Below are 57,671 nucleotides of genomic sequence, written 5' to 3'. Positions count from 1 at the left end.
ACGGCTCCCCCGATCGCGACTGTCTCGTCACCCCCAAGACGCGCAACATCGCCGCCGGCGCCGTAGAAGCTTTGGCCGTCGAGCGGCGGTACCTCCGGATCGCTGGCGATAGCATATGCCGTGCGCCCCAACAGGCAGACATCCCCTGCGCTCATCAGCTGGGGCGCCCGCGCCGGCAGCGTTATCCAGCCGGTTCCCCGCAGCAGCGCCACAAACTTGAGCCGGTCGAGCGCTGGAAATGTCAGAGCCCATCGTCCTGCTGCCTCCAGCCGGGTGCGGCGGCTCACCCGCGCGCCAAGAACGTCGAGGACATCCGATAGGGGGTCAGTCACAGTTTTGGACGATCGCGATAAATCCATGGATATCCCAGCATAGCTCATCTTGAACCAGGTGCCTATCTTCTCCGATGAGTTCAATGAAGGAGAAACGCTTTGGGTATCGAAGGCAAGGTTGTCGCCATCACAGGCGCAAGCAGCGGGATCGGACGCGCGACGGCGAAACTGCTCGCCGAACGAGGGGCTTTTGTCGTGCTTGGCGCGCGCCGCGAGGAGGCGCTCGCAGCGATCGTGGACGAAATTACCGCTGCAGGCGGCAAGGCCGTGCACAAGGCGACCGACGTCCGCCAGCGGAGCGATCTTGAAGCGCTTGTCGCATTGGCAATTGAGCATGGCGGCAGGCTCGACGTCATCGTGAACAATGCCGGGATTGGCCCCATATCCCGTTTCGATGCGCTCCGCGTCGAGGACTGGGACGCCATGATCGACGTCAATCTGCGTGGCACGCTCTATGGCATCGCTGCGGCATTGCCGGTCTTCCAGCGTCAGCAGTCGGGCCACATCATCAACATCGTCTCGACCGCAGGCATCAAGATCGTGCCCACCATGGGTGTTTATGCTGCGACCAAGAACGCAGTGCGGACCATCAGCGAAGCCTTGAGGCAGGAAGCAGGACCGCATCTGAGGGTCACCGAGATTTCGCCGGGGATGATCTCGACCGACTTTGCAAGCTCGATAACCGATCCCACCGTGAAGTCGGCAATTGCAGAACGCGCATCTGGTGTCGCTATCCCACCGGCTTCGATCGCTCGGGGCATCGCCTTTGCGATCGAGCAGCCGGCCGATGTGGACATTGGCAGTATTGTCATACGACCGACGGCCCAGGATTGAGCGTCTGATTTCTGGTGAATCTCCGGCCTTGGCCCGAAGCGGACATCGCGCCCGCAACGCGCCAAATCGCCGATCGCAGGGGCTATGCCGCCGGCCGGGGATGACCCAGGGTCGCTGCACGCTCATCGTCCGTCAGCGAATGCAGGAAGTTGGCGCAGGCGTGCCTGAGGCCGGACCAGCGTGGCTCGCCGATCACGATCGGCTGCCCGTCCTTCGAAATGTCTGCTTCGACGACGAAATGCGATTGGACGATGTGACGCGCACCCATCGACTGAAGGACCGGACGAAGCCCGTAATCCAGCGCCAGCACGTGGGCCATGCTGCCGCCGGTGCCCAGCGGCAGCACGACCTTTCCGGCAAAGGCAAATTGCGGCAGGACGTCGAGCGCCGCCTTGAGCAGGCCTGTGAACGAAGCCTTGTAGATCGGCGTCGCGACAATCACGCCATGCGCATCGCCAACAGCCTCTATCAGCGCCGCCAGCGACGCATGGCCGACATCACCCGTCAGCAGCGCCGCGGCATCGCGCTCGCGCACCGCCAGATGTTCGGTGTCGATGCCGCGAGACTGGAACTCCCCGAGAACGGCGTCGACGAGTATTGCGGTTTTGGAAGTTGCCGAAGGGCTTCCGGATATGGCGAGGACTTTCCTGACACCTATTTCATTATGCCCATGATTGAGATTGAGGTCGATCAGGCCCTCAGACCGGTCGAATTCGCAGCACTGGCGAAACTGTTCGCCGGGCGCGCAAGGCCCAGCCGGTCGCGCAGCGTTCCCGGTTCATACTCGGTCCTGAACAGTCCGCGGCGTTGCAATTCAGGCACGACGCTGCGCATGAAATTCATCCAGTCGTCGGGCAGGAGCGGGAACATCAGGTTGAAGCCGTCCGCCGCACCTGAAACGAACCACGCCTCCAACTGGTCTGCCACCTGCTTCGCCGTACCGGCGACAAGCGGCACCGAGCCCGTGGCGGCGATCTTGCGCGCCAATTGGCGGATGGTCAGTCCCTCGTTGGATTTGTCCCGGACGAGCGCCAGCCAGGTTCGCCAGCCGTTGTAATTGGCCTCTTCCGGAAGGTCGGGAACCGGGCCGTCGAGGGGATAGGCGGAGAGGTCGACGCCCGCCCAGGTGGACAGCAGGTCCACCGCCACCTCATCGAGCATCAGCGATTCCAGATATTGCTGCTTCTCCTGAGCTTCCGCAGTCGTCTCGCCGACGATCGGCAGGATGCCGGGAAGCTGCTTGAAGCTTTCGGGCCGTCTTCCAAACCTGGCAAGCCGCACATCCATGTCGGCGCGATAGGCGATGCCGTCGGCTTCATTGCGAATGACGGCGAAGTGGACTTCGGCATGCTGTGCGGCGAGGTTCTTTCCCGCCTCCGACGATCCGGCCTGCACGATCACGGGATAGCCCTGCGGCGGCCGCGTGACGTTGAGCGGCCCACGGACCCTGAAATGCTTGCCCTTGTGATGCAGGAAGTGGACCTTGGCAGGATCGGCGAAGAGGCCTGATGCCTTGTCGAGCACGACCGCATCGTCCTCCCAGCTGTCCCACAATGCCTTGGCCACGTCGAGGAATTCGGCGGCGCGGTCATAGCGCAGGGCATGGTCGATATTGGCGTCGCGGCCGTAGTTCATCGCCTCTTCTTCAAGCGCCGACGTCACCACGTTCCATGCCACGCGGCCGCGGCTGATATGGTCCATCGACGCGAACGTCCGGGCGGTGTTGAAGGGCTCGGTATAGGAGGTCGACGCCGTCACCATGAAGCCGATATGCCGGGTGACCGCCGAAAGGGCTGAGACCAGCGACAGCGGCTCCAATCGAGGATTGGCGTAATGTGCGACGCCGCTGCCGAGGCCGTTCCAGATGCCGAGGTGATCGGCAATGAAGATCGTGTCGAGCTTGGCAGCTTCCGCCGCCTCGACCAGTCCACGGTAGAACTCGAAATCCATGAATTCATGGCCGGGCGCCCGGGGATGGCGCCATGAAACGCGATGGTCGCCCTGGGGATTGAAGAAGAACGCCGCCAAAATCATGTGTCCAGGTGACATGCCTTATCTCCGTGCTTGCGTTTTCCGGCCTCCCAACCGTTCTCATGGTGAAAGCTATGCGAGAAATTCTCTTTTGAAAAAGGAATATTTCTGCGAGATAGGAAAGCCCAGCTTTCTTTCGGAGTTCGCCCATGCCAGGTACCGTTCCGCTGCGCGCGCTTGAAGCATTCGAAGCCGCTGCGCGCTCCGGCAGCTTTGTCGGCGCCGCGCAGGAGCTTTCCGTGACGCCGGCGGCGGTCAGCCAGCTGATCCGCGGCCTGGAAAGCCAGGTTGGCCGCAAGCTCTTCCACCGGGCAAACCGCCGCGTTGTCCTGACCGAGGCCGGCGTCGACATTTTTCCCAGGCTCGCACAGGCCTTCGGCGAGCTGCGCGGCGTCTCGCGCGAGCTGACGGCGAGCGATCCGGTTTCGACACTCGTCGTCTCGGTGGCCCCATCCGTCGCAATGGGCTGGCTGTCGTCGCGGCTTGCGAACTTCGTCCGCAGCCATGGATGGCTCGACATCTCCCTTCGAGGCGAGGACGATCCGGTTGCCTTCGACAGGGAATTGATCGACCTGCGTCTCTCCTACGGCCCGTCCCATTATGCTGATCACCAGACCGAGGAACTGGTGACCGACTGCGTCTATCCCGTCTGCGCCCCGTCCTTGCTTGCCGATTGCGGCCGGATCGACGGACCCGGCGCGCTGGCGGGGATGCGCCTGATCCACACGGATTGGGGACCGGCGGGCGCATCGTTTCCTTCCTGGACAAACTGGTTCGACGAGATGGGCATCGCACAGCGAAGAACCGTTCGGCATGGCATGGCCGCCAATTCGTCGATGGCCGCGCTCGACCTGGCACGCGGGGGGCTGGGCGTGGTCCTGGCGCAAGGCCTGTTTTGTGCGGATGACCTGGAGGCAGGCAGGCTGGTCGTGGTCGGCGAGGCGATGAGGCTGGCCAACCCCTATTGCGTGACGGTCCCGAACCGAAGCCGCCATCGGGCCGCGGTATTGCCCTTCAAGCAATGGTTCGAAAACGAATGCCGGCGATGCGTGGACAGCATGAAGCGCCATCTTCCGGCGGATGCGTGATTCCCAGGCAGACTTTCGTTGGCAAGCCAACAAGTTGGAAGATTCCACCAGGCAATCAACGTCGGCAGTCTTGCCGCCGAAGTCAGGACCGCCGCGACGCCAACAGCGCCAGACCGGCCGAGATCGCGCCGGCCAGCAGCAGCGCGAGGTTCAACCAGAAACCGATGAAGGCGGCAAAGATCAGGAATCGCACCGCGACGGCACGTCTGAGAACGGCGTGCGTCCGCACCAGGGTCCAGAGGGAACCGATCAGCCGCGGATAGCTCAAATCGGTGGTCGGCGGCACGCGCGGCAGCCAGAGCGCCAGTGCGGCGCCGATGGCGATCATCAGCGCCGCCCCCGACGCGGCAATGCACCGATCCCGAAAGGGCAGCGGCATGACCTTGTTTTGCTTTTATTTATCTTGTGGTCTTGTCTCCGCCACTGGTAGAGCTTACATACGATGCATCGACCTTTGCTTGTGATCTTTGCTCGAGCACCACGCTCTCCAGATTTCCTTTCATTAATCGACGCTGCGGTGAATGGTTGTCGCGGCAATTCAACGGTTGAAAGGAAATCGTCATGAACGTTGGCACCGTAAAGTTTTTCAACAGCACCAAGGGCTTTGGCTTCATTCAACCGGAGAATGGCGCGACCGATGTGTTCGTCCATATCTCGGCAGTCGAGCGTGCTGGCATGGGGACGCTGGTCGAAGGCCAGAAGGTTCAATACGACATCGTCCGGGACAATCGGTCAGGCAAATCGGCCGCCGATAACCTAGTGGCGGTGTGATCGCATTCTCTGTCGCCGACCACGGATGTACTGGCGGCTGACGGATGAATGCTGACGGAGGTCGGGCAATGCCCGGCCTTTTTTGTCCCTGAAGCGCGTCACGATTTTTCGGATTCGCTGACTTTTCGGATTGGCTCCGGGCGCTTCAGCTCTTTGTTTTTTCGCATGCCTCCCGAAACCGGTGACCACTTCGGGAGACATGCCTCGTCCAGATTGGAACCGCGATGACAAAGGCGACCTACGCTGTCGGCGACCATGTTTATCTGCTCACGGGGTCCGTTCGCAGCGCCCGGGCGGAAGGCCAGTATCAAGTCATCGGGCTGCTTCCAAACGATGAATCCGGCGCAGCGCAATATCGCGTTCAATCCCGGCAAGAAGGCTTTGAACGGCGCATTCGCGCAAGCGAGATCGACGCCGAACGATCGGCCAAGCCATCCGGCAGTTCCGCCGATCCTGACGCCGGCGGCAGCACGCGCAATTGGATAAAGCCGTTGACATTGCAAACCAGGAAATAGTGTCCGGCAAAGGGGCACCCAAGCCGCGACAAAACAAAGGAACGAAGCGGATGAATCGTTGGCTTGCCAACGAAAGTCTGCTGAGTGGATGACAACAATATCGATCAGGCCCTTCGCGTCCTGAAGCGGCAAATGCGGAAGCAATCCGCAGACAGCGCAGGGCATTGCGAAAGAAACTGTAGCGCGAGAGCATGGGTCCGGGAACCAGAACCAAACCCCGCGCGCACCGGCCCGTGACGAATTCCGCAAGAGGATAAGACAGTGGCAACCGACCGGGAACAGCTTTTCCCTGCTAAACGAGCCAACCCCCAAGCGAAAGCGGCGACAACCGACAATGCCGCGCGTCTCATCGTGGCGGCCGAAACCGCCGCCCGCGAGAAGAAGACGGCCAAGCTGAAGGCATTGCGGCTCGAACAGCCTCCGGTGCCTGCCGTGGAAGCACCGCCGTCGCGCAAGCGCGCCCAGCAATCGAAGTAGCCGGGGCGGAGCCGACTGGTGGATGCGTCAATCCATCGATCGTTCCCGGTCGATAGTCCGGCGACGTGATCTGTGAAAAGCCGATGCATCGCGATGTGACCGCCGAGGCGCATTTTGCGCTAAGTTATTGTGATCATTGAACATATTCCGCCTTGTCGACGCCCCCCTCGCCTCGGCCGCGCCTGGTGCAAAGCGGCCGAGGTCGTGGCTGCCAATGGTTGCGATGAAGCTCGACCATGCGAAATTCTGCGACATGATCGCCGACGCCGTCGAGCGGCTGACCAGGGCGAAGCTATAGGGTGCCAGGGGCGGGAAAGGTCGGTAAAGCCTGGAGCGCGGTTCTCAATCCATCAGAACTGCGCTCCAGGCTCCAGACCCCCACATCTACAGAATGAAATAGCCACTCCCGACCGTCACGTCTTCGTGCAGGCGAATGACGAAATCCTGTTTGCCGTCGCCATCGACGTCGCCATAGATCAGGGTGTCGGTCGATGTATCGACATAGCGCAGTTCGCCGGCATGGTGGTCGAAGTTGTCGGTGCCGATGAAGGTGAACTTCTGGTCGCCACTCACGTTGCTATTCGCATCGATCGCGTGAAGGTCGATCTTGTCGCGTTGCGCATGGGAAAAATCGAAGATCGTATCGGCGCTCTTCTTGGTGGCGCCGGTCTGGTCTGCAGCGAACAGGAAGTGATCGGCGCCGCCGCCGCCATAGAGCTTGTCCTTGCCCGCTCCGCCCGTCAGCTTGTCATTGCCGTCGCCGCCGGTGAGGATGTCCTTGCCGCCGGCGCCGTCCAGCTTGTCCTTGTCGCCGCCGCCGTCCAGGCTGTTCGCATTGCCGTCACCCGTCAGGATATCGGCGAAGGCGGAGCCGGTGAGGTTTTCGATCGAGTCATAGGTATCGCCGGCGGCGTCGCCGGTATTGCCGGCCGGGGTGGCCAGATTTGCGGTGACGCCTGCGGCGGCGGTCGAATAGGATGCGGTATCGGTGCCGTCTCCGCCGGACAGGGCATCGGCATCGGCGCCGCCGGTCAGGGTGTCGTTGCCGCCGCCACCGGCCAGGCCGTTGGCATTGCCGTCACCCGTCAGGCTATCGGCGAAGGCGGAGCCGATGAGGTTTTCGATCGAGTCATAGGTATCGCCGGCGGCGTCACCGGTATTGCCGGCCGGGGCGGCGAGATTGGCCGTAACCCCGGCGGCGGCGGTCGAATAGGACGCCGTGTCCGTACCGTCTCCGCCAGACAAGGCGTCGGCGCCGGCACCGCCGTTGAGCGTATCGCCGCCGCCAGCGCCGTCCAGGCTGTTGGCATTGCCGTCACCGGTGAGGCTATCGGCGAAGGCGGAGCCGATGAGGTTTTCGATCGAGTCATAGGTGTCACCGGCAGCATCGCCGGTATTGCCGCCCGGGGCGGCCAGATTGGCGGTGACCCCGGCGGCGGCTGTCGAATAGGACGCCGTGTCCATGCCGTCTCCGCCGGACAAGGCGTCGGCCCCGGCGCCGCCGATGAGGGTGTCATTGCCGCCGCTGCCATCCAGGCCGTTGGCATTGCCGTCACCGGTCAGGTTGTCTGCGAAGGCGGAGCCGATGAGGTTTTCGATCGAGTCATAGGTGTCACCGGCAGCATCGCCGGTATTGCCGCCCGGGACGGCCAGATCGGCGGTAACCCCGGCGGCAGCTGTCGAATAGGACGCCGTGTCCATGCCGTCTCCGCCGGACAGGGCGTCGGCGCCGGCCCCGCCGGTCAGGGTGTCATTGCCGCCGCTGCCGTCCAGGCCGTTGGCATTGCCGTCGCCGGTCAGGCTATCGGCGAAGGCGGAGCCGATGAGGTTTTCGATCGAGTCATATGTGTCGCCCGCGGCGTCGCCGGTATTGCCGGCCGGGGCGGCCAGATTGGCCGTGACCCCCACGCCTGCAGTCGCATAGGAGGCGGTATCCGTGCCATCGCCCCCGGACAAGGCGTCGGCCCCGGCGCCGCCGATGAGGGTGTCATTGCCGCCGCCGCCGGCTAGGCCGTTTGCGTTGCCGTCACCCGTCAGGCTATCGGCGGAAGCCGAGCCGAGGAGGTTTTCGATCGAGTCATAGGTATCGCCGGCGGCATCGCCGGTATTGCCGCCCGGGGCGGCTAGGTTGGCCGTGACCCCTATACCCGCGTTCGCATAGGAKGCGGTATCCGTGCCRTCGCCCCCGATCAAGGCGTCGCCACCGGCGCCGCCGGTCAGGGTGTCATTGCCGCCGCTGCCGTCCAGGCCGTTGGCATTGCCGTCGCCCGTGAGGCTATCGGCGAGAGCCGAGCCGAGGAGGTTTTCGATCGAGGCATAGATGTCGCCGGCGGCATCACCGGTATTTTCGGCCGGGATGGCCAGATTGGCCGTGACCCCTGTGGTGGCGGTCCAATAGGATGCGGTATCGCTGCCATCTCCGCCGAACAAGGCGTCAGCGCCAGCACCGCCGGTCAGGGTGTCGTTGCCGCCGCTGCCGTCCAGGCCGTTGGCATTGCCGTCGCCCGTCAGGCTATCGGCGAAGGCGGAGCCGAGGAGGTTTTCGATCGAGTCATAGCTATCGCCGGCGGCATTACCGGTATTTTCGGCCGGGTTGGCCAGATTGGCCGTCACCCCTGCACCGGCGGTCGAATAGGATGCGGTGTCGCTACCGCTTCCACCGGATAAGGCGTCGGCACCGGCGCCGCCGGTCAAGGTGTCATTGCCGCCGCCGCCATCCAGGCCGTTGGCATTGCCGTCGCCCGTCAGGCTGTCGGCATAACCTGAACCGATAAGGTTTTCGATCGAGTCATAGCTATCGCCCGCGGCGTCGCCGGTATTTTCGCCCGGAGCGGTCAGGTTTGCCGTGACCCCTGCGGCTGCGTTCGAATAGGATGCCGTGTCCGTGCCGTCTCCGCCGGACAAAGCGTCGCCACCAGCGCCGCCGGTCAGGATATTGTCGACATCGTTGCCGGTGATCGTGTCATTGCCCGACCCGCCAATGGCATTTTCAATCTCGGACGCCTGATTGTTCTGATATTCCAGAGCGTTGAAAATGCTGCCGCGCGCGAAATTTCCGTCACCGAGATAGGCGAGCTGGTCGCTGTCGAAGACCGACCATTTTCCTGGCCTCAGATCGATGCTGATGCCCGCCGTATAGGCGCTGAGATCATAGGTGTCGTTGCCGCCGCCGTCCCAGAGGGTGGCGAAAATCCGGTTGGCGCCCGGCGCGATCGCTATGCTGCCGTCGATGACCGTATTGCCGGAATCGGGTGTCCATTTATAGACGGTATCGCCCGAATTGGTCGTGTAGTCGGCGCCGTACATCGTCTGCAGCGCGGCAATGTCGAGCATCATATAGGTCTGCTCAAAGCCCCATTGCTCGTTTCTATATCCACCCGCCGTCGACGCGTTGTAATAGGACCGGTAGGACATGACGGAGAATTCTATCGTATCTTCGTCGAGCGGAACGACAACGCCCGACCCTCCGGTGTCATGGGGATGCTTAAGGCCCATTGCGTGGCCGATTTCATGCAAATGGGTAGCCCATKCGTAATTTCCCGCCGTGGGAAAGCGATAGTCGTTCGCCGTTCCGTCATAGGCACTGCCGATCCAGACATCGCCGTCGTCACTCGGGTCGGCGGTGACGAGATTGCCGGGAAAGTCGGCCACCCGCGACGTTGGCAATGTGCTGGACGTCGTTCCACCGAAGCGAATATGTGTGCCGCTGGTGGAATCGACTTCGCCACGGCTCTGGATATCAGCCAATGTGAAGCCGGCGATGGAAAAACCCGCCGCTGCGGAATTTTGCGAGCCATCCAAGGCAAACTCCGCCGCAGTCTCTTGCCCTGTGCTGAAAACGCGAAAGTTGGCCGGCAGGTCAGGCAGTGACGTATAGTTATAAGCCGCGTTGGTCTGCGAAAATGAATAATAGATAACGGCATCGGCCCATTTATGACCGACCAAAATCCCGTCGATGTACTGATCGCCGGTGGCGGTGACGACAGAGGTGGTTGTTCCAGTACCACTCATTGAACTCTCCCGAGGAAGATCTCATCTGCCACTGTCCAAGAGGGACATTTTATCGCTTTTGACCTGCCTGGGGAATGGAGCGTCGTAAAACAAAGGCTCAGCACCCCAGGACGACAAACCTACAGCACGAAATACCCCGCCGTCACCGTCACGTCCTCGTGCAGGCGGATGGCAAAATCCTGTTTGCCGTCGCCGTTGACGTCGCCGTAGATGTAAGTGTCGGTCGCGGTGTCGACATAGCGCAACTCGCCGGCATGGTGGTCGAAATTGCCGGCGCCGATGAAGGTGAAAGCCTGGTCGCCGCTGGCTTTGGTACTCGCATCGATCGCGTGAAGGTCGACCTTGTCGTGTTCGGCTTTGGAGAAATCGAAGATCGTATCGGCGCTCTTCTTGGTGGCGCCGGTCTGGTCCGCAGCGAACAGGAAGTGATCGGCGCCGTCGCCGCCATAGAGCTTGTCCCTGCCCGCTCCGCCCGTCAGCTTGTCATTGCCGTCGCCGCCATCGAGCGTGTCCTTGCCGCCGGCGCCGTCCAGCTTGTCCTTGCCGCCGCCGCCGTCCAGGCTGTTGGCATTGCCGTCACCCGTCAGGGTGTCGGCGAAACCTGAGCCGATGAGGTTTTCGATCGAGTCGTAGGTGTCGCCCGCGGCGTCGCCGGTATTGCCGCCCGGCGCCGCCAGATTGGCCGTGACCCCCGCGCCCGCGGTCGAATAGGATGCGGTATCCGTGCCGTCTCCGCCGGACAAGGCGTCGGCGCCGCCGCCGCCGGTCAGCGTGTCATTGTCGCCGCCGCCGGCCAGGTCGTTGGCATTGCCGTCACCTGTGAGGCTATCGGCGGAAGCCGAGCCGATGAGGTTTTCGATCGAGTCATAGGTATCGCCTGCGGCGTCGCCGGTATTGCTGGCCGGCGTGGCCAGATTTGCGGTGACCCCCGCGGCGGCGTTCGAATAGGATGCGGTGTCCGAGCCGTCTCCGCCGATCAAGGCGTCGCCGCCGCCGCCGCCGGTCAGGACATTGTCGACATCGTTGCCGGTAATCGTGTCATTGCCCGACCCGCCGATGGCGTTTTCAATCTCCGAAGCCTGATTGCTCTGATATTCCAGCGCGTTGAAAATGCTCCCACGCGCGGTATGTCCGTCACCGAGACCGGCGAGCTGATCGCTGTCGAAGACCGACCATTTACCCGGCCGAAGATCGACGCTGATGGCCGATGTGTAGGCGCTGAGATCATAGGTGTCGCTGCCGCCGCCGTCCCAGAGGGTGGCGAAAATCCGGTTGGCACCGGGCTCGATCACTATGGTGCCATCAATCACCGTATTGCCGGAATCGGGGGTCCACTTATAGACGGTATCGCCCGAATTGGTCGTGTAGTCAGCGCCGTACATCGTCTGCAGCGCAGCGATGTCGAGCATCATATAGGTCTGCGCGTGGCCCCATTCCTCGTTGTGCAAATTGCTTATATTCGCACCCTCATACGACCGGTAGGACATGACGGTGAATTCCATACAGTCTTCGTCTGCTGGAACGGCACCGTAGACCGAGCTTTCCTGAGAGTGCTTGAGACCCATTGCGTGGCCGATTTCATGCAGATGGGTATACCATGCATAACCTCCCGCAACCGGCGTGCGATAGTCGTAAATCGTTCCATCCGTGGAGCTGCCGATCCAGATATCGCCGTCGTCGCTGGTGTCGGACGTGATGATGTTGCCGGGAAAGTCGGCCACCCGCGACGTCCCGAGCTGGCTGGATGTCGTTCCACCGAAGCGTATGTTCGTGCCGCTGGTGGAATTGACGTCGCCACGGCTCTGGATATCGGCCAGCGTGAAGCCTTCGATGGAAAAACCCACCGCTGCGGCATTTTGCGAGCCATCCAAGGCAAACTCCGCCGCAGTCTCTTGCTGTGCGGTGAAAACGCGAAAGTTGGCCGGCAGGTCGGTCACGCTTGAATCAGTGTAACTATAGGCTGCGTTAGATGTTGAAAATGAATAATAAATAACGGAATCGGCCCATTTATGACCAACCAAAACTCCATCGATATACTGATCGCCGGTGGCGGTGACGACCGAAGAAGTTGTTCCAGTACCGCTCATCGTATTCCTCCTGAAGTAGAATTCATCATCAACTCTTCAAGATACACCTTTTATCGCGTTTGACATGTATAGGGAATGGAAAGCATAGAGGAATCGGCAAGGTCTCGATGAAAGCTGTCGGGATCGAGGCGCGGAAGCGTCCGCGCGCATTGCTGCTACTCGACACGGTGCGGGCGGCCAATGTCATCACCAAGGACCTCGCCGCGCTCCAGCGCTCCATGACGAAAAACTTTTCACCCTTTCGCACATGCTGCGGCTGTCCTCGACCCTTGTCATGAAGACGGTGTTGCAGAACGGGCCGCTGCCGATTTGGACATGAAACGCCACGGCATCTCCGCTTCTGATGCAGTCAGCGGATGAATCCCTGGCTTGCCAACGAAAGTCGGCTTAGAATTCCCCGCGCCGATGGGAGCCGCGCATGGATGAAGGCGAAAAGGCATTGCTGGTGCGGATTCGCGGCCGCGTGCAGGGCGTTGACCGCGAGCCGCTCGAACCCGACCGCGTGCCTGGCGATTTCCGCGTGCTGCGGTGATCCGACATCGCCTCAGCGCGAAAAGCTCTTGCGATAATGCGTGGGCGAGATCGAGAATTTGCGCAGGAAGGCGCGGCGCAGGGTGACAACGTCGCCAAATCCGGATTGTTTCGCCACCGTCTTCACCGGAATCCTCGCATCTTCGGCCAGCCGGCGCGCCGCTTCCAGGCGAACCGACTCCACATATTGCGCCGGCGTCATCTGTACCTCCTGCTTGAACAGCCGCGCAAAATTGCGTTCGCTCATGCCGACACGTTCGGCAAGGGCCGGCACTGCCAGATCGGATTCGAGATGGTCGTTGATGAAATCCTGTGCCGCCTTGATCGACGTCTTTTGCGCGCTCTGGGCAATCAGATGCGTGCTGAACTGCGACTGGCCGCCGGGCCGCTTGAGAAAAACCACGAGTTCCCTGGCGACGGACAGCGCGATGTCAAGGCCGACATCCTTTTCCACCAAGGCCAGCGCCAGATCGATGCCAGCCGTGACGCCGGCTGACGTCCACACTTTTCCGTCCGTGGTGAAAATGCGGTTCGGTTCCAGTCTCACGGCAGGAAATCGGCGGGCGAATTCACCGGCTTGCGACCAATGTGTCGTGGCCCGCAAGCCGTCAAGCAATCCCGCCTCCCCCAGCACGAAGGCGCCTGAGCAGACCGAACCGACGCGCGGCGTCTCATCCGATACGGATTTCACCCATTGCAGGATGTCGTCCGGCACAGGGCGCTCCTGGATGAGGGGATCRCCGGCAATCAGCAGGGTATCGATTTCGCCCGCAGGTTCGTCGATCCCCCGATCGGCGATCAGCTGCACGCCGGACGATCCCCGCACCGGCCCGCGTTTGGCGCTGACGATCTCCAGCTGATAATAGCGCTGCCCCAGCTGGCGGTTTGCTTCGGCAAACACGTCGCTGGGGCCGATGACATCGAGAAGCTGAACACCTTGCATGGCCAGGATGGCGATCTTTCTCACTTGCCGCTCTCCAGACGGAACAGACGCCCCGTCAGTATGATCACCAGCGTGCGCGTGAACAAGACGGCAATCGCAATCGCCAGCGCGACAAAGATGGCAACCGCAAGGCCCTGCAGCAACGGACTGCCGACGGCTGACGAATAGCGGAAGCTGGCAATGGAAAAGGCGGCGAGCGGGAAGCCTATGGCCCACCAGTTGACGCCAAACGCTATGCCGGACCGGAAGATTTTCGGCACCAAGACCAAGAGCAGGAAGAGCGCGAAATAGTAGAGCGAGGCGGCGAACATATCCACCTGTCGGGTCAGATTGGTATAGGCCAGAAAGCCGACGGCGAACGGAGCGATCAGGATGAGCAGGGACGGCCGCATCATCATCGGGATCGCCTCGTGGTGCCGCAACCGACCGAAGATCAACACGACCAGAACGCCGGCGATCACCGACCCGACGGCAAAGGCGAGCAGGTTGACTTCGTGCGCCCAGGCAAAGGGCATGGCCGACCCCGTCACGGCAATATCGAGCGTGGCGACACCCGGGATGAGCAGAGCCGGCAGCGTGTCCTCGCCCCGGTGCTGCCGGCCAAGGAAGCGCTGCATGACCGCATAGGCGGTGACAAAGGTCAACAGCGTCCCCATCGTCCAGACCGTCTGGGCGACGATGGTGCTATACGGCCGCAGGAACGACGACAGCAGCAGGATGCCGATGGCGATCGTGGCGAAGAAGTTGTTCTGCACGGGGTGATCATATTCGGCCAGGATAGCACCCGGATGCAGCGCAAGCTTGGCGAGATAGCCGGTCGCAAGCGCGATGAAAACGGCGACGGCAACCCAGCCGATCGCCTCCCCCACAGCCGCCTCGACGATACCGAGCTTCGCCGCCTCCCTCCACGCCAGGCTCAGTCCGGCAAGCCCCATCACGGAGGCGAAGAGATTGATCGGCAGGAGCCTGATCGTATGCTTGGGTTTGGACACAAACCTGGTGTCATCAGTCAAAACCATCTCGGACATTGCAAAACTCCATTTAGGCAAATGATATGCCTTCAATGTAGTGCAATGCCGGTTTGGCGGATAATGTATAGAGAATACATATTCTGCCAAAATGTGGCTGGTGACGGCCGCGGAGGTCGTCACGCCTGTCGGCGGGCTTGTTTGCGTCCGGCGCAAACTGCCGAGACCACTCGACCGGTTCCGGCCAATCCGGACACGAGGTCGAGACGACGAGGACCGCAGCGACACATTTAATTATGGGCGGGCACTGCGCCGCCCGATCGAAACTGTCTTTCGTAGAAAATGCGGACTGACAGGACCACCCCAATGAGCAGGATCACGATCCCTGCTACTTCCATTACGGTCGGCCACCGACCATGAACGACAAGGCCCCCGATGACTCCAAAGGCGGTTTCCGACACGATCAATTGCGCGGCCAGCGCGACGGGCAGGCTTTGCGACGCGACATTCCACGCCCACACCCCGCCTACGGTCGCCCGAAGTGCGAAGGATGTACCCCAAAGATAGAGCGAGCTTCGCGCCTGCCTTTAGATTCTCCCAGTAGACGCGTCGGCTTTTGCGAGAAGCCAAAACCGGAAATGGACGGGATGACCAGATGGAAGGCGTCCTCGGCCTTGCCGCCGTGGTTGGTGGGATCCGTCAACGGACCGATGACACCCAGCAGTTCGAAGATCAAACCTGGCCAGCGATGGGTCATGATCAGAGGCAACGCGTTCTCAAACCATCAGCCTGCCGCGGCGCGCGCCGCAAAAATCTGCCACTTGCCTGGAACCCCGCGCAATTCCGCTTCGCCGCGGGGGTCGAACGCGATGCCCGATCCGACGACGAGGTCCTTGACGGTCTGCGAGGCAATGATCTCGTTGGCTCCGGCCAAGCCGAGCAGACGTGAGGCGAGGTGAACGGCAATTCCGCTCAGGTCGTCTTCGCGCCGTTCGCATTCGCCGGTATGCAGTGCCGTGCGGATGGCGATGCCGATCTTGCTTGCCTGCCTGAGAATGGCGTCGGCACATTGGATCGCCTTTGTCGGCCCCTGGAAGGCCGCCAGGAAGCCGTCGCCTGTCGTGTTGACTTCGGTCCCGTTGAAGCGGCGCAATTCCGCCCGGACAAGCTCGTCGTGACGGCGGAGCAGATCGCGCCAGCGCTGATCGCCCAGTTCCGCCGCCATGGATGTCGAGCCGACGATATCGGTAAACAGCACCGTCAGGAGCACGCGCTCCGACGCCGGCAGCGGGCGCATTCCGGTCAGGAACTCCTCGATCTCGTCGACGGTGCGGTCCACGCCCTCGCCCCAGATGACGTGGTCGTTGCCGGGTTGCTCGACAAATTTCGCCCCGGCTATGCCATCGGCCACCAGGCGGCCTTCCTCGACCTTGAGCCATCGGTCGCCGGTGCGATGCAGGACCAGCGTGGGAACGTGAATGGAGCCCAGGATATCGCGCACGTCGATCTCGGTATTCCAGCGCCAGAGCGCGATCGCGTCCTGCGGTGAAGCCGAATTGCGCAGATAGGCGGCGAACCATTCGTTCACCTGCCTGTCACCCACGAGGGTCGGCGCGGCGTTGCTGAGGTCGAAGGCATTGCCCCAGTCGCGCGCGATCATCGCCAGTTCCTCCTCCACCTGCTCGGCGGTCTTGGCCCAGGGGTAGTCCTCGGCCCACAGGCCCCTGGCAAAAGACCCATAGAGGACCAGCCCCGCGGTGCGCTCCGGAAAGGTCGCGGCGAACAGCATGCACATGCTGCTGCCCTCCGACGTGCCCATCAGCACCGCACGCCGCGAGCCCGCCGCATCCATGACCGCCTGCACGTCCTGCATGCGCTGTTCGAGCGTCGGAAAGCCGACATTGCGATCCGAAAGCCCGGTCCCGCGCTTGTCGAACAGGATGACCCGCGCAAAACCCGACAGGCGCTCGAACATGCGCGCCCAGCGCGGGTTTTCCCAGGTGTGATCGAGATTGGAAACCCAGCCCGGAACATAGACGATGTCGATGGGTCCATCGCCCACGACCTGATAGGCAATGTTCAATTCGCCACTGCGAGCATAGCGGGTGCTTGGGCGCATGCCGGAGCATAACATCGATCATGAGCGATGGGAACGACGGTGGCTTGCTTCGCCAGGGGAACAGCCGGATGTCCATGCGTGCGGCGCTCCGACCCGCGCCGACGCAACTGGTCAGCTCCGTCGCCTGACGACAGGTCTTCCGTCGGCGAGGGCGACGTGGGCGTACAGTGTCTGCGCGTCGGTCATGAACTCGCGGGGTTCGCAGGACGACGACTGGAAGCCATTCTTGCAATTGGCGCTCAGTTGCCCGTGGCGGCAAGGTCGTCGAAATCCAGCGATGTCGAGAGCTGTCGATGGGCGTCGATCTGCTTCTGAAGCGTCGCGATCTTTTGTTCGGCGGTGCCGATGGCATCTGCGCCTGCGATGAAGCGGGTTGGCAGCTCGTGCAGATCGGTGAGCGTCAGCAAAGCCCGGGCAAGCTTGGCGGGGTCACCGGATTGCTTACCGTTGTAGGACTTCCAGAATCCCAACTGTTGCGACCGCTGCTCGGCATAGTCCTCGATCGCAGGGGCCGCGTAGTTGGTGGACTCTTCGGTGAGGAGTTCCGTCCGGAAGAAGCCCGGATTGACGATCATGGTCTGGATGCCGAATGGCGCGACCTCGGCCCCAACCGACTCCATCCATCCTTCAAGCGCGAACTTGGAGGCCGCATAGGCACTCCCGAACTCGAAGCCGCCGAATCCGGCACTCGACGAAATCGAGATGATCTTGCCCGACCGCTGCTTTCGCATCACCGGCAGCACGGCACGCGTAACGTTGATAGGGCCATTGAAACTGGTGGCCAGCTGCAGATTCATCTGGGCAGGCGTCAGTTCTTCGAAATAGCCCGCGTAGAAGCTGGCGGCATTGTTGACCAGCACATCGATGCGGCCGAAGCGGGCCACTGCCAATTTTGCCGCGAGCGCGGCATCCTCAGGCTCGTTCACATCCAGTTTGACGACAAGCAACTCTGCCGCGTCGCCGATGGCGCTGGATACTTTGTCGGGATTGCGCCCGGTCGCCACCACCTTGTGACCGGCTGCCAGCGCGGCCTTTGCGAATTCAAGTCCCATGCCGCGCCCGGCACCTGTGATCATCCATACGTTGCTCATATTCACATTCCTTCGTTGTGTGACGACAAGATAAGACAGGTGCGGCGTGCTGATTAGGCGCTATTATCTGCATGTACTTAGAAAGGGCATTTCTAAATTGGCGCCTTGCCGTAAACGCCCGACAGCGTCTCCTCGCCGCCGGGCGGCGTTCCAATATGGCTATCTTGGAGACAGCGCCGATCGAGCCATCAGACGGCGTTGATATGCGTGCCAAACCAATCGAGCACGAGCTGCGGGTTCTGACCGAAGTAGTTGTATCCCTGGAAGCGCTGATCGGTTCCCTCGATCCAGAACAGCTTCTTGTCCTTCGACGAGATCGTGTCGTAGATTTCCTGGACATTGGAAGGCTTGGTCAGGAAGTCGTCGCGGACTTGGGCGACGAGCGTCGGTACGGTGACCGCCCTGGCATATTCCATCGGCCATACGTCGGCGAGATGAAAGCCGGTCCGCTTGTGGAACGCGGTGTCGAAGCGTTCGAGGCCGTTCTCGATCTTCTGGTTCTCGACCGCGGTCTGGACGAACACACTCGGCGAGACGGGCTGCAGTGCGATCAACGCCTTGATGTGCTTGAACTCTTCCGGGTGCTTTTCCATGCCGACGATGGTCGCATTGGCACCGAGGCAGCGGCTGTAGAGAACCGTTTTCATCTCCTTGGTGTCGGGTCTGGATTTGGCGTAGCGCATCGAGCCGACGACGTCGCGATATTCCAGGACCCCGTGGCCATTGACGCCGCCGCTTCCCGTGCCGCTGCGGCCATGGTTGCGCATGTCGTAGGCGATGATGTTATAGCCGGCATCGTGCAGGACCTTGTATTCCGGCAGGAAGTTCACCTCGAAGCCGCCGAAATTCGTCCAAGGCTCCAGGTGGCCGGGATATCCGTAGCGATTGCAGGGCATGGGATGATTGCAGATGATCAGGCGATCTGAATCGGCGGGGATGAACCAGCCTTCGATCGTCACACCATCCATCGCCGGGAAGAAGATTTCCTCGAACTCCATGCCGTATTCATGCGGCCATCGCAGGATGGGAGTACGGGTCGAGTGCGCCATCAGGTCGGCCATGCCGTTGATGAACTCTTCTGATTTTGTATCGGTCATGGTTGTTGTCGCTTTTACGTCTGCGGCCTGGGCGCTTGCGGTGGCGGCGGCCATGAGGGGAAGGGTGGTGAGTGCCGCGCCGGCTTTCAAAAGCTGCCGACGACTGGTGGACGCTGCACCATCTGGGTGAAGCGGCGTGTCATTCGGGTTGCCCATTTCAGGCTCCTTCCTGATGAGATGGATGTTTGACAGAAAATGGCGGCGTCGCTCGGGATCAGGTGCCGCCTCGTTTGCCCGTCACTGCTTGGACGGGACAAAGCCTTCCGTGATCACGACCGAACCCTCGGTCGAAGCGATGCGGAACTTGCGCGCCGCCGTGTATTCGGGAGAGTTGTAGAAGCGCTGGGCGTCCGCCACGCTCGGGAACTCGGCGATGGCCATGACGGACTGCGGCTTGCCTTCGACTGCAGTCGCATTCAGGTTGAAGACGATGATCTTTCCGCCGAATTTCGGAGCCAGCGGGCCAGCTTCTTCCATGTATTTCTGAAAGCCGGCCTGATCCTTGATCGTGTAGTTGGCGATCATATAGCCGGGTGCTTGCCCATCCTGCGCGTGGCCAGTCGAGCCGGCGGCAATCGCGATAATGCTCGCTGCGCATATGATGAGTTTCTTCATAGTCGTGTCCCTTCCGTCGATTGGCCACGTTTCTCCGTTGCCACGATCGAAGGGATCGCGGCTTTGGGGAAAACCGTTGGTGTGATGTGAAAACCGACGGTTCGTCCGTCCGGCTTTCATGAGGACGAATATAGCCGGGACCGATCCATGCGACTAGACGGCATAATCTGCATGAAGCTAGAAATCAGAGAGATAAATCCGCGTCATCGTTTCAAGTGCTCGTCGCGAGAAGAGCTTGTCCTGGCGTACGACAAGACGGCGCGGCGCGGAGCCACTATCCCTTATGGCGAAGCGCTTCGAGCAGGACGGCGAACGCGGGCGTGTGCTGGCGTCTGCTCGGATAGTAGAGATGGTAGCCCGCAAAAGCAGGACACCAATCCTCCAGGACGCGGACGAGGCGTCCTGCCGCGATATGCTGGGAGACCTGACTTTCGAACATGCACGCCAGTGCCAGCCCGTCGAGCGCAGCAGCTTCCAACATCTCTCCGTCGTTTAGAATAAGCGGACCATTGACCCTGACTTCCAACTCGACGCCGTCCCGCTCAAATTCCCAGGCAAAAAGACCCCCGCTCGTGGTCTGCCGATAGCTGGCGCAGCGATGGTCGCCAAGGTCGCGCGGGGTTTGCGGTGCCTTGTATTTGGCGAAATAGGAGGGCGAGCCCACGATTGCCATCCGCATATCCGGGCCGACTTTCACTGCCACCATGTCTTTCTGGACTTGTTCGCCAAGGCGGATGCCGGCATCGAACCGACCTGCCACGATATCGGTCAGTCCTTCCTCCAGGTTGATCTCGACCGAGATGTCCGGGTATTCCAGAAGGAGCTTGGACAGGACGGGCCAGAGCACGGTTTTGGCCGCATGCCGGAATGTGGTGATGCGGATCGTTCCGGCGGGTTTGTCATGAAGCGCCGTCAGCGCGGCGAGTTCGCTGTCTATATGGTCGAACGCAGGTCTGAGGCCATTCAACAACCTTTCCCCGGCATCGGTCAGCGACAGGCTTCGCGTCGTCCGCGAGAGCAGTCGGACTTTGAGGCGCTCCTCGAGCATGCGGACGGCGTAGCTCAGGGCGGACTGGGACAGCCCCAGCTTGGCTGCGGCGCGGGTAAAACTACCTTCCTCGGCGACGGCGATAAAAACCGCCAGGTCGCTAAAGTCGCCTTTCCTCATTTATCAATCCTATTGCTAAATCCAGACCGATAATAGAGATGGCAACGTCATGTGGCAAATTCCACAGGGCCGATTGTGCGGTTCTGGTTTGGTCTCCCTTTGGCCGGCGCGACGCGGACATCGCCCTAATCCGGCCTGGTCGTAAGCGCTGTGCCGACCATTTCATGCGCATCGGGCCAAATGTCGACTCCGAGCAATTTGGTGGAGCAGAAACCGAAGTCGATCAACCTACCTGACCGGGCAGTAGCGAACAGCGGCTTGGAGACGCATATTCAAAGCTCTACAGGAGATCACCCATGACCGAACCTAATTTCCTTGCCAACATGTCTTCCATGATCGTCGAGACTGCCGCCAGCGTTTCGCCGAGCATTGTCGAGATTGCCTCCCACCAGTCGCTCGCCAGCGGCTTTGTATGGCGTGAGGGGCTCATCATCACCGCCGACGAATCTCTTGCCGACGAGGGCCAGGTTCTGGTCGAATTCGCCGACGGCACCGAGCGCACGGCGAGCGTGGTGGGCCGCGATCCTTCGACTGACGTCGCACTCCTTCGGGTCGAGGGAGCTGACGCGCCGTCGGCAGCGCTCAGTCAAGAACCGCTTAGACCTGGAACCCTCGTGGTGATCGCGGCTGCGGCAGAAAGCGCGCCTCTTGTTTCGTTCGCAAGCGCGATCGCGGTTGGTCCTGCTTGGCGGTCGATGCGCGGCGGCAAGATCGATGCGCGCATCGAACTCGACATGAGATTGCGTGATCGCGCGGAAGGGGGGCTGGCCATCACAGGGGACGGCAAAGCCATTGGAATGGTTGTCCGAGGACCACGTGGGCGAACGTTGGTCATTCCGTCTGCGACCATTGAGTCCGCGGCTAGCCTCCTCCTTGAGCATGGCGAAGTCCGGCGTGGTTATCTCGGTCTCGGGCTCCATCAGGTCATCGCCACGGGGGGCGGCCAGGGCGCGATGGTGATGAGCGTCGATCCCGATGGACCGGGCGCTGTCGGCGGTCTCCTCCAAGGAGACATCATCCTTCGCTGGAACGGCGAGACTGTCCCTTCGGTCAATGCGCTCGTGCGAACCCTCGATCATCAATCCATCGGCCAATCGGTTTCCTTGGGAATCAGGCGTGCGGGCGTGGACGTCGAGGCGACGATCACCATCGGGACCCGGCCGCGCGGATGAGTGACACAGGCCCTGTCACGATCGCGGTACGCATCGACGACCCGGCGCTTGCGGAGCGGCTGAGGGCGTTACTGACGTCAGTCGATGGGGTGCGCGTTGCGGCGGATGGAGAGGAGGCCGAGCTGGTCCTCTCCACTGCCCAGGCCAGCCTGGCGAGTGCGGGCTTGACGGCTCGCGAGCGCGAGGTCGTGGCACTGCTTGCGGATGGGCTTTCGAACAAGCAGATCGCGCGCAAGCTCGGGATTTCTGCGGACACGGCGAAATTCCACGTCGGGCGGGTGATCGACAAGCTGGACGCCACAGGCCGAACCGATGCGGTGGCGCACGCCGCTCGGCTCGGCGTCATTCATCTGTAAAGGTCTTCGATCATGCTCAATACGACTTCAATGGTCTGTCATCGGGTTGGTGACCCTGCCGCCGACAGCACCATGGACGCTTAGGATATTTAACAACAATGACCGCCCAACCGATTGGGCGGCCAGTCAGGGCCGAAGGCCGAGCCCCGCTATTATTTGGCGAGCGCCGCTTGTTCGATGACATCAGCGACGTCCTTGGCGAACACGACCAGCGACGCGTGACTGCCGGAAACTTCGGTTACCTTGGCCTTGATCCGTGCTGCCATCATTCGCTGCGCTTCAGGAGCAATCACGCGGTCCTTCGTGCTGATGACGAAATAGTTCGGCTTGACGTGCCAGGCAGCGGTATCCACCGGCGCTTCGAAGGCCGTGTGATTCAAAGGCATCTGGCTGGCGGCAAGTTTCTCGGCAATTTTCAGCGGCAGTTCAGGCGCGACGAATTCGGAAAAAGTCTTTTGGTCCAGATAGAGATTGCCCTTGTCGTCCGGATGGATGGACTTCGCACCGTCAGTCGCCGGGCCAGACTTGGCAAGCGCGGCCACGGACTCGCCGACATCTGGAGCAAACGCCGAAACAAACACGAGTGACTTCACCTTGGGATCGTTGCCCGCTTCGGTGATGACAACGCCGCCCCAGGAGTGCCCGACGAGAACGGTCGGGCCATTCTGTTCGGCCAGCGCCTTCTTGGTCGCAGCAACGTCAGCGGCAAGCGACGTGAGCGGATTTTCGACCAGGGTGACCTTGTAGCCCTTGGCGACAAGAATGTCGGCAACAGGCTGCCAGCTTGTCTGGTCGACGAAAGCGCCATGAACGAGGACAATGTTGTGCGCCGCGCCCTTGGGAACTTCGCCTGCGGTGGCAGACAGGGCAAAGGCGGCGCTGGCGAGCAGGGTTGCTGCAGCCGTCATGATGAGAGAACGCATTTTATTTTCTCCTGGAAGAATGGAACCGATGCACGCTTCCAGCGAGGAAGCAGGCGTTTCAGCAAAGTCGCGATAGCAAAGCTGCGAACGATTGCGGCCTCCATCCGGTGGGCCTAAATGCCCGCGACAGGGAGCAATTTTCGTTGTATCGCTTGCCGTTGAAACTAGAGGGAAATGTCTTGGCACCCCATGACGGCAACAACGGAGTTCTTGCTCCAGCGTCCGATATTGAGACGTCCCCAGACCTTCTGTCGGATATTCTGAGGTTCGTGCAGCTGAAGGGAGGGCGCGTCTTTACGACGGAATGCGCCCACGGATTCAATATGGTTTTCCAACCCAGTTCAGCATGTATCCATGTCGTGCAGGAAGGCGAGATCGATATCTATGTCGAGGACGATCCGCCGCTGAGAGTGTCCAGGGGTGACGTCTTCGTGCTGCCGCATCCGATCAGGTATGTTCTGGCCTGTCCCAGCAAGAGCTGGCGAAAGGCCAGGCATGAATTTGGCGTCGATGGATCGGGCGTGAAGGTCGACGTGCTTCGGGACGGCACCGGGCCAGTGATGGCAAGGACACTCAGCGCGACTTTTCAATTCGAAAACAGTGGCGGCATGCAGCCTGCCGTGCGCTTGCTGCCCAACTATATCCATATAGCGAGAGACGTCGATCAATCCGCCGTCCTCATCCGGGATGTCGCCCAATTCCTGGTGTTCGAGAAGCAGGCGAACGAGCCGGGAGCCGCCCTGATGATCTCGCGCGTGATCGATATCCTGGTCATCCGGAGTATCCGTACCTGGTCAAAGTTACACGGGCAGAAGCAGGGCTGGATTGGTGCGCTGGCAGACGCCAGGGTCAGCCGGGCATTGTCGGCACTGCACAGAAATCCGAGCCGACCCTGGTCGGTGGCTGACCTGGCCTCGATTGCCGGAATGTCGCGTTCGCGGTTCGCGGAAGTATTCCTGGCGGCTGTGGGCGAGCCGCCTCTCAGATACCTGCATGGCTGGCGCCTGGCTGTCGCGGCCGACTTGCTGCGCAAATCGAACCTGCGCGTCGGAGACATCGCCCGCCATGTCGGCTACGATTCCGAGGCCGCTTTCAGCCGGGCATTCAAGATTTCATATGGCCGATCGCCGAGCCAGGCGCGTTTGACGCCGTGAATAGTATGCAGAAGCTGTATGGGTTATTCCGAAATGGCATCTGTCGAGCCGAATGACGGCTTTTGGCGCCTCGGAGACTTGAGGCCTTGGCTCCTGTTGGCGCAATCCGGCCCGGCACGATCGGGCAGCGCTTCCGCATCCGCACGCTCAAATACCCGACCCGTCGAGCTCCTTGGCGTCTTCGCCCTCCCAGGGTGTAGGGAATGTCATGCGGTCGAGATTGGCTGTCGGCAGCGGCATCCAGCATTTCAATTCCGGCTCGGCATATTCGATGATCCGGCCTGGCGCCGAATCGGAAGAGCGCCAGGCTTCGCCGCCGAATTGATCGCCGTTCGACCAATAGGCGAGGTCGACGGTTCCCGGTCCCTGTTCGGACTCACGGATCGTCACCAGGATGCGGCTGCCGTCCCTGGGCGCGCTGCGCATATGTCGCCAACGGTCTGGTTCGTCCATGTTTTCCTCCTGTCTCACTCCAGGCCGGAGTGTGGCGCGGCGAATTCGAACGGTCAACGCAAACTTTGCCGCGGCAGCATCCGTTCGAGCGCCCTCTGCCCAATCCGCAGGCCACAGCCACGGCACGCAGCATCCTGCCTCTGCGATCCAAGCGAGCACGGACCATTGTGCTTGCGTCGCGAATCTGCAAGGTATGATTGCATCACGACCAGCCGTGATTGGGGGCACGCGTGGATTTCAAGAATTATTACCTTTACCAGGGAGTGGACTCCCTGTCTGCGGGACATTACCTCACGCCTTTCAGCGTCAGCCCCGACAATTCGGGCCTGTTGGATATCAATACCAAGACGGGTGCCTCAACCATCGAGTTTGCTGGTCGGCATATTTTCGCCGTCGCACAGGATACTGCAAACCAGGTGGTCGGGATTGCGACAGATGGCCAGGGGGGATTCTATGCCTTTTCGGGAAATACCGAAACCGACGAGTTTCACGAGGTCGGTTACATAAAGCAGGCCGGAATACCGAAATACGGATTTGCGCAAGGCGAGTATGACTACGATTCCACCAGCAACACGCTCTACATAAGCGGCGTCAAAGGCAACCAAGCTGGACTGATTGCCATCGATTTCTCCGACACACTGGACAGCATCAGCGTTGATTTCACCCCCGGCGGAGATCTAAACGGGCTGAGGGTCGTCAATGGCGAACCGGTCGGCTTGCCCGACACTCCCAACTGGAACGCCACGCTGCAGCAAGGTGTGTCGACAGGCGACGGCAACACGCTCTATTGGGCTGGCACCGACCCCGAAAGGAACGTCTACGGTATCGCCGTTTTTTCCTACGAGGACGGTCAATACAGCTACGACAAATTCATTGCGACGACGCCTGGCTTTTATTTCAACTCGATCAGCTACGACAAGCAGGACAGGCTGTTCTATGCCGCAGCCTATGATCGCCAAGGCACTGCGGGGTTGGTTGCGGTCGACCGCCAGGGCGAAGTGTTCACGCTGGGAACAAGCAGCGTCGACAATATGATCGGCACCAGGAGAGATAACTTCTTCATGGGCCTAGCTGGCGACGATGTGTTGTCAGGTGGGACCGGCGACGACAAATTGTCGGGTGGCCTTGGCGCAGACGAACTCACCGGCGGCAAAGGCTGCGACCATTTCATCTTCCGGTCGGGTGACGGTCAGGACATTGTTTTCGACTTTCGGGCACGTGGTGTGACGCATGATGTCATCGACCTCCGTTTCCTTTCCACGGTCCATAGTTTCAAGGACCTGATGGATCACCATGTCGAGAGCACGTCCGACGGCGCACTGATTGATGGTCTCAACGGTGATAGTCTGCTCTTGAGAGGCATCTCCGTCGACGATCTTCAAAAGGGTGATTTCCTGATCTGATCGTTATGCGGACGTCGATAGCCTCACCCCACCAGGTGCCGGCTGCCGAGAGGCGATGCCGGTCACCTGGTCAAACTTGGCCGACCGCACTCACAGCATCGCCTTGAGAACCAGAACCTGCTCGGCGAGCAGCAGCGACGCGATCGCGATCATCGCGCCACCCGAGACCTGGCTGACCCGGCGCGCGACATGCGGGCGGGTTCTGAGGATGGCGCGGGCGCTGAAGCCGACCAGGAGGTAGACCACCGCGCAATTGACGATCTGCACCAGTCCCATGGCGGCGATCTGGGCTGCGATCGGCCATTGCGCGGCCCGGCTGGTGAACTGCGGCAGCAAAGCGAGGAACAGCAGCAGCGCCTTGGGATTGACCCCGCTGACCACAAAACCGCGCAGGAGCAGGCCTGGCCATGTCACCGTCTCGCCGCTGCCGGCAGAGGGCACGGGCGGGCTTTTGAGGATCCCGACCCCCAGATAGAGCAGATAGGCCGCCCCCACGACCGTCAGCACGGTCAGCAGCGCCGGCAGGCTGGCGACCAGCGCACCTATGCCCGCCGCGACAAGCAGCGTGATCATCAGATAGCCGATCAGCATGCCGCTGACGGCGGGGAAAACCGCCCTGCCCTGCATCCCCGCCGATATGGCATAGGCCCAGTCCGCGCCCGGCGTCACCACCAGCGAAAACGACAGCATCCAGAACGCCGCCAGCAAGCTCCAATCCATGTGCAATCCCTCCGCTACCGATAGAGGGAGATTACGCCACGAGAGCAAGGAGATGTTGCCTATCTCTTGCCTGAATGAGGCCAATTGAGGCATAATCTCGCGCATGGATGCAACAGACCGCAAGATACTTGCTCACCTGCAGCAGGAAGGCCGGCTTTCTGCCACCGACCTGGCAGAGCGGGTCGGGCTCAGCCTGTCGCCCTGTCACCGGCGCTTGCGGGCGCTGGAACAGGCCGGCGTGATCACGGATTACCGGGCCGTCATCGATCCGGCCAAACTGGGCCTCGGCTTTTCGGCCATCGTCTTCGCCACGCTACGCGAAGCCAACCGCGAGTCTGTCGAGGCTTTTGAGAACGCGCTGCCGAAGGTTCTGGAAATCATCCAGGCGCAGCGCCTTTTCGGCGACCCCGACTACATGCTCAACGTCATCACCAGGGACCTCGCCGCCTTCCAGCGCCTCTATGACGAAAAGCTCGCCACCCTGCCGCATGTGCTGCGGCTGTCCTCGACGCTGGTGATGAAGACGGTTCTGCAGAACCGGCCGCTGCCGGTTTGATTGTGGGGCGTGTGGGGATTTACCCCTCACCAATTTCGGCCAAGGGTTCGCAAGTGCTCACCCGGCCTTCGTATCCTCTCCCGCAAGGGGCGAGGAATAATCTGCGGCACTGCCTTGCCACAACCGAGGCCGATGCTCGTGGCGCCCTACCTCTCCCCCTGCGGGAGAGGATAGCAAGCCCGCGCGAGACGAAGTCGAGTGCCTGGGCGCGCTTGGTGAGGGGTGAAACGCCGCTCCTGCAGAGCGCCATCGCCGACCTTGACCAGAGCTCGGCCAGCCCCACCCCATGACCCGCTACTTCTCCGGCAGCCCAGCCTTCACCAGATCATCCACCTGCCTGTCGATCACGGCGGGGTCGATGTTGAATGTCAGGTCGCGCCAGCGCGGCGCGGTGTACCAGGGCTGCTGGGCCAAAACCTTGGCAACCTCCTTTCGCGCTTCATCGGGTTTTCCGAGATTGACGAAATTGATCGCCCGCAGCAGCGGAACGCCGACGAAGACATCCGACGTGCCGGCAATCAGCGCGGCCGACTCCGCATAGCGCTGCATATCGGTGAGAACGAAGGCCTTCATGCTGAGATAGTAATGCGCATTGTTGGGGTCGTTGCCAAGCGCGTCGTCGGCCCATGCGATCGCCTTGTCGGTCATGCCGTGCCAGCGATAGGCGCTCGACATATCGCCTCTGAGAAACGCATCGCCGGGCGACAGCGCCACCACGTCTTCAGCACTCTGCACGGCGAGGTCGAACTTGCCCTCATGGGCGGCGACATAGCTGAACGACCAGAGGCCGCTTTTCTTCGCGTCCGGCCCCAGATTGGGGCGTGCCAGCGTCTCGTGGAGAAGATCGGAGGCAACTTGCCAATGCTCTGCCGGCGTCTGGTCAAAGCCGTAATTGGCGGCCAGCACATTGTCCCAGGCCAGGCCGAAGCGCAGCAGGGCGGAATCGGGAAATTTCTTCAGCCCCTCCTGGATGATCTCCGTCGCCTTGACCAGGCTTTGCGGGGTGAACTGCTGGAAATAGAAATTCGACCGGAGAAAGAAGTCGTATTCGGCCAGTTTGGGCGTGTCCTTCTCCCACACCCGCTTGTATTCGCTTTCATACATCTTGCCGCGCTGGCCGCCCAGCGTCGCCACGATGCGGTCGACGATCTGGTCCTGCAGCGCCAGCGGATCGGTCCCCTTCTTGTCGAGCTTTTCCGCCCAGACATGCTCGCCGCTATGCGCGTCCGTCAGCTGGGCGGTAATGCGCAGCCTGTCCGTCTCCTTCCAGACGCTGCCCTCGATGACATAGGCGACATTCAGCTCGCGGCCGATCTGGCGCACATCCGTATGCTTGTCCTTGTAGGCATAGGTGGCGCTGCCCGACATGACTTTGAGCTCAGACACGCCGGCCAGCATGGAAATCAGGTCGCTGGTCATGCCATCGCTGAAATAATCGAGCTTGGCATCGCCACTCATGTTCTGGAACGGCAGCACCGCGATCACCGGCACGCCGGCATTTTCCATCGTCGAAACCGGACTTTGGGACATGCCACGGCCCGAGAGCGCCCACCCCCACCAGCCGAGCCCGCCGGCGGCGATGACGGCGATCCCCAGTGCGGCCGCGGCGGGCAAAGTCCGGCGCTTGACGACAGCGCGCGGTCCCGGCCGTCCATCCAGGGTCACCCGATAGACGTCCACCGGCTCGGTAATGTTCTTGACCTTCTGCGCCCCCATGGCCTCGAAGCCGAAGGCGAGCTTTTTCTCGACCTCCCGCGCCACCTTGGCGGACACCCAGATGCCGCCCGGCTCGGCGAGCTGTTCGAGACGCGCGGCAATGTTGACGCCTTCGCCGAACCGGTCCTGCCCATCGACGATGACCTCGCCGAGATTGACGCCGATCCGCACCCGGATCTGCTGCTCGGGCCGCAAATCCGCGCTCCACGCGGCCAGTGTGCGCTGCAATTCGACCGCACATTCGACCGCCTCGACAACGGAGCCGAACTCCGCCAAGAGCCCATCGCCCATCAGTTTGAAGACGGTGCCGTGATGCCGCGCGATGGCGGGCTCGAACAGATCCCGCCGCACCGCCTGCACCCGCTCATGCGTCCCCGCCTCATCGCGCTCCATCATCGCGGAATATCCCACGACGTCAGAGGCGAGGATGGCGGCAAGCTTGCGATCCATCGGCAATCCCAGAAGGCCGAAGGCGCGGCCCAGATATGACGGCGAGGATCGAACAAGGCACGGGAACTGTCAACCTCTGCCGTAGATGCAGCGGATGAAGGCCGGGCGATCGCTCGATGACCGCCATCAGCAGAGACTGATCGGCGACGGGCTCGCGATCCCGGCGCCGTACGCTCAGGCGTCCCGATCTACCCACTCGCCTAACTGCGTTTGATGCCGCACTCCGTCAGCCATTCCTGCGGCAGGACATTGACCGCTGTGTTCGCGCCCAGCGGAAAGAAGGCCAGCCTCCTGTAGCTCCAGATATAGGGCACGCAGTGCTTGAGGACTGCGGCATGGATGTAGAATTGGAATTCGTTGGGCACTTGGTGCAGAGAGATAAAAAACGAATCCTGGATCTGCCTGTCGGCATGAAAGTCAGCAATCGCTTGCCTGCGCACCCAGTCGCCATAAAAGCCTGCCGACAGCGCTGCCAGCCACATCCACGCCGCGATGAACAATGCGGGGCGAAACGTGCCCGGAGGACGCGGCGTCACCAGGGGTGACGCAATCAAGAACGCGGCAAAGAAGCCCCCGACGAAGAATATGTGCCAGACTCTGTTCGCTCCCGCCGGTGCCATCAGCGCATCATAGAAGGGCGCCATGAAGTCGCCGCAGAGCAGCAGGGCGGATATCCAATAGGCGCCGAGGAAGCAGACGAAGCCGACCAGGACTCTCATTCAACCTTCCCTTGCACAGAGGCTTTCGGCCTCACCTTTTCCGACAGGGAGGTTTCATTTTTGCCTGACGCCGTCAATGGGGTCGGCGCGTCGAAGATCGACGTCCTCGGTGCACGACTGCTGTTGGCGGAAGCGGCCATCTGGAGCTGTGCATCTACCAAGCGGCTCTGCGTCCTCAATTCGGTCGCTGATCGATCCAACTGATTTTTCCCAAAGCGGACCATCCTTCATCGGCCTGCGAGGGTCGGGGGGAACTTCCGGCATTATGCGAAGCTGTTGGCTTCCTTCAAGCGACGCGCCGGCATGCGGCCGCCGTTCGACGCGAGACGCGAGACGCGTTGCGCTCATCGAAGATGATCAGAGTGTGGTACACCCATAAGTGTTGTAGCCACTTGGTGAAAAAAACAGGCGCGATTACTTTCGATTGCAATAAACATGTCATATGATCGTGATCGACTAACCTTCGGGATTGGGAACGGGCGGTGACCCGAATAAAATGAGGAGGCTTGAATGCGGCAACGCAACAGCGGTAACGTCCTGGCGGTGCGGGCCATTGCTGGCCTGCACGTGACCACGATCGCCTGGGACCTGGTAGACTTGACGTGGCGCAATCGCGCCGATTTTCTCGGCTTCGCGCTCGGCCGAGCCGAGGTGGACGCGAACGGCGCGGCCATCAACCCGTCGTGGATCCCCGGCATCAAGCGCTTCCGCGGTGTCGACGACGCACTCCCGCCGGGCACGCTGGTCCCGTCCGCGACGCATCCGATCCAGTCGTTTCAATGGGGCGACTATACTGCGAAGCCGGACACGGCCTACGAATATGTCGTCGCCCCCGTCGTCGGCACGCCGGGAAATTGCCAGCCCGACATGGCGGCAGCCCAGCGCGTGCGCGTCAAGACCGAGCGCCCTACCGCGCCCGTCGATGCGGCAGGCGCCAAGCACGACGTTCATTTCAATCGCGGCGTCGCAGGATCGCAAGCCTATGCGCGTGAGTTTCCAGGCATGGTGCCGGATGAGAATCAGCCGAACTCGCCGCAGATGCGGTGGCTATCGCGCGGCCTGTTCGAGGCGCTGACTGGCTTTATCGCCAGCGCGGCGGGCGCGGACGCCGCCGATTACGGGTTGCGGTGCATGTTCTATGAGTTCCACTACGCTCCCGTGGCCGAGGCGCTGAAGACAGCCGCGAATGCGGGCGCGGACGTCGCGATCCGCTACGAGGCGCAGTCTTACAAGGACGTTAACGAGCAGGTCATCTCGCAGGTCGGCATCCAGGCGATCTGCGAGCCGCAAAAGGTGCGCGCCGGCATCCGCCACAACAAGTTCATGGTGCTTTTGCATCATAATGCGCCGGTCGCGGTTTGGACGGGGTCGACAAACATCTCGGCCGGCGGCATTTTCGGGCATTCCAATGTCGGGCATGTCATTCACGACGCCGCCATTGCCAAACGCTATCTCGACTATTGGGAAGCGCTGGCGGACGAGGATGTGACAACCGCTAAATTGCGGACGCGAAACATGGCGGTCGAGCCCTCGCCCGCCATCGGCGATCTTCCACCCGCAGATCGCGTGCCGACCTATTTCAGCCCGCGTGACAAGGCTGATCCACACGCCACAACTGCGACGCTTGCCTGGTATGCCGACCTGCTCGCCTCCGCCAGGGAGATTGCGTGCATGACCTTCGCGTTCAACTTCGATCCGGTTTTCCAGAAAGCGGTCCAGGGCCAGACCGACGCACTGAGCTACCTGGTGTTCGACAAGGCGCTCGACGACCAGCAGGAGACCGAGGTCCGGCAGAACCGCAACACGATCCTCGCCGTCGGCGGCAAGCTCGAGCAGGGTGACATGGAGCTGTTCCTCGGTGAACATCTCACCGGTTTCAACAAGAACCGCTATATCCACGACAAATTCCTGCTGGTCGACCCGCTGTCCAATGACCCGATCGTGATCACCGGCACCGCCAATTTCAGCGAACCGTCGCAGGAGAAGAACGACGAGAACATGATCGCCATCCGCGGCGATACCCGCGTCGCGGACATTTATTTCGGCGAGTTCATGCGAATCTTCGACCATCACTATACGCGCTACATAATCGCACGGCTGAAGGCATCGGGACAAGACGACCCCAATGCAGGCTTTTTGAAACCTGTGACTGCGGATTGGTTAGATCCTCAATACAACGATGCGGTCAAATCGAAGCGGCGCCGGTTTTTCGTCGGCTGAAACTTGAGGGTTGATCCCGTGGTCCTCGGCAATACGCAAATCATGCGATTATTTTTGGTAGGCCCCGCTTGCGATCGACCTTCGCGATGTGGCCAGTTAGACCAATATTGCCGAGCGGGGTCACACCGAAATTTTCGGCTCGGGCAGCAAGGAGTTCGCGAAGTGCGGTAGGATCGCGCGTGAGGTCAAGCTGGCGCTAGCGGCGGCTATGCGCCCTCGTATCAGCCGCAGGAGCAGCAGTGGCGTTTTCCCGAAAGCCGACACCTCCATCAAGCGTACCTTCGACGGCATCGTCGGCCCCGGGAGCGCCCTGGTTCGGTGAGGCCCGTGGAGATCACGATAGCCTCAGTGGCCTATCGGTATGCGGATGCAGGACCACCAAATGTTTTCATTTTGCGTGGCACTCATACTGACGGCGTGCTTCAAATGGCTGGAATCCAGACATGCAGTGGCACTGTGAATTGAAATACAGCTCCGTGCGGCCCGTTCATGCCGGCCCAAAGCCGACCGCTGTGTGACTCGATAATTGACCGGCAGATGGCCAGGCCCATTCCGAGACCCTCGGCTTTCGTGGTGTAAAATGGCTCGAACGCCTTTTCCGCGGCCTGCAAGTCCAGGCCGATGCCGACGTCCCGGACAGCGAACACCGCCTCGGATCCTTCAAGCCGGGTCAAAACCGTCAGTTCGCGCGGTCGGTCTGTCACATCAGCCATGGCGTCGATGCCATTCATCATCAGGTTGAGGATCACCTGCTGCAACTGCACATGGTCGCCAATCACCAATGGCAGATCGTCTGCCAGCTCGGTCTTCAAGATGATCTGATCGCGGCGCAACTCGCCTTGGAGAAGAGTGGTCGAATCTTTGACCAGCCCATTCAGATCCACACGACCCATGATAGCGGGCGTTTTCTTGAGAAGCGCACGCACTTTGCCGATCACCTCGCCGGCCCGGTGTCCATCCCGCACGATGCGTGCCAGCGCCGCGCGTGCCTCGTCGAGGTCGGGCGTCTTACCGGCGAGCCAGTGCAGAGCCGCATCGGCGTTGGTGACGATGGCTGCCAGAGGCTGGTTGACTTCGTGGGCGACCGACGAAGTCAATGCCCCAATCGTCGTCACGCGCGTGACATGCGCCAGCTCCGACTGCGCCTTTTGCAACGCCTCCTCAGCCCGTTTGCGCTCGGTCAAATCAAGCACGAAGATGACACCCTCGTCCTCGTTGCCTTCGAAGCTCGCTCCGCCGATCAGCACGGGCACGCGGCTGCCGTCCTTGTGAATAAATTCTTTCTCGAAGGCCGGCAGGATGCCGGTCTCCTTGAGCTCAGGCACCCATAGCCTCACGTCCCGGTCAAGCCATTCCGCTGGGGTCAGATCGGTCCAGCGGATACGGCCCGAGACGAGATCCTGGCGATCGTAGCCGATCATGCGGAGGAACGCGTCGTTGGCGTCCAGAATCTGGCCGTCGAGACGAAAGATAAAGATCCCGATAATGTTGGCATCGACGAGGCGGCGAATTCTGGCTTCGCGTCCGGCGAGATCTTCGTAGAGCCGGGTGTTCTCCAGCGCAGTGGCGGCTTGCGAGGCAAGCAGCTTCAGCACCGCGATCCGGGCCGGGGTGAAGACGCGCGGCGCCAGATTGTTCTCGAGATAAAGCAGCGCGATCAGCCTGCCCTGCTTGACGAGTGGCAGGCCGAGCACCGACCGGGGCCTGAAGTCGCGTATATAATCATCGAACCAGATATTCTCGGTGCAGGCGTCGTCCAGGATAACGACTTCACTTGTCCGCGCGACGAAATTGACGATCGCCTCGGGCACAGGGATGCTTCCGGCAGGAGGGCGCAGACGCATGGTGAAATCCCTGGCGGTGGTCTCGGCCACCGCCTCGAACCTGAGTTCCCCATTGTTTGGAACGAGCAGCACACCCCGCCCCGCGCCGGCATGTTCGAGCGCGGTGCGCATCAGCGTGTCGATCAGTTTTTCGAGTACGATCTCGCCCGATACGGCTTCGGAAATCCTTATCACGGTCGCGAGGTCGAGTTGCTCCACAGGTGCTCCGATCGTGCTCTTTGTCGCTGGAGCATGCTCTTCGGCTCGCAGATGGGGATAGAGTTCCTCGAGTTGCCGGGCCTTGCCGTCAGCACCCCAGCGCAGATAGCAATTGCGCGCGTTGCCGAGATAGAGCCGGCTGAAGTCTTCGAAGCCTCTCTGCGCATAAGAGCGGGCGGCGAGTTCATAGGCGAGGGCTTCATGATGGATGAAGCCGTTGGCGCGCGCCGAGCGGATAGCCTGTTCGTAAAGCCGCGCGGCGTCGATTTCGCGGCCTTCAATGCGCGCTATCTCGGCGCCGACCAGCGCGGCACGGTTCTCGAAGTTATCAGGACAATTCTCCGCATAGATCAGAAGCTGCCGGTGGTGGGCGGCGAGAGCCTCGATATGCCGCTCCCGCTGGTCAGCCGTGGCCTTCTCGCAGCACGCGGCGCGCGCCAGGGCGCCGAAGAAATGGTGCTCCGGCGTTTCCTCGAAATGCGCCACCGATGTCCATGGCAGCCGCTGCGCCCGCAATGACGCTTCGACGGCCGCCTCATAGTCACCAGCGAAGAACCGTGCCTGGAGTTTTCTGACGCAGTAGGCGCCCTCCGCCAGAATCAAGTTCGGATCCTCCGAAAGGCGGCGTTCCATCGCAAGCTCTTCAAATTCGTCGTCGTCGAAGGAGCCGAACGTCCGGGTCAACCCGCGCAGCGTCCGCACGAGGCCGAGCTGCGCGCTGACGAGATCCATGACGAACTGGAACCGCACATTCCGCGCAAATGCGAGGCCTGTCTCCGCCTGGCGCTGCACGTCGACAAGCGGATCTCCCGCCGCCAGCAGGTTTGAATTCAAGCTGGCATAGCTATATCCGGCAAAGGCGAGATCGCCGCTCTGGTTGGCAATTTCAAGCGCGCGCCGCAACATGTCGCGGCCGGTTCGAATATGTCGCGTCCATGGTATGACATGGGCTCCGAAGTCTTTCAAAATCCTGGCGTGGAAGCGCTTCAGGTCGTGCTTTTCGACCAGTTGGCAGCCAAGCTGACCGAAGCGGAATCCGGCCTCATAGTCGCCGAAACGCGGCCCCGCAACATAGCCAAGCGACACATAATTGTAGCAGGACCCGTCGCCGTTGCCGCGCTCGAGGCTCAGATTCACGGCCAGGCAGATTGCCATGCATGCCAGATTCCCGTCGGTATGCCACACCGCGCCAATGAGCCGGGTGAGGATGTCCAGGGTAGCATCGCTTCTCAATGGCAGATCGATGAGCTCTTCGATCGTGCGGCTGCCGAGCTGCGACCAGATCCGGTCGTATTCCCGTTGCACCTCCTCGTCGCGCGGATGGGGCGACCAGTCGAGGCCGAGATGCTGCCTCAGATAGTCGAGACCGACGGCGCCAGAGCGGCTGGTCTGGCCGAGCGCAGCATAGAGATCGATGCGCAGGCAGGCGACGGTAGCCTGGTCGTCGATGCAGACCGCGCGATGGGAAAGCTCAGCCAACCGCTTTTCCGCATCCGCCAGCGCACCAATGAGGAACTCGCATTCGGCCCGGTTCAACTCGAGTGCGAAGGCCAGCTGGTGATGGCGCTGCCAGCCGTCTTCCGGCAGCATTTTCGTGCCGGCCACAAAATAGTTGAGCGCCGAGGCGTAGGCCGTCGAGGCTTTTGCGCGCTTGCCCGCGAGCAGATTGAATTCGGCCAGCTGCTTACGTTCGTCAGATGAGGCAATCAGGGCGGCGCCGCGATTGAGCTGGCTGACAATGTCGAAGACGTGATCGTCAATCAGCTCCGGCGCCGTATTCGCCGCAAGCAGTCGACCGATGCGAAGATGCAATTCGCCCCGCTTCTCCTCAGGGATCAACGAATAGGCCGCTTCCTGGACTCGGTCGTGGACGAACCGGTAGGCGCCGACCGGACGCTCAAGCAGTCCATGAGAGACGGCAGGCCAAAGAGCGCCATGAATCCGGTTCTGGGGGATATCGAGAACGAGCGAAAGCAGGGTGTAATCCGCAATGTTTCCGAGACCGGCGAACTGCTGCAGCGCCTGCCTGGTTTCGAACGGCAGGCGTGTGAGCTTGCGGACCATCAGGTCAACGACGTTGTCGGTGTATCCCTTTGCGTGAATGCGACCGAGATCCCACGACCAGCATGCCGCGTGATGATCGAAGGTCAGCAATCCGTCTTCGGCGAGCGAAGACATGAACTGAATGGCGAAGAAGGGATTGCCGCCGGTCTTGCCGTGCATCAGTTGCGCCAGCGGCGTGGCGCGCTCGGGCTCGCAGTGGAGCGCATCCGCGACCAACGCCCGGAGATGCTCTGGGCCGAGCGGGGCAAGCTTGATCTCCGCGACCTTGCCGCCTGCTGCCCTGATCGTGTCGAGCCTGCGCCTGAGCGGATGGGCGGCGGTGACTTCGTTGTCGCGGTAGGCACCGATCAGCATGAGGTGCTGGACATCCGAACGGGTCATCAGATCCTCGAGCAGGTCGAGCGTCGCCGTGTCGAGCCATTGGAGATCGTCGAGGAACAGCGCCAGTGGATGTTCGGGCCGTGTAAAGACGCTGATGAACTGCCGAAATACCAGCTGAAACCGCCGTTGCCCGTCCTGTGGCGAGAGTTCAGCGACTGGCGGCTGGTCGCCGATGATGAGCTTCAGCTCCGGGACCAGGTCCACCATGAGCTGTCCGTTGGGGCCGAGCGTCTCGCTCAACGCCTCGCGCCATGGTGCCAGGTCGGCCTCGCTCTTGGCCAGGAGCCCCTTGAGCAGACCCTGGAGGGCCTGGGCTAGCGTCGCATAAGGGATATCGCGCTTGTACTGGTCGAACTTGCCGGACGAGAACAGCCCGCGCGGCGGCACTAGGACCTTGTGGAGCTCATTGACCACCGTCGACTTGCCGATGCCGGAATAGCCGGAGACCAGCACCAGCTCCGGCGCCCCGCCCGACACCACACGGTCGAAGGACGTCACCAGGGTTTCAACCTCGCGCTCCCGCCCGTAGAGCGTCTCGGGAATCAATAAGCGGTCCGGACTGTCGTGTTGGCCGAGCGGGAATGCGTCGATGCGGCGCTCCTCCTCCCATTGACTGAGACTCCGGCCAAGATCGCGCTCGACGCCGCCGGCCGTCTGGTATCGGTCCTCGGCCGTCTTGGCGAGCAGCTTCATGACGATCGCCGAGACCGCCGGTGAAACGCCTGCCGCCCGCTCGTGCGGCGGCATCGGCTGCCGTGCGATGTGGCAGTGGACCAGTTCCATCGGGTCGGCCGCGCTGAAGGGCAGGTTCCCAGTCAGCATTTCATAGAGGGTTGCGCCCAGTGCATAAAGATCGCTGCGGGAATCGATCGAGCGGTTCATGCGCCCGGTCTGCTCCGGGGCCATGTAGGCCAGCGTTCCGGCGATCACTTCGGGCGGCTCGGGCGCCTGCCGTTCGCGCGAGAGGCGCGACGCTATGCCGAAGCCGGTGAGCCGCACGTCGCTCGCGCCCTTTACCAGGATGTTGGCCGGCTTGACGTCCTTGTGAATCAGGCCACGCTGGTGGGTCTTGCCGAGGGCAGCAGCGATGCCGATCGCGACACGCAAAAAATGCCCCGTTTCCATAGGGGGTCCGAGATGCCGGGCCAGCGGTTCGCCGCCCGGATCTTCAAGCACCAGCATCGTCCGGCCGCCCTCGCGCACCAATTCCAACGGCCGCACCGCCCATGCGCTATCCAGCTCGTTCTTCAGGCCATATTCATGGTCGAGGCGCTCGAGGCTCGAAGGCGAGGGGTGGTCCTGGGCCGGAAGCACGACCAGTGCCGGGCTCCATTTGCCGTCGGCGCCGCGGCGCCGTTCACGGTGGAGGACGCGATCACCATCCTGCCAAAGAACCTCCAAGCTAATATCTCCACCAACACTCAATAAAGAAGAAAATCTGACTTGCCCGCCCAGTTACACGCTTGTCTCAGCGGAGCTGCCGTCGTTGTTTCGGAGTTCCGTCCGATCAAACGTGGCGAACGCGCGTTCGATAAGCCTCAACCGCTCCCCCGATCTTCTACCACACCCCGGCCGAGCGTCCCAGCGCGGCCGCAGTACCTGGTTCTTGGGCGTATTTCTGCTGACAGAAGACCGCCCGGCGAGGGCTGGACGGCAAGGCGGATACGGGACCCGCGGAGCTTCGAATAGCCGTGGGGGCCGAAGCCTTGTCGGTAGCGTAGGGGTAGAACCGCTACCTTGCCATCGCTGTGGCAAGGAGTAGAGACTAACCACAGAACAGATGAAAGAAAATCATACGCTGGGTTCCTATTGCGATACCTTCGTATAATGACACCGTGACAATCGCGAACTTGCCGCCCGGCAATGACATGCACACGGACCAACCATGCTGGCTCGCATTCTCTGACTTTTTGAACCAGGAGCCGGCAACGCTGGGGCCGTCGAATACTTGCCAAGTGTATTGGCCATGTGCGGCCGTCTTGTCCGAAAGTCACGCGATCCTGACGAAAGGTGCGACATGCTCTCATGTCCCACATGTTCACAAAATCAAGCCCTCCGAGCGCGATGCGCCGGAGGGCCTTTGTCTTGTTGGGTGCCGCAGACGGTCCGCCGCCATCGAACAGTCGCGACGTCATGGCCGGGAGCGACCTCAACGTCAACGCCACAAAGCGCCTGCAGCACCCGGACCGGAATCGGCCCTACGAGGAAACCCCTATACCCCGATTCCGACCAAGCCCTGGCTGACAGCGATGGCGACCGCATGTAGCCTGTTCTTCGCACGCAGCTTCCGCTCGGCGCAGAAGAGCAATGTTTCGATCTCTCTTTCGTTGACGCCGATTCGCGCAGCGATGTGTTGAGCACAGTAGCCATTGGCCGCCAGTGTCAGGCCGACCAGTTCCATCCGTGTGAGGAGGAGGCCCTCGATATCAGCAGTCTGCCTAAGTCCGCTCTGACTCATTGCTTTTCCCTATCGCTTGCAGGGACCTCCCCCCCGAGGGGGGAGGCTCAGGTGGGCCGATCGGAACGAAACCGCCTTGGGAGGAGGAAGCCCAAGTATAGAAGGGGTTCGCCTGCAGGGCTATTGGCCACAGGGAAAGATGCATTATCAAAAAGGAAGGGGTGACCTATACGCGCCGCAAAAACTTACGACTGCGTTTGCGGCTTTCGCGGGACAAGTTTGAGCTTATCCGCCATGAGAGCGAGTTCAGGCAGGGACGCAGCGGACATCTTTTGCATGATCTGGCCGCGATGGACCTTCACAGTGATCTCGCTCACGCCCAACTCGAAGGCGATTTGTTTGTTAAGTCGCCCGCTCACCACCAGAGCCATCACTTCACGCTCTCGCGGCGTCAGGTTCTCGAAACGAGTACGCAGGGACGCCTGTGCCTTTTCGTTCTCGAGCCATGCGCGATCACGCGCCAGGCCGACGTTAATGGCGTCGAGCAGGTCCTGATCCCGAAACGGCTTCGGCAGGAACTCGATCGCGCCGCCTTTCATCGCCTGGACGGACATTGGAATGTCGCCATGTCCGGTGATGAAGATGATCGGGAGCTGAATATTCGCCGCCGACAATTCACGCTGGAAATCAAGTCCGCTTCGCCCCGGAAACCGAACATCGAGCACAAGGCAGCATGCGCCGGCCGGGCGTCTTGGCATCGGGAATTCGTCAAGCGAAGCAAGCAGTTTTACGTTAAAGCCGACGGATCGCAGCAGGCTGCCAAGCGCCTCGCGAACCGCAGGATCATCATCAATAACGATGATGATGGGTGGCTCCTCGCTCATAGGCCTGGTCCTGCACAGGCACGACGTCGACAGAGGCCTGTGTGGCCACCGACCGGAGGCTCGCGGGAAATCTCACAAGCGAAGCTTCGCCCATCTGGCAACAAGAATACCCTCATCCAAGCCCGTTCAATGTTCGGCACGACCCTTCCTCCAACTCCAGAATGCGCCGGAATCGAATCGGCGGCAAGTGTTAACGCACTTTGATCAATGTGAATATCGCCTTGCATCGTTCCGCTGCCCACCGGATGCAAACGAGAGCGTGACGACGCCTGTCTGCTCGCATTTGGCCCAGACTTGCCGTTTGGGTGGCGGGATTGCAAAATGCCTCTTCCAGGCGGACATTTCCGTACCCGAAGCAGTTTTTCACAGGCAACCTTGGACCAGCCGGTGCATAGCCGCGCTGGTCCGGGTTTCAGAGAGCGGAACATGGTGGGCGAAGAGCAGCAGAACAAATCCCTGGCGGCAAAGGCAGCATGGCCTCTGCTGGTTCTCACGGCGGCGCTGCAGGTCTATTCGGGTCTGTCGTCCGTGGCCTATATGTTCATCGGGGTGCCGAACCAGGCCTCCGGGCTCGGTGGATGGATAGCGGCCACGATGGGCGGGCTCCAGTGCGTTGCCGCCGTCATCGCTTTCGTGCTGGCCACCAGGCGCGATCTTCGCGGCACGACCCTTGCAGTCGCCGGCAGCGTGCTGCTGGGCTGGCTTTCGACGGTGCCATACGTCGTCGAGCACGGCCTCGACTTTCACGGCGCCGACAAAGCGACCCCGGCCATCTTCGTCATATCGCCGCTCCTCGCAATCGCTGCGGCAACGCTTGCATGGCGCAACATCCATCCGATCGCGGCCGCCCTCATCGTCAGCGCCATGACCTTTGTCGGCATTCTGGTCGTCATCGCTTTCGCAATCATCATCGCGGTGCACGGCTTCTAAGTCCGGGGCGCAGATTCGAGGCTTGAAGCCGGTCGTAAATGTCGGCTTCGGCCGGTGTGCCACCCTCCCCGCGAACAGCAAGCGCCGGCGCAAGGTGAATTGCCGCATGGCGCGCGACAGGACCATTGATCCCGAGACGATCTGTTTCGACATTCAAAATTGCCGCCGCAGCGCATTTGCCCCCGCAATCACGGCGTTTCGCCTAGCCGCCGAAAAACGACGTCGTGGCCGCCTGCGACGGCATGGCCCATCAAAACCCACGAATTCGGCGATATTTTTTCCCCAAACCGGTGTACATTTAGGGAGTGCCGGTTTCTGAAAGGATGTCGAAATGACGTTGAGCAAGAATACCGCAGACCAGATCGTCGCGGCGGTCGCCGCCGACACCGCCTGCCAGAAAGCCATCGTTCCCAATCCGACGCTCGAAACGCTCGCCGACTGGACGTCGCCCGGGGCCTCGCTCGTCCTGGAGTTCGGCGGCTTGGCGGGCGGCGTGCGGAATTTCGCCATGATCATGCGCGGCCTCGGGCCGGGCGATCCCGTGTTTGACGAACGCATATGCCTTGGCATCGCCGCGGTCACGATCAAGGCCATTCACAAGGCCATGCGGGCACAACAGATCTCCGGCGTCGCCAGCTGCTCCGGCATCCATCGGGTCCATTGGGGCGTCGAGCACGAGGCGACGTGGGTGCGAACCACCGACGATGGTGAATATGTCTTCGATTGGCATTCGACATTGCGGCTGAAAGACCCACGCATCAGCAAAGCCAGCGACTGGATGGTTTCTGGCGGTGCGGTCAATTATGTGTTTTTCAAGGGGTTCGATTGATTGGAAGCATGCCTGACTTTCGGGACAACCAAACACGCATTGCGACAGCTTTCGTCCGCAGGCTCAAATAGCCGGCGCTCACGGCACGCAATCCGCCAGATTTATCTGTAGACAATTTTCCGCTGTGCTACCTATGCTAGCGCCTCAGCAGTGGCCACAGGAAAACCCGATGAACAAAGCATGTTACTCTATTGCACTTCTAGCGCTGTTGAATGTTAGTCAGGCCTCCGCGGCCGAAAGCGTGGCTCCGGTCGTCGATCCTCCCATGGTCGGCACGGTGGTATCCAAACTCCTGGCGGACGCCAAACCTGACGACGCCGGGGCTGCGCTTGCGAAAGATTTCGCTCCGGTGCAATCGCCGCAAGATCCCTATCAAAAACTGAAGAACATTTTCAAAGCCGTGACCGCACATGGGAAGGCCGACTTCGAGGACAGGGTTCTGGACAAGACATATGGACAATCCGTCCGTGTCGTCGTCGACTACCTGCACTTTCCTCATCAGGAGAAGCCGATCGAGGACTTCCTGTTCCTGAGATATACCTTCATGAAGGGCGGAGCGGGATGGCTGCTGACGAACTTCGACCTGAAGACGTCCCCCACATTTCCCCCACCGGGTTGGACGGACTGAACAGTTGCCAAGCGTGGCAGAATTCAAGACTTTCGTGATAAATCCGGGTTGGCCGCTATCCCCCCGCCGTCCTCCTGCGTCTCACGCGCTCTTCGATCCACCAATCATTCTGCCAGTCCTCATAACCCAGCAGTGAACCCTGAAGGCGTTCGAGATCGTCGTCCCAGGCGCCCGTCCTGTTGCTGATCTTTTCGATATAGGCGTCAATGCGCCATTCCTCTTCCGGCAGTGCGAAGAACACATTCCTTATTCCGTCGAGGTCTGGACGGCGTTGCTTCAAGTCCGGCATCGGGGTGTCAATGATCCGGCGCACGAATTGGCCCGACGCCACGAAAGGATCGAATGGCGCAAGGAAATCATCGAACCATGCGGACGGATAGCCGTGTCCAAAAACCGCCAGAGGCTTGCGCCCTTCCAACATCAGAGGAAGCTCGAAGTTGGTGTGGATCAGATAGGGCACGGCATCGAATGGGTGGAAGGGTCGGCTGATCCCGCTGAAGATCGCATGCGGCACGATTGGCGGGACACAAAGCCTGCCGATCCGCCGCATGTCGCGCTTTGACAATTCGTCATATCCGCCGTCCAGGTCACGATCGCCATCGCTCGCCGGCGCCAGGAGCGATCGCAGCTGCTCGAGATCGTCGATGTGGACACGCCACTCGGCACACACCGTTTTCGTAACGGCGTCAAAGCCCAGGAAAACGAAGATATTGCTGGGCGAGCCTCCAGTCACGATACTCAATCCGGCAGAAGCTGATTGGTTTTGCCGGCCAGCCGATAGGTCAGCAATCCTATCCATTCATGGGCTGCAAGGTCGGTCAATTCCAAGCCGTCGGCGATCGAGTTGACGGGCCGGCGGAGGTCGGCCAAACGCGTGCGAAAATCCACGGGATAGGGGAGCACCGGAAAATCGGCGGCCCGGAAGGACGCGACAGCGCGCGGCATGTGGTGGGCGGAGGTGATCAGAAGCCATGTTTCGCCGGGTTTCGGCTTGGCGACGGCAAAGCTTTCCACGGCGTTTTCCGACGTGGTCTGCGAGCGCTCCTCCATCTCGATCCGCGCGGGTGCAACCCCGATATCGACGAGCACCTGGCGCGCATCTTCGGATTCACTGAGCGTTTTGCCGAGCAAGAGCTCACGCCCCCCGCCCGACAGGATGAGGCGCGCCTGAGGATAGCGCCGCGCCAGGGCTGCGAGCGCAAACAGCCGTTCGGCGCCCTCGGTCAAGGCCACGCTGTTGCGATCCGCAGTGACATTCGTATCGACGGCGCCGCTCAGCATGATGATGCCGTCGACCTTGGCCGGCAGCGCCGGAATGGGAAAACGATCTTCCAAAACCATCGTCGCGGCCGGCCCGAGCGGCGCCCAGCCGCACACAAACAGCAGAATCGCCGAGATCACCAGCAGCCAGGCACCCGTCCGCCGCCGCCGCAACAGCGCAGCCAGCAGGCCAAGTGCGGCCAGGAGTGCGATGATATTGGAGGGCAACAGCGCAGCTTCGATAAACTTCGAGGCGATGAAAAACATTGCCGATCCCGTTTGTTGTCACATTTGGATAAGCGCTGTGTGAACGCGTCGATCTGGCGCGACCGCCTGGGTGGTGATCGACTTTTCCGGCAGGTGCACGAGCGACTGCATGGCGTGTGCAGCGCCAGGAGATGATGGCACAGTGGTTATAAAGGAGCGGTAAATTCGCGATCAGGACACGGAGTTCTTGGAGCGCGGGACTTTCAGGACAGAAACCGTGCCCATGCCTGCCTAACGATCTCGCCATACGTCTTCGGACGCTAATCGCGCAATCACGGTGGATGCGATGTGACTCGGAAGGTCACGGCCGTCGAGAATAATTTTCTAAAAAGGCTTGCGATAGTATTATTATTGATACTATATTGCACCCGTGAGGCAAATCGATAAAACCCTTCAAGAAATGGAAAAACGCGCCGCAGGACGTCCGTTTTTCCAGCCTGGCAGCGGTGTGCGAGCACTTTTTTGGCGCTCCTCGCCAGAAGGGAACGAGCCACCACATTTACAAGACGCCTTGGCTGGGCGATCCCCGTGTGAACATCCAAAAAGGCAAGAGCGGCAAGGCAAAAGCCTACCAAGTCAAGCAGGTATTGGCAGCAATCAGAAAACTAGAAGGCCATGACAATGGTTGACCATCAACACTACACCTATCGCATTACGTGGTCGGAAGAGGATGGAGAATTCGTTGCCTTGTGCGCAGAGTTCCCCAGCCTGTCCTTTCTGGCAGCCAACCAAGCCACCGCGCTGAAAGGTTTGACCAAGCTGGTTAAGCAGGTGGTCGAAGACATGACCGCCAACGGTGAGCATGTTCCCACTCCCCTTGCGGAGAAGGAATATAGCGGCAAGTTTCAGGTGCGTATCCCGCCAGAACAACACCGCAATCTTGCCATTCAGGCGGCAGAGCAAGGCGTGAGCCTCAACCGGCTTGTGTCGGCCAAATTGGCGTAGAGCATGTTAAAGCACGAGGTCGGGAAGACCCCCGGCCTTTGCAGCACCGTCTTCATCACCAGCGTCGGGGAGAGCCGCAGCACGTGCGGCGGGCGGGAGAACTTTTCGTCGTAGAGGCGCCGGAAGGCCGCGCGGTCCCTGGTGATCGCGTCGAGCATGTCGTCGGGATCCGCCGACACCAAAACCGAATTTCATCGACCTGCCGAGCCAACCGCCAACACGGCGTCAAACGGATTTCGGCCCTGCTTACGGCGCGACATGGGGCCGCATGAACGTCAGCATCTTGATCTGGTCGATGTGAGGCTCATATTCGACGTGCAAAGTACAGATAGCCCCGTCAAACCGATCCCAGGGACCATATTCGCCCAGGATGGCATGCTTGTAAGCGGCGCCGCTTTGCGATGGGGCACCGAAAAATGTCGACACCTCGCTGCGGCTTGAAGAAAACCGGATGTTGGTGATCGCCTGATTGTCGTGGTTCACCTTCAGAAAAATGGTATCGATGGTGCCATCGCCGGCACAATTCAACTCCAACCCGTGCTCCACAGATTTATAACTTGGTCCACTGTCCAGCTCGTCGTCGTGATCCCGTCTCTCGAACCTCCATGCATTGAAGGGCGGGGAAGCGAGCAGATCCGATGCCGGCTTGCCCAGATACTGTGCCAGAGGCTCGGCCATTTTGGCTCCATCCCTCTCGGCCAGTTGCTTGCGCGCTTTCTGTAGCTCCTCCTGTTCCTGTACCGTGTTCGGCAACTCCAGTTCCTCCCGGGCGCGCAGCCACTCGGCCCAGCAATTTTCCGGATCGATATCCCGATAGCCACGATTGTCGTCCATCGACCGGGCAATAGCCCGCGGGACTGCGATTGCCTGGCAATTGTCGCGGATCTCGAAGACCTCTTGCTCCGTTAGCGCGCTTCCCTTGGCTCTCCCGCGACTGAGCAAAGTGGCGACGAGACTGGGGACGATATAGAGGATCAGCTCTTCGTTCGGCATGGGGCACCATTGGGATCAAGACGCGGATGTTCTCGCTCGGCTGATTGCTTTCCGTAGCGAAATTCAGGAGCTTCGCAGCATATGCTTCCGAGCCAGGACGCTCAGTCGCGCTCGTCCTTCTTGATCCTGGCAATCCAATCATCGTCCAGTAAGAGCCACGCCTCAGCCACATCTATATGGCCTTTTGCAACAGCGAGCGCCGCTGCAACCGACATGAGCATCGACTGATCCCAAGCCCCATTGCGATGGAGGCTCGCATTATCGACCAGCCGTCCAATCGCGCGATGATAGTCGTCGGCATATGCGTCCGGAATATTTGGTCCTCGACCAGCCTTGCGCGAGATCTCGATCGATGCTGGCAGAAGAAAAAATGAGAAGTCGATCGGCCCTTTGGCCTCGCTTGCTATCTGCACGACATGAGGCACGGCGGCGTAGGAGGCAGTATACACGTCCTCCTGATGACATAGGCTCGACCAAAGGCTGAACCAAGGCTCCGCCTCGTACCCCGCTTTCGGTCCCGTGGACGAAGCGAGCGCTCGCAGCAAATCCGGGATATCGGCGGCATCCCCATAGGCATGCCGCAAGTCTTTCCATCGTGGATCATCGAGGGGCAACAAATGCGTTTCTCCTGGCACGGACGTTGCAAACACCGGACGCGTTGCAGTCATGATGAGTTCATGTCTGCACGCAAGCCTTTTTGCCTGCTATAGGCAAGCCCGAAGCCGGCGCCGCCGCCAAATTCCCCCTCACGCCGCCTCCAGATTCCCGATCGGCAGGTTCAGCATCCTTTCCCCGCCAAACATCTCCATCCTGAAAAACGCATGCCCGCTCGCAATGCTCTCCACCACCACCGAGCGCCCCGTCAGCGCGCCTTGCATGACGGTGGCGACATCGCCCACCCCATATTCCCGATGCGTGCGCATGAACTTTTCCGCGTCGGAGCGTTTCAGGCCGTTGCGGAAATGGGAGACGAATCTGGGCATGTCGTGGATTTTCGCCGGCTGATTGTTGAAGCCGACGACGGCGGTGATCAGCGGAATGGAAAAGATGTGGAACCAGGACGGCTCGGCGTCGAAACCTGCAAACACATAGCGCGGCATGACGGGATAGTGCCTGAGAATTTTTTCCTTGGTATAGCGCGACTTCTGCCGCCAGACGCTCTCGAACGGGCAGAAGCTGGCAATGCCGCGCCGCGTGAGAATCTCCTGCGCGGCAAATTCCTTCTGCGGCGGCACGCAAAGTGCATACCACGACAGATCCCGCACCAGCGACGGCAGGCGTCCGTTGCGTTCGGCAGCTTTCAGCGATGACTTCATTGGCCTTCTCCTTGGGTGAAGCGAAAAGGCCATGGCAGGGTGGTCTCGAGATAGGGCCTGGGACCGACATTAACAAGGCGGGTCAGCTGGCCGGCAAGGTCGGCGGGAAAGAAGGGACGCCTTGTTCGTCATTGCCTCTGTGGCAACCATTCCGTAACGCCCTCGAAAAGCAGAGGGCCACCCGCATGTGCTTGACAAGCCCTGCGATTTTGTCTCCTGTCCGGGCGGCTGCGAAGGGTCATTCCGTCGACTTTCCCCATCGGAAGCGCCTCACCAGCTCTGCGATGGGGAGGAGATCAGAAGGCAAAGTCGGACGCGTCAAGATCGGCTTTGTGCGTGGCTTGCAGCGTGAAATGGTCGCCATCGAGGAGCGTGACGACGACGTTATCGCCCACCTGTTTGATATGGCCTTTGAGGTCGGCGAAGCTGTCCAGGCCGGCATAATTGGCGAGATCGAACACATCCTCGCCATTGTGGAAATCGGTGATCACGTCGTGGCCGGAATGGTGCTTGAAGACGAAGGTGTCCGATCCGCCGAACGCCACCTGGCCGTTGTCTCCGGTCATGACATCGTTGCCGCGCCCGCCGGTGATGACGTCATCGCCGAGCATGCCGGCGATCTTGTTGTTGGCTGCGTTGCCGGTCAGGGTCGAGCCATCATCGTTGCCGGTGAGATTGATGTTCTTCTTGCCGGTCAGAAAGGCTTGCTCGAAATTGTCGCCAAGCGTCCAGGACACCGAGGATTTCACCGTGTCGTTGCCATATCCCGCATCTTCGACCAGATTGATCTTGCCGCCGACGACAATGTAGCGGTCGTCGCCGTCACCGCCGTTGACCAGGCCGGTCACGAAACCGCCTTTGCTGACGAAGTGATCACCACCTTCCCCGAGGTAGACAGAGCCGAAAATCTTGCCTGAATTGATCAGGGTGTCGGTGCCCGAATAGCTGAAAACCGCCCATCGGCTGCCAGAGATCCAGCCGCTGTTGACGATGCGCGTATCGCTCGCGAACGCCTCGATCACCACGCCATTGTCCGTGCCTGTTATTGCGCCGGAATTGTTGATGACGTTGCCGTCGTGGGAAAGCTCTATCGCATCGCCGCCGGCGTGTATCTGGCCGGAATTGGTGACACGGTTATTGTCGCCCTGCATGAAAATCCCGTGGTACCTGGCATCGACGACCCCCTCGATGTTATATGCGCTATTGTTGGCCAGAAGGAACAAGCCGTTTCCCGAGCTATGCAAATACCCCGTCTGGCCGATCTCCAACCGCGCAGCCTCTGCGTAAGAACCCGGATTGATATAATCGCCAAGCTCGATGCCTTCTGCATGCGCGTTGATCTCGCCATTGATCAGGAACGTCCTGTTGGCGGCATTCGAATTGGCCTGGATGCCGTCACCGGACTGGGTCTCGATCGTCGTACCCGCTTCCAGCACATAGGTCGTGCCTGCCTGATTGGCGAGGTAAGTTGCATCCTGGTTTCCGATTGTCACGGTCGTCATGGAAGAGCCTCGATAGCCGCTGTTTCGATGAGGCCCTTTTTCGCGTGCGACTGTTTCAGGGATATCTTTGCAAGCCGAGATCTTTGTTTCAATTGTTTCGATAGCTTGCGCGAGCGCATGTCTCCCGGAAGCGGTCGCCGGTTTCGGGACAAAGACATGCGCAAAACAAAGGACGCGAAACAGCCCGGCGGGTGGAGCCTCCCACCGGTCTTCCGCATCCAGGACTATGCAACGCGCCTCAAATCCCGGCCGGGCACAGGATCGGCCTGGCCTTCAGGTGCCTCTCTATTGGCGCCGATCAGAGAATGAAGTCCGAACGATCCATCTGGTCGAGGGTCGTGTGCTCGATGGTGACCTTGAAGCCCCATTTATAGCCCGAGAGGTCGATCACGACATTGCCATCCGCCTCGGTCATGACGCTGCGGAGTTCGTCATAGGTTGCTGCCGCCGGCACTTCGGTGAAGTGGATTCGGTCCGCGCCATCCTCGAAATCGGTGATGGTGTCGGATCCTCCCTTGGCGGAAAACACGAAAACATCATCTCCGCCGCCGCCGTACAGGCGATTGTCGCCTGAATTGCCGGTGATCATATTGGAGACGTCGTTGCCGCCGGCGTCGACATTGTCGCTGCCTGTGAGGATCAGGTTCTCAAAGTTTGCGCCCAAGGATGCATTGGAAATGCTGATGAGCGTATCGACGCCGTGACCGGACTTTTCGGTGAACGTCTGAAGGTCGCCAGTATAGTAGATGTCGTTGCCCCTGCCGCCATCGACCACGCCGACAGTTCCGCCGCGATTGTCGAAGACATCGTTGCCGCCGCCAAGGCGGACGTCACCATTCATTGTCCCATGGTTGCTGACCACCTCGTCGCCGGCGCCGCCGCTGATAATCCTGGAGCCGTCCAGCTGTCCCTTGTTGACGAAGTTGGTGGTGCCGGTGCCGTTCAGCTTGAAGAGCGCCTCCGTCGGCGAAACGCCCCAGATGTACCCTTCATTGGTGATGTCTGCATCATGTCCGGAAGCGACGAGAGCCACGGCAGCCCCGATCGTGCCCTTGTTGACGAATATGGCGTCATCGCCTCGCAGGACCGCCGCCGTGCCGACGGAACCGGCGGTGCCATCGGCGCCGATGCTGCCTGAATTCACGATCGTGGTTTGATCGCCGGTGGACAGGATACCCAGGTGCGGCGCACTGATGATGCTGGAGTTGTTTACGACGCAGCCGGTGCCCCCAATCCGGATGGCGATGTCTGCTGTGATGTTGCCGACATTGTCCACCGTCTCGCGATTGCCGGCAAGGTTTACGCCGCCGATCGCTCCAGTAATGTTGCCCGCGTTGAAGAGCCGGTCGTGTTCACTTTCAAGCTTGACGCCAAAGCTCCCGGCATCGATTTCACCGATATTCTGGACGGTTGAATATTGGCCGGAGACGACGATGCCCTTGCCTTGTTCGGTCACGATCGTCGCGTTGTTGGTGATCGTCGAAAACAGGCCGCTGGATTGGACCGCGCTCCAGAGATATGTGCCTGATGCATCGATATCGATCTGGTCAAACATCGTATCCGATATGATTACGGGCAAATAGACCGTCACCTGCATCTCCAAAATTGCTGTGTTTCTACCCAGGGTATATGGGCTGAAACTAAACTAAAGCTAGTAAAGAGGACAAGAACAACGCATGATCAGTGGTGGTCGTGGTTACCAATTGATTTCTTAACATGAGTGATGGGGATTTCGCCGGGATCATCCGTCTCCGGTTCCACCGCCCGAAGATCCGGGACGCTCAGCTCAAGAAATCTGAGCAATGTTTCTCATCGCCTCTGTTTCAACGGTTTGCCGGCGTCCAAACGCGAGCTGACGATCCGTCCCATGATCGATAAATTTCCGGCATCTCATCAAAGCCTGAAGGATACCCTGATGAACATGTCGGAAGAGCAAATGCACTGGATGCTGAAAGTCTTTCAACCGGAAAGGACGGTGGCGTCGCTTCCGGGTGCGGCATCGCTCACCGAGCAAAGCCGCGCCGCCTTGCTTGGGCTCGACCAAACCTATTATTCGACGGAGCTGGCAAAACTCGTTGCCGGCGCGAAAGCCTCGGCAGGAATGCTGCTGGCTGAGCCGGATGTCGGACCCATGATCGACCGGCTCCCGCTTGGCAAAGATGCTCGAATCTTTGCTGTTGGCGACAGCCGGACGTCGGACCCCCAGTCCTGGGCGGTCATTCTGCAGGAACTGATTTCAGCGCGGCGGCCTGACGACAATATCTCTGTCGTGGCAAGTGCCGTCAGCGGTGATACGACCACCCACGGGCTGGTCCGGATCAGTGAAGTGCTCGCCGGCGGCCCGGATTGGGTCTTGTTCTTCCTCGGAATGAACGACGCAAGAACGCAGGGTCCGGAACCCACCAAGACGATTGTTCATCACGACGAGACGGCTCGAAATCTTGGCGAACTTCGGTCCCGCATCAAAAGCGAGACGGGAGCGCGGTGCTTGTGGATCACGCCACCTGCGGTGAATGAAAGCCAGGTGTCCGCACATTGGGCGCTGTCCCACTTCGGTGTGCGCTTCCGCAACCAGGACATCGCGCACGTTGCGGCGGCCATGCGCGTCCTCGGCGATCCGGTCGTCGATTTGTTTCAGCGCCTCGACGCATTATCCTGTAATGACCTGTTGATGGAGGACGGGCTTCACTTCACCCAAGTGGGGCAGCAGAGAGTAGCGCTCGAGATTATCAGGTCCTGGTGCCAGCTCTGATGAAATACCTTGTCACGGGGTAGACGGGAACATAGGCTCTGTGGTCGTGATTCAGCATTGAAGTTTGACCCCTTTCGGCGTGGAAGAATGTCCCCCGAACATCTTATTGTCGCCAGAGGATTTTTTCAGATACCCTGCCGACCCGCTCGCGCCCAACCTCCACCGTTCGACGTCTATGGTGGGGTCAAACCGCGCCGAAACACACTTGCTTGCGGCGGGCCGGCCCTGGCAGGCGGTCTCTCGCCTTTTTCCGGCGCTGAACGATATGCTCGATCTTGCCTGATCCAACATAGGAAGCATCCGATGATCCACGAATTGCGCATCTATACATGTCTGCCGGGGAGGCTGCCGGTACTGCAGCAGCGTTTCGAGACCGCGACGCTGGCAATCTGGGAACGCCTCGGCATCCGCTCACTCGGCTTCTGGACGACAATGATCGGTTCTTCCAGCAACGATCTGACCTACCTGCTCGAATGGCGGTCGCTGGCGGAGCGCGAGCAGAAATGGGCCGAGTTCGTGGCCGATCGTGAGTGGCAGGAAGCGAAGGCGAAGAGCGAGGCGGATGGGCCGATCGTCGCCAACATCGCCAGTTCGCTGCTGCAGCCGACACGCTTCTACCGCGGCTTCTCCAAACCGTCGGAATAATTGTAATTAAGCACAGAACTTTGACCCCTTTCGGCGCGGAAGAGTGACCCCGGTCTGTGTAGAGTAAAACGCTGTCGAGTTTGCCGTGTCTCCGGCCTGGCGGGGGTCAACGTTCAATACCTGTGGTGGAGTCAAACGCCACGCCGAAACACAGCCTTGGCCACAAAACCGTGCTGGGTCACTCTGCCGGACAGTCCCGCCGCGCCGAGGACCTCTTCGCCACTGCAACCACGGCGCCAGCGAGACGGGCACGTTCCTGATGGATTCCGCCGAAATCATGCGCCTGCCGTGCCACAAGGCTCTGCTGCTCTCAACAGCGCACTCCGCTATCCATTAATGGCTCGCAAGGTCAGGTATTATCGTGAGCGGCGTTGGATGGGCTTGCGGGACGTCTGGCGGCCGGTGGCCGACATTGTGATGCCCCTGCCCTCTCCCGTGGAGCCGGAAGCTCCGCCACTTGCCGTCTAATAGCATCCTGGCCATCGCGCCATCGCCGGATGGCACGTCTGAATTGACCTGGGAAAACTAGCGGCTAAACGTCGCATAGGGCGACAATTGACTTTTACACGATCACAGAGTTGCGTGACTTCATCACCGCAACCGGTCTCAAGAGTTTAGCAATGTCGCTGTCTTCCACGGAACTTAGCTTAGGGAACGCGGCTTCTTTTGGCGCGGAAGTCACTCTGTCCAACGGATCATTCGTGTTCTTCGACGCGACCGCAGAAGGCGCATATCACACGAATTACATGTACACATTCGATGCGGATTTCAGCAAGACCGCAAAATATGAAATAACCTTTCCAAGTGGTGATGCCGGCTTTCTTTTGCGTTACCCGCTCGGTTATCAGATCGCCGACAATGAGGTCCTATTCACCTATGAAGCAGTTAACGATGAGAACCATACGGTTAATTATTTCGATGTTTTTTCATTGGATGGGAATATTATAGACGACAGCGCGTTTGAAAATAAAAGCTATTTTTACGATACAGACAAGGTTTACAAACTTGTAGGCGGAGAAACACTAGGCGTCGTTAGTTATCCAGCCAATAAATCTAACGATATATATGGCGAATTTTTCAATCTATATGACAGCAGTGGATCTCTGGTTGCGGAAAACATCGGGTTTTCAGAAGCTTCTCCTGAATCAGCGCCAAGCGCGAGTGCTGTATCTCTCTCCGCGTCTCAATTTGGGTTGATTTGGTCATCTTTCGACACATCCGATTGGCAAAAGCCGAGGAGAATAGAGTACCAGCTCTACGGCACGGATGGCGTGGCACAGGGCGGCGTTCAAACATTGGCGCTGAAAAATCCGGTGTCCGTTATTGGGTCAAGCAGCTTTGACGGTGGAACCCGGTTCGCCCTGCTCGCGGCCACCGCACCGGGCACACACTATCCGCAGAGCTTGTCAACGCATCAATTTGCAGAGTTTGATGTTTCGGGGAATGCACTTCTAAAATTTGCCATTCCCTTTGAGACCGTCGGCGGCGACACGATTGTGGGCGACAGCATCACGAAGCTTGCGAATGGAGAACTGCTTCTCAGTTGGACCGAACAAAGCTATGCGGTCGGGAACCATGGGATTTTTTTTCAGCTGTTTTCCCCCACGGGAAAAGCTGAAGGCGCAGTGCACTCCGTCTATATATTCGGTGATGCGGGCGGAACGTCAGGAATAGTCACACCGCTGGCGAACGGCGGATTTCTGCTGAGCTGGTATCAGTATAGCTATGACTATAATGCGAACGGCTTTATGCAGCGCGTATACGACGCCAATGGCAATGCGGCAAGCAATGCGGCAAGTGTATTGGATGGCGCTCCGCCTCTGGACCCATATGGCAGGTCCTTGGTATCCATCTTGAACATTGATTCCCTTTCAGACGGCGGTTGGCGCTATTTCTTTTCCGATGGGACCGTCAAGACATTCCACCTGTCGGACGTCAACAACGCGCCGGTGGTGCATGACAACTATATCAAGGATTTCGAGAACATGACCCGCCCGTTCGGCGCAGCGTTCGATTTCGCCTATTACGACGCTGATGGCGACCAGGCATCGAAGCTGATCATTGAATCGCTGCCGGACCGTGGAAGGCTGACCCTCAACGGCCAGACGGTGACTGTCGGCGAAGAGATCGATTGGTCCGAGCTTGGAAAACTGGCCTTCACCGCGGTGAAGAATGAGTATGGCGATCACTATACCCACTTTGGCTACAAGGTGGAGACGGCGGACGGGGCAGTGAGCGACGACACCGCCAACGAATTCATCAAGGTCGTCCACATCAACAACAATCCGACAGGGCATGGCGTCACGATCGCCATGAGGGAGGACAGCACCTTCACGTTTTCCGCCAAGACGCTTGGCATTCACGACGTGGAAGGGGATATCGGCACCATCAGCGTCGATTTCAGCCCCGGCCTGAAGAACCGGCTGCATAAACTTGGAACCTTTTACTACAACGGCAAACCGATGGGCACGACCGGCGGATGGCTGACAGTCGCCGACCTGGATAAGCTGCAATTTGTTACCAACAAGGATGCATTCAATCCGCACCTCAAGGCTTTCAGCTTCTACCTCGCTGACAAAGAGGGAGGCACATCGCGCACCTACCATGGCGTCATCGATGTCGAGGAAGTGACCGACAAAGTGTTGGGAACCGCCAGCGACGACGTCTTCCGTCAGTCAAAGGGGACCTTCAAGATTTACGGTCTAGACGGCAACGATGTCTTCAATACCGGCGCGCTGAACGACACGTTCATAGGCGGCGCGGGCCGGGACACATTCGTGATGAAGCCGCTCAGCGGCGCCGACACAGTCAATGACTTCGATCATTCGATGTCCGGCCACGACGTCATTGATGTCCGGGCGTTCCACGTCACTGAATCCTTTGCGGACTTCATTCGCGACCACGTCAGCGAGAGGGATGGCAATGCCGTGATCACGTTTACTGACGGTGCGTCGACCAGCTCGCTGACTCTGCACCAGACGACGACGGCCGATTTGAAGGCGGAGTTCTTCGTCTTCTGAAAATGCATTTTGCGGCTGAGCGTACTGTGATTCAGCATTGAAGCTTGACCCTGTCGCGGCGGAAGAACGATCCCGGTCTGTGCAGATCAAAATGCTGTTCAGTTTGCGATTTCTTCGGTTTGGCCGGGGTCGACGGTCAACGCCTACGGTGGGGTCAAACGCCGAAACACATTTCATCTCGGCCCGCTTCACATCCTCAAAAGCGCGAGGAGTCAAATGCGTTTTGGGAGGTTTTGGCAGGGTAGCGCCCTAATGGTGAAGCATTCCCACGGAGCCGCGTGAGGCGGTACGGCATGGCGCCAAGCCCGGACTGCAAGCCCTTTACCGAAGGCGCATGACGTGCGGGGCTTGTTGTCCCGGCGGACCATGCCAGAAAGGCCGTCTCGCGGGTCTGTGGGAATTCCCTTGGTGAGCGGAAAGTAAGCCTTTTACAATAATCTGACCGGGAACGGTGGCGTGATTTTCACGCCACCCCATAATTAGGAAGACACCGGAGCCTCTCGCGGCTCGTTGTATTCGGTGATAGAGTTGAGCAACACAGGTAGAAATTAAGGCCATGAAACAGTCAGATAGACCAGAATATAGGCTGAGAATCGATGCTTTCAGCGTCGACAGCCTGCCTATGGCGCGCTTGGCTGAGTACATGGGCGAACTGGCCCGCCTACTCGGCGAAGCCGAGCGCGTGCATTTTTCACGCTTGGAAGAAGGGAGCGCCGTTCTTGTAACGGCGGTTGAGGAGCCCGCCATGCCGAAGGTGGCGGAGCGGCTTACGCAAGTCCGTGAAGGAACAGCACCAAAAGAGGTTATGAAAGCCTTCGCGGCTATCGACACCATGCTTGCGAAAGACAACGCGGTTGCAGTCCTTACGGACCCCGGCGGCGCGGAAATCATTCCATTCCCTGGCCGCACGCGGCCGAAGCCCATGCGTTATGGCCCATTCAAAGAAAGGGGCTCCGTGGATGGCGTCGTTATTCGCATCGGTGGCAGGGATGAAACCATCCCTGTGCTATTGCAGGATGGGGAAATGACGGTGACGTGCCAAACGAGCCGGGAAATCTCGAAGCGCCTGGCAAGCCACTATCTCGGAGCGACGCTGCGCGTTTACGGTGACGGCAAGTGGGTGCGTGAGGAAGACGGAAGTTGGCAGCTCCTCGACTTCTATATCGAAGAATTCGAGGTTTTGGACGACAGCCCGCTTACGCACGTGGTTGAGCGCCTGCGCAGTGTCGAGGGTTCGACATGGGGCAAACGTCGTGATGCCCTGGATAACATCTTAGACTTGCGGCGCGATAAGGGAGACCAGCATTAATGCTCGTCTCCTTTGATGCCTCATTCCTCGTGGCCTTGCTCGACCCCACCATAAAAACCGGCCAAAGCCCTGATCCTCGGGTTGAATATCTGCTGAAAAGCCTGGAAAAGGCGAAGGCGAAAATCATCATCCCAACCCCGGCGCTAAGCGAGGTGCTGATAGGGGCGGGAGATGCAGCTCCGAAGTACCTTGAAATCATCAACAAATCTTCGCGCTTCAAGGTTGTCCCTTTTGGCGAAAGGGCTGCGGTAGAAGCCGCCGCCGCGCATCGTGAAGCGATTGACGCCGGGGACAAGAAGGAAGGTACGCCGAACTGGGCGAAAGTGAAGTTTGATAGGCAAATCGTGGCCGTCTCCAAAGTTGAAGGGGTAGAGCACATTTATACGAATGATAGCGACGTGGTGAGGCTCGGGCGGAAAGCAGGGATTGAGGTTTCAACCCTGGATGATTTGCCGCTGCCACCGGAAGACCCTCAAACGTCGCTTCCCTTCGAGGACACTGGCAAATAGCGCCTGGTTAAGTCATCCCCGGAGCCGATTGCGTTTGGAAGATGGGCCGACCCGGCCGGGGAGGGATTCGGCGTTTAATCCCTTGCACCTTCTGTGATTCAGCATTGAAGTTTGACCCCTTGCAGCGCGGAAGAATGCCCCCGGTCTGTGCAGATCAAAATGCTGTTCAGTTTGCGATTTCTTCGGTTTGGCCGGGGTCAACGTTCAACGCCTATGGTGGGGTCAAACGCCGGGCCGAAACACACCGATGATGTCTCTGCGAGACCCCAGGTTCGACAAGTCACACTTCGAACATATTGCCGCACATTTCTGGTAGTGCTTTCATGGAGGGACAATCGTGAAGCATTGCGCAGAGATTTCAGCAATCCTCGTGGCAGCGTTCGCCAGCCTGCATCCGTTCACGGCAACGGCCGCAGCTGAGCGTCACAGCCCAGACTTGATCGCGAAGTGCGGAGGGACATACAATCACATACAATC

At 60.2% G+C, this 57,671-nt stretch carries 48 protein-coding genes and 2 pseudogenes (1 of these 50 running past the window's edge); 19 read left to right on the top strand and 31 right to left on the bottom strand.

What is annotated here, in order from left to right; all coding sequences use genetic code 11:
• Positions 1-332 carry the start of an AraC family transcriptional regulator gene (locus AC1D06_RS15750; protein WP_477986936.1) on the bottom strand. The gene continues 562 nt to the left of window position 1, outside the view, so 332 of the gene's 894 nt are visible here — the first part of the coding sequence; its start codon is at positions 330-332; its stop codon lies beyond the left edge, outside the window.
• 99 nt (positions 333-431) lie between these two features.
• Here AC1D06_RS15750 and AC1D06_RS15745 point away from each other — a divergent pair, with 99 nt between their 5' ends.
• Positions 432-1,166, top strand: a complete 735-nt coding sequence (locus AC1D06_RS15745; protein ID WP_477986935.1) for an SDR family oxidoreductase — start codon at positions 432-434, stop codon at positions 1,164-1,166.
• An 82-nt stretch (positions 1,167-1,248) separates the two neighbouring features.
• Here AC1D06_RS15745 and ssuE read toward each other — a convergent pair whose 3' ends face one another.
• Positions 1,249-1,800, bottom strand: a complete 552-nt coding sequence (gene ssuE / locus AC1D06_RS15740; protein WP_477986978.1) for an NADPH-dependent FMN reductase — start codon at positions 1,798-1,800, stop codon at positions 1,249-1,251.
• A gap of 56 nt (positions 1,801-1,856) precedes the next feature.
• On the bottom strand, positions 1,857-3,215 hold the full coding sequence (locus AC1D06_RS15735) for an LLM class flavin-dependent oxidoreductase (protein ID WP_477986934.1): 1,359 nt from the start codon (positions 3,213-3,215) through the stop codon (positions 1,857-1,859).
• A 131-nt stretch (positions 3,216-3,346) separates the two neighbouring features.
• Here AC1D06_RS15735 and AC1D06_RS15730 point away from each other — a divergent pair, with 131 nt between their 5' ends.
• Positions 3,347-4,285 carry a LysR substrate-binding domain-containing protein gene (locus AC1D06_RS15730; protein WP_477986933.1) on the top strand — a complete coding sequence of 313 codons (939 nt, stop codon included), beginning with the start codon at positions 3,347-3,349 and terminating at the stop codon, positions 4,283-4,285.
• An 82-nt stretch (positions 4,286-4,367) separates the two neighbouring features.
• Here the strand turns inward: AC1D06_RS15730 and AC1D06_RS15725 are convergent, their stop codons facing one another.
• Positions 4,368-4,613 (bottom strand): hypothetical protein, encoded by a 246-nt coding sequence (locus tag AC1D06_RS15725; RefSeq protein ID WP_477986932.1) that lies wholly within the window; start codon positions 4,611-4,613, stop codon positions 4,368-4,370.
• A 233-nt stretch (positions 4,614-4,846) separates the two neighbouring features.
• On the opposite strand from AC1D06_RS15725, the gene AC1D06_RS15720 reads away from it, so the two are divergent.
• Complete coding sequence (locus AC1D06_RS15720; RefSeq protein WP_477879656.1) at positions 4,847-5,056, top strand: cold-shock protein; 210 nt, start codon at positions 4,847-4,849, stop codon at positions 5,054-5,056.
• A 98-nt stretch (positions 5,057-5,154) separates the two neighbouring features.
• On the opposite strand, the gene AC1D06_RS15715 is transcribed toward AC1D06_RS15720, so the two are convergent.
• Complete coding sequence (locus tag AC1D06_RS15715; RefSeq protein WP_477986931.1) at positions 5,155-5,703, bottom strand: hypothetical protein; 549 nt, start codon at positions 5,701-5,703, stop codon at positions 5,155-5,157.
• Positions 5,704-5,832: 129 nt separating this feature from the next.
• Here AC1D06_RS15715 and AC1D06_RS15710 point away from each other — a divergent pair, with 129 nt between their 5' ends.
• Positions 5,833-6,048: a hypothetical protein gene (locus tag AC1D06_RS15710; RefSeq protein WP_477986930.1), complete on the top strand. Its 216-nt coding sequence runs from the start codon at positions 5,833-5,835 to the stop codon at positions 6,046-6,048.
• 384 nt (positions 6,049-6,432) lie between these two features.
• On the opposite strand, the gene AC1D06_RS15705 is transcribed toward AC1D06_RS15710, so the two are convergent.
• From AC1D06_RS15705 to AC1D06_RS15655, 11 genes and pseudogenes are all read right to left on the bottom strand, one after another.
• Positions 6,433-10,059, bottom strand: coding sequence for a hypothetical protein (locus AC1D06_RS15705; protein WP_477986929.1), 3,627 nt, complete (start codon positions 10,057-10,059; stop codon positions 6,433-6,435).
• 119 nt (positions 10,060-10,178) lie between these two features.
• A complete protein-coding gene (locus tag AC1D06_RS15700; protein ID WP_477986928.1) occupies positions 10,179-11,930 on the bottom strand; it encodes a M10 family metallopeptidase in 1,752 nt (583 codons plus the stop codon).
• 760 nt (positions 11,931-12,690) lie between these two features.
• The gene (locus AC1D06_RS15695) at positions 12,691-13,644 is read right to left on the bottom strand and encodes a GlxA family transcriptional regulator (RefSeq protein ID WP_477986927.1); all 954 of its coding nucleotides are present in this window, start codon (positions 13,642-13,644) and stop codon (positions 12,691-12,693) included.
• A complete protein-coding gene (locus tag AC1D06_RS15690) occupies positions 13,641-14,648 on the bottom strand; it encodes an SLAC1 anion channel family protein (RefSeq protein ID WP_477986926.1) in 1,008 nt (335 codons plus the stop codon). Before AC1D06_RS15690 ends, AC1D06_RS15695 begins: the two co-directional genes overlap by 4 nt.
• Before the next feature lie 230 nt (positions 14,649-14,878).
• Positions 14,879-15,169: pseudogene (locus AC1D06_RS15685) on the bottom strand (EamA/RhaT family transporter); the annotation flags it as partial.
• Between the two features lie 29 nt (positions 15,170-15,198).
• Positions 15,199-15,366: pseudogene (locus AC1D06_RS15680) on the bottom strand (epoxide hydrolase); the annotation flags it as partial.
• 6 nt (positions 15,367-15,372) lie between these two features.
• Positions 15,373-16,671, bottom strand: coding sequence for an adenylate/guanylate cyclase domain-containing protein (locus tag AC1D06_RS15675; protein WP_477986925.1), 1,299 nt, complete (start codon positions 16,669-16,671; stop codon positions 15,373-15,375).
• Positions 16,672-16,946: 275 nt separating this feature from the next.
• The gene (locus tag AC1D06_RS15670) at positions 16,947-17,798 is read right to left on the bottom strand and encodes an SDR family NAD(P)-dependent oxidoreductase (protein WP_477986924.1); all 852 of its coding nucleotides are present in this window, start codon (positions 17,796-17,798) and stop codon (positions 16,947-16,949) included.
• Between the two features lie 188 nt (positions 17,799-17,986).
• Positions 17,987-19,051 (bottom strand): alpha/beta hydrolase family protein, encoded by a 1,065-nt coding sequence (locus AC1D06_RS15665; RefSeq protein ID WP_477986923.1) that lies wholly within the window; start codon positions 19,049-19,051, stop codon positions 17,987-17,989.
• 81 nt (positions 19,052-19,132) lie between these two features.
• Positions 19,133-19,510 carry a DUF1330 domain-containing protein gene (locus AC1D06_RS15660; protein ID WP_477986922.1) on the bottom strand — a complete coding sequence of 126 codons (378 nt, stop codon included), beginning with the start codon at positions 19,508-19,510 and terminating at the stop codon, positions 19,133-19,135.
• 274 nt (positions 19,511-19,784) lie between these two features.
• A complete protein-coding gene (locus AC1D06_RS15655; protein ID WP_477986921.1) occupies positions 19,785-20,678 on the bottom strand; it encodes a LysR family transcriptional regulator in 894 nt (297 codons plus the stop codon).
• Positions 20,679-20,974: 296 nt separating this feature from the next.
• On the opposite strand from AC1D06_RS15655, the gene AC1D06_RS15650 reads away from it, so the two are divergent.
• Together AC1D06_RS15650 and AC1D06_RS15645 are read left to right on the top strand one after the other, a co-directional pair.
• Entirely contained in the window at positions 20,975-21,850 is an 876-nt protein-coding gene (locus AC1D06_RS15650) for a S1C family serine protease (RefSeq protein ID WP_477986920.1), read from the top strand.
• Positions 21,847-22,206, top strand: a complete 360-nt coding sequence (locus AC1D06_RS15645; RefSeq protein WP_477879672.1) for a response regulator transcription factor — start codon at positions 21,847-21,849, stop codon at positions 22,204-22,206. The genes AC1D06_RS15650 and AC1D06_RS15645 overlap by 4 nt, the downstream gene beginning before the upstream one ends.
• 152 nt (positions 22,207-22,358) lie before the next feature.
• Here the strand turns inward: AC1D06_RS15645 and AC1D06_RS15640 are convergent, their stop codons facing one another.
• Positions 22,359-23,129 (bottom strand): alpha/beta fold hydrolase, encoded by a 771-nt coding sequence (locus AC1D06_RS15640; protein WP_477986919.1) that lies wholly within the window; start codon positions 23,127-23,129, stop codon positions 22,359-22,361.
• Positions 23,130-23,236: 107 nt separating this feature from the next.
• Between AC1D06_RS15640 and AC1D06_RS15635 the strand changes: the two genes are divergently transcribed.
• Positions 23,237-24,283: an AraC family transcriptional regulator gene (locus AC1D06_RS15635; protein ID WP_477986918.1), complete on the top strand. Its 1,047-nt coding sequence runs from the start codon at positions 23,237-23,239 to the stop codon at positions 24,281-24,283.
• 147 nt (positions 24,284-24,430) lie between these two features.
• Here the strand turns inward: AC1D06_RS15635 and AC1D06_RS15630 are convergent, their stop codons facing one another.
• The gene (locus tag AC1D06_RS15630; protein WP_477879675.1) at positions 24,431-24,736 is read right to left on the bottom strand and encodes a hypothetical protein; all 306 of its coding nucleotides are present in this window, start codon (positions 24,734-24,736) and stop codon (positions 24,431-24,433) included.
• Positions 24,737-24,966: 230 nt separating this feature from the next.
• Between AC1D06_RS15630 and AC1D06_RS15625 the strand changes: the two genes are divergently transcribed.
• Positions 24,967-26,139, top strand: a complete 1,173-nt coding sequence (locus AC1D06_RS15625) for a calcium-binding protein (protein WP_477986917.1) — start codon at positions 24,967-24,969, stop codon at positions 26,137-26,139.
• Between the two features lie 90 nt (positions 26,140-26,229).
• Here AC1D06_RS15625 and AC1D06_RS15620 read toward each other — a convergent pair whose 3' ends face one another.
• Positions 26,230-26,859 carry a LysE family translocator gene (locus AC1D06_RS15620; RefSeq protein WP_477986916.1) on the bottom strand — a complete coding sequence of 210 codons (630 nt, stop codon included), beginning with the start codon at positions 26,857-26,859 and terminating at the stop codon, positions 26,230-26,232.
• Between the two features lie 103 nt (positions 26,860-26,962).
• Between AC1D06_RS15620 and AC1D06_RS15615 the strand changes: the two genes are divergently transcribed.
• Entirely contained in the window at positions 26,963-27,415 is a 453-nt protein-coding gene (locus tag AC1D06_RS15615) for an Lrp/AsnC family transcriptional regulator (RefSeq protein WP_477986915.1), read from the top strand.
• A gap of 294 nt (positions 27,416-27,709) precedes the next feature.
• Here the strand turns inward: AC1D06_RS15615 and AC1D06_RS15610 are convergent, their stop codons facing one another.
• The gene (locus tag AC1D06_RS15610) at positions 27,710-29,581 is read right to left on the bottom strand and encodes an adenylate/guanylate cyclase domain-containing protein (protein ID WP_477879695.1); all 1,872 of its coding nucleotides are present in this window, start codon (positions 29,579-29,581) and stop codon (positions 27,710-27,712) included.
• A gap of 200 nt (positions 29,582-29,781) precedes the next feature.
• Positions 29,782-30,300 (bottom strand): hypothetical protein, encoded by a 519-nt coding sequence (locus tag AC1D06_RS15605; RefSeq protein WP_477879696.1) that lies wholly within the window; start codon positions 30,298-30,300, stop codon positions 29,782-29,784.
• A gap of 510 nt (positions 30,301-30,810) precedes the next feature.
• Between AC1D06_RS15605 and AC1D06_RS15600 the strand changes: the two genes are divergently transcribed.
• A complete protein-coding gene (locus AC1D06_RS15600; protein ID WP_477879698.1) occupies positions 30,811-32,520 on the top strand; it encodes a phospholipase D-like domain-containing protein in 1,710 nt (569 codons plus the stop codon).
• A 422-nt stretch (positions 32,521-32,942) separates the two neighbouring features.
• Here AC1D06_RS15600 and AC1D06_RS15595 read toward each other — a convergent pair whose 3' ends face one another.
• The 3 genes from AC1D06_RS15595 to AC1D06_RS15585 all read right to left on the bottom strand — a co-directional run bounded on the left by AC1D06_RS15595 (position 32,943) and on the right by AC1D06_RS15585 (position 40,289).
• Positions 32,943-38,408, bottom strand: a complete 5,466-nt coding sequence (locus AC1D06_RS15595) for a trifunctional serine/threonine-protein kinase/ATP-binding protein/sensor histidine kinase (RefSeq protein WP_477879699.1) — start codon at positions 38,406-38,408, stop codon at positions 32,943-32,945.
• 811 nt (positions 38,409-39,219) lie between these two features.
• Positions 39,220-39,465 carry a helix-turn-helix domain-containing protein gene (locus tag AC1D06_RS15590; protein ID WP_477879701.1) on the bottom strand — a complete coding sequence of 82 codons (246 nt, stop codon included), beginning with the start codon at positions 39,463-39,465 and terminating at the stop codon, positions 39,220-39,222.
• Between the two features lie 185 nt (positions 39,466-39,650).
• Positions 39,651-40,289 carry a response regulator transcription factor gene (locus AC1D06_RS15585; RefSeq protein WP_477879703.1) on the bottom strand — a complete coding sequence of 213 codons (639 nt, stop codon included), beginning with the start codon at positions 40,287-40,289 and terminating at the stop codon, positions 39,651-39,653.
• Between the two features lie 426 nt (positions 40,290-40,715).
• On the opposite strand from AC1D06_RS15585, the gene AC1D06_RS15580 reads away from it, so the two are divergent.
• The 3 genes from AC1D06_RS15580 (at position 40,716) to AC1D06_RS15570 (ending at position 42,676) form a co-directional block, all read left to right on the top strand.
• Positions 40,716-41,219 (top strand): hypothetical protein, encoded by a 504-nt coding sequence (locus AC1D06_RS15580; protein ID WP_477986913.1) that lies wholly within the window; start codon positions 40,716-40,718, stop codon positions 41,217-41,219.
• Between the two features lie 331 nt (positions 41,220-41,550).
• Complete coding sequence (locus AC1D06_RS15575) at positions 41,551-42,048, top strand: hypothetical protein (RefSeq protein ID WP_477986912.1); 498 nt, start codon at positions 41,551-41,553, stop codon at positions 42,046-42,048.
• Positions 42,049-42,313: 265 nt separating this feature from the next.
• A complete protein-coding gene (locus AC1D06_RS15570; RefSeq protein ID WP_477986911.1) occupies positions 42,314-42,676 on the top strand; it encodes a hypothetical protein in 363 nt (120 codons plus the stop codon).
• A gap of 55 nt (positions 42,677-42,731) precedes the next feature.
• Here the strand turns inward: AC1D06_RS15570 and AC1D06_RS15565 are convergent, their stop codons facing one another.
• Positions 42,732-43,409: a hypothetical protein gene (locus AC1D06_RS15565; protein ID WP_477986910.1), complete on the bottom strand. Its 678-nt coding sequence runs from the start codon at positions 43,407-43,409 to the stop codon at positions 42,732-42,734.
• A 5-nt stretch (positions 43,410-43,414) separates the two neighbouring features.
• Positions 43,415-44,203: a YdcF family protein gene (locus tag AC1D06_RS15560; protein ID WP_477986908.1), complete on the bottom strand. Its 789-nt coding sequence runs from the start codon at positions 44,201-44,203 to the stop codon at positions 43,415-43,417.
• 621 nt (positions 44,204-44,824) lie between these two features.
• Here AC1D06_RS15560 and AC1D06_RS15555 point away from each other — a divergent pair.
• The gene (locus AC1D06_RS15555; RefSeq protein WP_477986907.1) at positions 44,825-45,148 is read left to right on the top strand and encodes a type II toxin-antitoxin system HicB family antitoxin; all 324 of its coding nucleotides are present in this window, start codon (positions 44,825-44,827) and stop codon (positions 45,146-45,148) included.
• Between the two features lie 246 nt (positions 45,149-45,394).
• Here the strand turns inward: AC1D06_RS15555 and AC1D06_RS15550 are convergent, their stop codons facing one another.
• The 5 genes from AC1D06_RS15550 to AC1D06_RS15530 all read right to left on the bottom strand — a co-directional run bounded on the left by AC1D06_RS15550 (position 45,395) and on the right by AC1D06_RS15530 (position 50,550).
• A complete protein-coding gene (locus AC1D06_RS15550) occupies positions 45,395-46,141 on the bottom strand; it encodes a hypothetical protein (protein ID WP_477986906.1) in 747 nt (248 codons plus the stop codon).
• Between the two features lie 101 nt (positions 46,142-46,242).
• Positions 46,243-46,809, bottom strand: a complete 567-nt coding sequence (locus AC1D06_RS15545; RefSeq protein WP_477879718.1) for a hypothetical protein — start codon at positions 46,807-46,809, stop codon at positions 46,243-46,245.
• 78 nt (positions 46,810-46,887) lie between these two features.
• The gene (nusG, locus tag AC1D06_RS15540) at positions 46,888-47,457 is read right to left on the bottom strand and encodes a transcription termination/antitermination protein NusG (RefSeq protein ID WP_477879720.1); all 570 of its coding nucleotides are present in this window, start codon (positions 47,455-47,457) and stop codon (positions 46,888-46,890) included.
• A 296-nt stretch (positions 47,458-47,753) separates the two neighbouring features.
• Complete coding sequence (locus AC1D06_RS15535; RefSeq protein ID WP_477986905.1) at positions 47,754-48,959, bottom strand: calcium-binding protein; 1,206 nt, start codon at positions 48,957-48,959, stop codon at positions 47,754-47,756.
• A 298-nt stretch (positions 48,960-49,257) separates the two neighbouring features.
• Positions 49,258-50,550 (bottom strand): hypothetical protein, encoded by a 1,293-nt coding sequence (locus AC1D06_RS15530; protein ID WP_477986904.1) that lies wholly within the window; start codon positions 50,548-50,550, stop codon positions 49,258-49,260.
• Positions 50,551-50,826: 276 nt separating this feature from the next.
• Between AC1D06_RS15530 and AC1D06_RS15525 the strand changes: the two genes are divergently transcribed.
• From AC1D06_RS15525 to AC1D06_RS15505, 5 genes are all read left to right on the top strand, one after another.
• Positions 50,827-51,711: an SGNH/GDSL hydrolase family protein gene (locus AC1D06_RS15525; RefSeq protein ID WP_477986903.1), complete on the top strand. Its 885-nt coding sequence runs from the start codon at positions 50,827-50,829 to the stop codon at positions 51,709-51,711.
• Positions 51,712-52,014: 303 nt separating this feature from the next.
• Positions 52,015-52,356 carry an NIPSNAP family protein gene (locus tag AC1D06_RS15520; RefSeq protein WP_477986901.1) on the top strand — a complete coding sequence of 114 codons (342 nt, stop codon included), beginning with the start codon at positions 52,015-52,017 and terminating at the stop codon, positions 52,354-52,356.
• Positions 52,357-52,934: 578 nt separating this feature from the next.
• Positions 52,935-55,376 (top strand): calcium-binding protein, encoded by a 2,442-nt coding sequence (locus tag AC1D06_RS15515; RefSeq protein WP_477986899.1) that lies wholly within the window; start codon positions 52,935-52,937, stop codon positions 55,374-55,376.
• Between the two features lie 556 nt (positions 55,377-55,932).
• Positions 55,933-56,685, top strand: a complete 753-nt coding sequence (locus AC1D06_RS15510) for a hypothetical protein (protein WP_477879731.1) — start codon at positions 55,933-55,935, stop codon at positions 56,683-56,685.
• Complete coding sequence (locus tag AC1D06_RS15505; protein ID WP_477879733.1) at positions 56,685-57,194, top strand: PIN domain-containing protein; 510 nt, start codon at positions 56,685-56,687, stop codon at positions 57,192-57,194. The genes AC1D06_RS15510 and AC1D06_RS15505 overlap by 1 nt, the downstream gene beginning before the upstream one ends.
• Positions 57,195-57,671: the final 477 nt, after the last annotated feature.

It is taken from the genome of Rhizobium sp. P2_G2 (assembly GCF_056403555.1).
Note: the sequence above shows the minus strand (reverse complement) of the source record. Positions and strands in the feature narration are given on the sequence as shown.

What these genes read in the sequence shown, in the direction of transcription:
- AC1D06_RS15735 (WP_477986934.1), bottom strand. Translation starts at nt 3,215, where the DNA reads ATGTCACCTGGACACATGATTTTGGCGGCGTTCTTCTTCAATCCCCAG.
- AC1D06_RS15730 (WP_477986933.1), top strand. Translation starts at nt 3,347, where the DNA reads ATGCCAGGTACCGTTCCGCTGCGCGCGCTTGAAGCATTCGAAGCCGCT.
- AC1D06_RS15725 (WP_477986932.1), bottom strand. Translation starts at nt 4,613, where the DNA reads ATGATCGCCATCGGCGCCGCACTGGCGCTCTGGCTGCCGCGCGTGCCG.
- AC1D06_RS15720 (WP_477879656.1), top strand. Translation starts at nt 4,847, where the DNA reads ATGAACGTTGGCACCGTAAAGTTTTTCAACAGCACCAAGGGCTTTGGC.
- AC1D06_RS15690 (WP_477986926.1), bottom strand. Translation starts at nt 14,648, where the DNA reads ATGTCCGAGATGGTTTTGACTGATGACACCAGGTTTGTGTCCAAACCC.
- AC1D06_RS15670 (WP_477986924.1), bottom strand. Translation starts at nt 17,798, where the DNA reads ATGAGCAACGTATGGATGATCACAGGTGCCGGGCGCGGCATGGGACTT.
- AC1D06_RS15665 (WP_477986923.1), bottom strand. Translation starts at nt 19,051, where the DNA reads ATGGGCAACCCGAATGACACGCCGCTTCACCCAGATGGTGCAGCGTCC.
- AC1D06_RS15660 (WP_477986922.1), bottom strand. Translation starts at nt 19,510, where the DNA reads ATGAAGAAACTCATCATATGCGCAGCGAGCATTATCGCGATTGCCGCC.
- AC1D06_RS15655 (WP_477986921.1), bottom strand. Translation starts at nt 20,678, where the DNA reads ATGAGGAAAGGCGACTTTAGCGACCTGGCGGTTTTTATCGCCGTCGCC.
- AC1D06_RS15650 (WP_477986920.1), top strand. Translation starts at nt 20,975, where the DNA reads ATGACCGAACCTAATTTCCTTGCCAACATGTCTTCCATGATCGTCGAG.
- AC1D06_RS15645 (WP_477879672.1), top strand. Translation starts at nt 21,847, where the DNA reads ATGAGTGACACAGGCCCTGTCACGATCGCGGTACGCATCGACGACCCG.
- AC1D06_RS15640 (WP_477986919.1), bottom strand. Translation starts at nt 23,129, where the DNA reads ATGCGTTCTCTCATCATGACGGCTGCAGCAACCCTGCTCGCCAGCGCC.
- AC1D06_RS15630 (WP_477879675.1), bottom strand. Translation starts at nt 24,736, where the DNA reads ATGGACGAACCAGACCGTTGGCGACATATGCGCAGCGCGCCCAGGGAC.
- AC1D06_RS15620 (WP_477986916.1), bottom strand. Translation starts at nt 26,859, where the DNA reads ATGGATTGGAGCTTGCTGGCGGCGTTCTGGATGCTGTCGTTTTCGCTG.
- AC1D06_RS15615 (WP_477986915.1), top strand. Translation starts at nt 26,963, where the DNA reads ATGGATGCAACAGACCGCAAGATACTTGCTCACCTGCAGCAGGAAGGC.
- AC1D06_RS15610 (WP_477879695.1), bottom strand. Translation starts at nt 29,581, where the DNA reads ATGGATCGCAAGCTTGCCGCCATCCTCGCCTCTGACGTCGTGGGATAT.
- AC1D06_RS15605 (WP_477879696.1), bottom strand. Translation starts at nt 30,300, where the DNA reads ATGAGAGTCCTGGTCGGCTTCGTCTGCTTCCTCGGCGCCTATTGGATA.
- AC1D06_RS15600 (WP_477879698.1), top strand. Translation starts at nt 30,811, where the DNA reads ATGCGGCAACGCAACAGCGGTAACGTCCTGGCGGTGCGGGCCATTGCT.
- AC1D06_RS15590 (WP_477879701.1), bottom strand. Translation starts at nt 39,465, where the DNA reads ATGAGTCAGAGCGGACTTAGGCAGACTGCTGATATCGAGGGCCTCCTC.
- AC1D06_RS15585 (WP_477879703.1), bottom strand. Translation starts at nt 40,289, where the DNA reads ATGAGCGAGGAGCCACCCATCATCATCGTTATTGATGATGATCCTGCG.
- AC1D06_RS15580 (WP_477986913.1), top strand. Translation starts at nt 40,716, where the DNA reads ATGGTGGGCGAAGAGCAGCAGAACAAATCCCTGGCGGCAAAGGCAGCA.
- AC1D06_RS15575 (WP_477986912.1), top strand. Translation starts at nt 41,551, where the DNA reads ATGACGTTGAGCAAGAATACCGCAGACCAGATCGTCGCGGCGGTCGCC.
- AC1D06_RS15570 (WP_477986911.1), top strand. Translation starts at nt 42,314, where the DNA reads ATGGTCGGCACGGTGGTATCCAAACTCCTGGCGGACGCCAAACCTGAC.
- AC1D06_RS15560 (WP_477986908.1), bottom strand. Translation starts at nt 44,203, where the DNA reads ATGTTTTTCATCGCCTCGAAGTTTATCGAAGCTGCGCTGTTGCCCTCC.
- AC1D06_RS15555 (WP_477986907.1), top strand. Translation starts at nt 44,825, where the DNA reads ATGGTTGACCATCAACACTACACCTATCGCATTACGTGGTCGGAAGAG.
- AC1D06_RS15550 (WP_477986906.1), bottom strand. Translation starts at nt 46,141, where the DNA reads ATGCCGAACGAAGAGCTGATCCTCTATATCGTCCCCAGTCTCGTCGCC.
- AC1D06_RS15545 (WP_477879718.1), bottom strand. Translation starts at nt 46,809, where the DNA reads ATGACTGCAACGCGTCCGGTGTTTGCAACGTCCGTGCCAGGAGAAACG.
- nusG (WP_477879720.1), bottom strand. Translation starts at nt 47,457, where the DNA reads ATGAAGTCATCGCTGAAAGCTGCCGAACGCAACGGACGCCTGCCGTCG.
- AC1D06_RS15535 (WP_477986905.1), bottom strand. Translation starts at nt 48,959, where the DNA reads ATGACGACCGTGACAATCGGAAACCAGGATGCAACTTACCTCGCCAAT.
- AC1D06_RS15525 (WP_477986903.1), top strand. Translation starts at nt 50,827, where the DNA reads ATGATCGATAAATTTCCGGCATCTCATCAAAGCCTGAAGGATACCCTG.
- AC1D06_RS15520 (WP_477986901.1), top strand. Translation starts at nt 52,015, where the DNA reads ATGATCCACGAATTGCGCATCTATACATGTCTGCCGGGGAGGCTGCCG.
- AC1D06_RS15510 (WP_477879731.1), top strand. Translation starts at nt 55,933, where the DNA reads ATGAAACAGTCAGATAGACCAGAATATAGGCTGAGAATCGATGCTTTC.
- AC1D06_RS15505 (WP_477879733.1), top strand. Translation starts at nt 56,685, where the DNA reads ATGCTCGTCTCCTTTGATGCCTCATTCCTCGTGGCCTTGCTCGACCCC.